Origin of the sequence: Nonomuraea fuscirosea (assembly GCF_003001935.1) — a bacterium.
GTDB classification, from domain to species: Bacteria; Actinomycetota; Actinomycetes; order Streptosporangiales; family Streptosporangiaceae; genus Nonomuraea; species Nonomuraea fuscirosea.
On sequence record NZ_PVNG01000023.1, the window covers coordinates 168,077 to 225,747 of the forward strand.

General features: G+C 71.3%; 44 protein-coding genes (2 of these 44 running past the window's edge). 21 read left to right on the plus strand and 23 right to left on the minus strand.

Going from position 1 to position 57,671, the window contains the following annotated elements; translation table 11 throughout:
• The 7 genes from B0I32_RS42685 to B0I32_RS42715 all read right to left on the minus strand — a co-directional run.
• Positions 1-364 carry the 5' portion of a GntR family transcriptional regulator gene (locus tag B0I32_RS42685; protein ID WP_106249426.1) on the minus strand. 359 nt of this gene lie to the left of the window's left edge, so 364 of the gene's 723 nt are visible here — the first part of the coding sequence; the start codon lies at positions 362-364; the stop codon falls past the left edge of the window.
• 50 nt (positions 365-414) lie between these two features.
• Entirely contained in the window at positions 415-1,341 is a 927-nt protein-coding gene (locus B0I32_RS42690) for a D-2-hydroxyacid dehydrogenase (protein ID WP_106249428.1), read from the minus strand.
• A complete protein-coding gene (locus B0I32_RS42695; RefSeq protein ID WP_106249430.1) occupies positions 1,338-2,225 on the minus strand; it encodes a carbohydrate ABC transporter permease in 888 nt (295 codons plus the stop codon). The genes B0I32_RS42690 and B0I32_RS42695 overlap by 4 nt, the downstream gene beginning before the upstream one ends.
• Positions 2,225-3,109 carry a carbohydrate ABC transporter permease gene (locus B0I32_RS42700; RefSeq protein ID WP_106249431.1) on the minus strand — a complete coding sequence of 295 codons (885 nt, stop codon included), beginning with the start codon at positions 3,107-3,109 and terminating at the stop codon, positions 2,225-2,227. Before B0I32_RS42700 ends, B0I32_RS42695 begins: the two co-directional genes overlap by 1 nt.
• 8 nt (positions 3,110-3,117) lie before the next feature.
• Complete coding sequence (locus tag B0I32_RS42705; RefSeq protein WP_106249433.1) at positions 3,118-4,407, minus strand: ABC transporter substrate-binding protein; 1,290 nt, start codon at positions 4,405-4,407, stop codon at positions 3,118-3,120.
• An 86-nt stretch (positions 4,408-4,493) separates the two neighbouring features.
• Positions 4,494-6,377 carry an alpha-amylase family protein gene (locus B0I32_RS42710; RefSeq protein ID WP_106249434.1) on the minus strand — a complete coding sequence of 628 codons (1,884 nt, stop codon included), beginning with the start codon at positions 6,375-6,377 and terminating at the stop codon, positions 4,494-4,496.
• Positions 6,374-8,452, minus strand: a complete 2,079-nt coding sequence (locus B0I32_RS42715) for an alpha-amylase family protein (RefSeq protein ID WP_106249509.1) — start codon at positions 8,450-8,452, stop codon at positions 6,374-6,376. Before B0I32_RS42715 ends, B0I32_RS42710 begins: the two co-directional genes overlap by 4 nt.
• A gap of 153 nt (positions 8,453-8,605) precedes the next feature.
• Here B0I32_RS42715 and B0I32_RS42720 point away from each other — a divergent pair, with 153 nt between their 5' ends.
• The 6 genes from B0I32_RS42720 to B0I32_RS42745 all read left to right on the plus strand — a co-directional run bounded on the left by B0I32_RS42720 (position 8,606) and on the right by B0I32_RS42745 (position 17,324).
• The gene (locus B0I32_RS42720; protein ID WP_106249436.1) at positions 8,606-9,352 is read left to right on the plus strand and encodes a hypothetical protein; all 747 of its coding nucleotides are present in this window, start codon (positions 8,606-8,608) and stop codon (positions 9,350-9,352) included.
• Entirely contained in the window at positions 9,345-10,487 is a 1,143-nt protein-coding gene (locus B0I32_RS42725; protein WP_106249437.1) for a helix-turn-helix domain-containing protein, read from the plus strand. The genes B0I32_RS42720 and B0I32_RS42725 overlap by 8 nt, the downstream gene beginning before the upstream one ends.
• Before the next feature lie 90 nt (positions 10,488-10,577).
• The gene (locus B0I32_RS42730) at positions 10,578-11,564 is read left to right on the plus strand and encodes a zinc-binding dehydrogenase (protein WP_106249438.1); all 987 of its coding nucleotides are present in this window, start codon (positions 10,578-10,580) and stop codon (positions 11,562-11,564) included.
• 43 nt (positions 11,565-11,607) lie between these two features.
• Positions 11,608-13,515, plus strand: a complete 1,908-nt coding sequence (locus B0I32_RS42735) for an ABC transporter transmembrane domain-containing protein (RefSeq protein ID WP_106249439.1) — start codon at positions 11,608-11,610, stop codon at positions 13,513-13,515.
• Positions 13,512-15,308, plus strand: coding sequence for an ABC transporter ATP-binding protein (locus B0I32_RS42740; RefSeq protein ID WP_245956379.1), 1,797 nt, complete (start codon positions 13,512-13,514; stop codon positions 15,306-15,308). Before B0I32_RS42735 ends, B0I32_RS42740 begins: the two co-directional genes overlap by 4 nt.
• 96 nt (positions 15,309-15,404) lie before the next feature.
• On the plus strand, positions 15,405-17,324 hold the full coding sequence (locus B0I32_RS42745) for an N-acetylmuramoyl-L-alanine amidase (RefSeq protein WP_106249440.1): 1,920 nt from the start codon (positions 15,405-15,407) through the stop codon (positions 17,322-17,324).
• Here the strand turns inward: B0I32_RS42745 and B0I32_RS42750 are convergent.
• Both B0I32_RS42750 and glgP read right to left on the minus strand, forming a co-directional pair.
• A complete protein-coding gene (locus B0I32_RS42750) occupies positions 17,287-18,183 on the minus strand; it encodes a MurR/RpiR family transcriptional regulator (protein ID WP_106249441.1) in 897 nt (298 codons plus the stop codon). The genes B0I32_RS42745 and B0I32_RS42750 overlap by 38 nt on opposite strands.
• A gap of 19 nt (positions 18,184-18,202) precedes the next feature.
• Positions 18,203-20,785: an alpha-glucan family phosphorylase gene (gene glgP, locus B0I32_RS42755; RefSeq protein WP_106249442.1), complete on the minus strand. Its 2,583-nt coding sequence runs from the start codon at positions 20,783-20,785 to the stop codon at positions 18,203-18,205.
• A gap of 244 nt (positions 20,786-21,029) precedes the next feature.
• Here glgP and B0I32_RS42760 point away from each other — a divergent pair, with 244 nt between their 5' ends.
• The 3 genes from B0I32_RS42760 (at position 21,030) to B0I32_RS42770 (ending at position 26,227) form a co-directional block, all read left to right on the plus strand.
• A complete protein-coding gene (locus B0I32_RS42760) occupies positions 21,030-23,120 on the plus strand; it encodes an alpha-1,4-glucan--maltose-1-phosphate maltosyltransferase (protein ID WP_106249443.1) in 2,091 nt (696 codons plus the stop codon).
• A 71-nt stretch (positions 23,121-23,191) separates the two neighbouring features.
• Positions 23,192-24,892: a maltose alpha-D-glucosyltransferase gene (gene treS / locus B0I32_RS42765; protein ID WP_106249444.1), complete on the plus strand. Its 1,701-nt coding sequence runs from the start codon at positions 23,192-23,194 to the stop codon at positions 24,890-24,892.
• A 3-nt stretch (positions 24,893-24,895) separates the two neighbouring features.
• Positions 24,896-26,227 carry a maltokinase N-terminal cap-like domain-containing protein gene (locus B0I32_RS42770; RefSeq protein ID WP_106249445.1) on the plus strand — a complete coding sequence of 444 codons (1,332 nt, stop codon included), beginning with the start codon at positions 24,896-24,898 and terminating at the stop codon, positions 26,225-26,227.
• A gap of 75 nt (positions 26,228-26,302) precedes the next feature.
• Here B0I32_RS42770 and B0I32_RS42775 read toward each other — a convergent pair whose 3' ends face one another.
• Positions 26,303-27,154 carry an NAD(P)-dependent oxidoreductase gene (locus B0I32_RS42775; protein WP_181308394.1) on the minus strand — a complete coding sequence of 284 codons (852 nt, stop codon included), beginning with the start codon at positions 27,152-27,154 and terminating at the stop codon, positions 26,303-26,305.
• A gap of 91 nt (positions 27,155-27,245) precedes the next feature.
• On the opposite strand from B0I32_RS42775, the gene B0I32_RS42780 reads away from it, so the two are divergent.
• The 8 genes from B0I32_RS42780 (at position 27,246) to B0I32_RS42815 (ending at position 40,260) form a co-directional block, all read left to right on the plus strand.
• The gene (locus B0I32_RS42780) at positions 27,246-30,272 is read left to right on the plus strand and encodes an AfsR/SARP family transcriptional regulator (RefSeq protein ID WP_106249446.1); all 3,027 of its coding nucleotides are present in this window, start codon (positions 27,246-27,248) and stop codon (positions 30,270-30,272) included.
• Positions 30,245-30,589, plus strand: a complete 345-nt coding sequence (locus B0I32_RS58250) for a tetratricopeptide repeat protein (RefSeq protein WP_106249447.1) — start codon at positions 30,245-30,247, stop codon at positions 30,587-30,589. Before B0I32_RS42780 ends, B0I32_RS58250 begins: the two co-directional genes overlap by 28 nt.
• Positions 30,590-30,936: 347 nt before the next feature.
• Complete coding sequence (glgB, locus tag B0I32_RS42790) at positions 30,937-33,093, plus strand: 1,4-alpha-glucan branching protein GlgB (RefSeq protein ID WP_106249448.1); 2,157 nt, start codon at positions 30,937-30,939, stop codon at positions 33,091-33,093.
• A gap of 127 nt (positions 33,094-33,220) precedes the next feature.
• The gene (locus tag B0I32_RS42795) at positions 33,221-35,182 is read left to right on the plus strand and encodes a S8 family peptidase (protein WP_146178515.1); all 1,962 of its coding nucleotides are present in this window, start codon (positions 33,221-33,223) and stop codon (positions 35,180-35,182) included.
• Between the two features lie 194 nt (positions 35,183-35,376).
• On the plus strand, positions 35,377-36,762 hold the full coding sequence (locus B0I32_RS42800; protein WP_146178516.1) for a S8 family peptidase: 1,386 nt from the start codon (positions 35,377-35,379) through the stop codon (positions 36,760-36,762).
• 135 nt (positions 36,763-36,897) lie between these two features.
• On the plus strand, positions 36,898-38,253 hold the full coding sequence (locus B0I32_RS42805) for a S8 family peptidase (protein ID WP_181308395.1): 1,356 nt from the start codon (positions 36,898-36,900) through the stop codon (positions 38,251-38,253).
• Between the two features lie 124 nt (positions 38,254-38,377).
• The gene (locus B0I32_RS42810) at positions 38,378-39,574 is read left to right on the plus strand and encodes a sensor histidine kinase (RefSeq protein WP_106249452.1); all 1,197 of its coding nucleotides are present in this window, start codon (positions 38,378-38,380) and stop codon (positions 39,572-39,574) included.
• Positions 39,571-40,260: a response regulator gene (locus B0I32_RS42815; RefSeq protein ID WP_245956380.1), complete on the plus strand. Its 690-nt coding sequence runs from the start codon at positions 39,571-39,573 to the stop codon at positions 40,258-40,260. The genes B0I32_RS42810 and B0I32_RS42815 overlap by 4 nt, the downstream gene beginning before the upstream one ends.
• Here B0I32_RS42815 and B0I32_RS42820 read toward each other — a convergent pair.
• Positions 40,250-40,912 carry a DUF2306 domain-containing protein gene (locus tag B0I32_RS42820; protein ID WP_106249454.1) on the minus strand — a complete coding sequence of 221 codons (663 nt, stop codon included), beginning with the start codon at positions 40,910-40,912 and terminating at the stop codon, positions 40,250-40,252. The two genes, B0I32_RS42815 and B0I32_RS42820, sit on opposite strands and share 11 nt — an antisense overlap.
• A gap of 152 nt (positions 40,913-41,064) precedes the next feature.
• On the opposite strand from B0I32_RS42820, the gene B0I32_RS42825 reads away from it, so the two are divergent.
• Positions 41,065-42,048 (plus strand): NAD(P)-dependent alcohol dehydrogenase, encoded by a 984-nt coding sequence (locus B0I32_RS42825; RefSeq protein ID WP_106249455.1) that lies wholly within the window; start codon positions 41,065-41,067, stop codon positions 42,046-42,048.
• A gap of 91 nt (positions 42,049-42,139) precedes the next feature.
• Positions 42,140-43,840 carry a signal peptide peptidase SppA gene (gene sppA, locus B0I32_RS42830; protein WP_106249456.1) on the plus strand — a complete coding sequence of 567 codons (1,701 nt, stop codon included), beginning with the start codon at positions 42,140-42,142 and terminating at the stop codon, positions 43,838-43,840.
• Positions 43,841-43,862: 22 nt separating this feature from the next.
• Here the strand turns inward: sppA and B0I32_RS42835 are convergent, their stop codons facing one another.
• The 5 genes from B0I32_RS42835 to B0I32_RS42855 all read right to left on the minus strand — a co-directional run bounded on the left by B0I32_RS42835 (position 43,863) and on the right by B0I32_RS42855 (position 47,798).
• Positions 43,863-44,339 carry a flavin reductase family protein gene (locus tag B0I32_RS42835; protein ID WP_106249457.1) on the minus strand — a complete coding sequence of 159 codons (477 nt, stop codon included), beginning with the start codon at positions 44,337-44,339 and terminating at the stop codon, positions 43,863-43,865.
• A 61-nt stretch (positions 44,340-44,400) separates the two neighbouring features.
• Positions 44,401-45,330 carry an ABC transporter substrate-binding protein gene (locus B0I32_RS42840; RefSeq protein WP_106249458.1) on the minus strand — a complete coding sequence of 310 codons (930 nt, stop codon included), beginning with the start codon at positions 45,328-45,330 and terminating at the stop codon, positions 44,401-44,403.
• A gap of 38 nt (positions 45,331-45,368) precedes the next feature.
• Entirely contained in the window at positions 45,369-46,061 is a 693-nt protein-coding gene (locus B0I32_RS42845) for an ABC transporter permease (RefSeq protein ID WP_106249459.1), read from the minus strand.
• On the minus strand, positions 46,058-46,738 hold the full coding sequence (locus B0I32_RS42850) for an ABC transporter permease (protein WP_106249460.1): 681 nt from the start codon (positions 46,736-46,738) through the stop codon (positions 46,058-46,060). The genes B0I32_RS42845 and B0I32_RS42850 overlap by 4 nt, the downstream gene beginning before the upstream one ends.
• Positions 46,731-47,798 (minus strand): ABC transporter ATP-binding protein, encoded by a 1,068-nt coding sequence (locus B0I32_RS42855; RefSeq protein WP_106249461.1) that lies wholly within the window; start codon positions 47,796-47,798, stop codon positions 46,731-46,733. The genes B0I32_RS42850 and B0I32_RS42855 overlap by 8 nt, the downstream gene beginning before the upstream one ends.
• 301 nt (positions 47,799-48,099) lie before the next feature.
• Between B0I32_RS42855 and B0I32_RS42860 the strand changes: the two genes are divergently transcribed.
• Positions 48,100-49,845 (plus strand): RNA polymerase sigma factor, encoded by a 1,746-nt coding sequence (locus B0I32_RS42860; RefSeq protein ID WP_106249462.1) that lies wholly within the window; start codon positions 48,100-48,102, stop codon positions 49,843-49,845.
• 34 nt (positions 49,846-49,879) lie between these two features.
• Here B0I32_RS42860 and B0I32_RS42865 read toward each other — a convergent pair whose 3' ends face one another.
• The 7 genes from B0I32_RS42865 to B0I32_RS42895 all read right to left on the minus strand — a co-directional run bounded on the left by B0I32_RS42865 (position 49,880) and on the right by B0I32_RS42895 (position 57,220).
• Positions 49,880-50,758 carry a sigma-70 family RNA polymerase sigma factor gene (locus tag B0I32_RS42865; protein WP_106249463.1) on the minus strand — a complete coding sequence of 293 codons (879 nt, stop codon included), beginning with the start codon at positions 50,756-50,758 and terminating at the stop codon, positions 49,880-49,882.
• 95 nt (positions 50,759-50,853) lie between these two features.
• Complete coding sequence (locus tag B0I32_RS42870) at positions 50,854-52,017, minus strand: lipid-transfer protein (protein ID WP_106249464.1); 1,164 nt, start codon at positions 52,015-52,017, stop codon at positions 50,854-50,856.
• Complete coding sequence (locus B0I32_RS42875) at positions 52,017-52,400, minus strand: MaoC family dehydratase (protein WP_106249465.1); 384 nt, start codon at positions 52,398-52,400, stop codon at positions 52,017-52,019. The genes B0I32_RS42870 and B0I32_RS42875 overlap by 1 nt, the downstream gene beginning before the upstream one ends.
• On the minus strand, positions 52,397-53,290 hold the full coding sequence (locus B0I32_RS42880) for a bifunctional MaoC family dehydratase N-terminal/OB-fold nucleic acid binding domain-containing protein (protein ID WP_106249466.1): 894 nt from the start codon (positions 53,288-53,290) through the stop codon (positions 52,397-52,399). Before B0I32_RS42880 ends, B0I32_RS42875 begins: the two co-directional genes overlap by 4 nt.
• A complete protein-coding gene (locus B0I32_RS42885) occupies positions 53,287-54,441 on the minus strand; it encodes an acyl-CoA dehydrogenase family protein (RefSeq protein ID WP_106249467.1) in 1,155 nt (384 codons plus the stop codon). Before B0I32_RS42885 ends, B0I32_RS42880 begins: the two co-directional genes overlap by 4 nt.
• The gene (locus tag B0I32_RS42890) at positions 54,441-55,520 is read right to left on the minus strand and encodes an acyl-CoA dehydrogenase family protein (RefSeq protein WP_106249468.1); all 1,080 of its coding nucleotides are present in this window, start codon (positions 55,518-55,520) and stop codon (positions 54,441-54,443) included. The genes B0I32_RS42885 and B0I32_RS42890 overlap by 1 nt, the downstream gene beginning before the upstream one ends.
• A complete protein-coding gene (locus B0I32_RS42895; RefSeq protein ID WP_106249469.1) occupies positions 55,520-57,220 on the minus strand; it encodes an AMP-binding protein in 1,701 nt (566 codons plus the stop codon). The genes B0I32_RS42890 and B0I32_RS42895 overlap by 1 nt, the downstream gene beginning before the upstream one ends.
• A 241-nt stretch (positions 57,221-57,461) precedes the next feature.
• Here B0I32_RS42895 and B0I32_RS42900 point away from each other — a divergent pair, with 241 nt between their 5' ends.
• Positions 57,462-57,671 carry the start of a TetR family transcriptional regulator gene (locus B0I32_RS42900; protein ID WP_106249514.1) on the plus strand. It continues 387 nt past the right edge of the window, so only the first 210 of its 597 coding nucleotides appear in the window; its start codon is at positions 57,462-57,464; its stop codon lies off the right edge, out of view.

Here is a 57,671-nt window from a genome sequence, read left to right on the forward strand (position 1 = left end):
CCGCCCTCATCGCCGCCTGGGCACGCACCGCCTCGGGCGGCACCGTGCCGGCGCGGGCCAGCGCCACGACCGCCGCCCGTTCGACGGTCTCGCGGCTGAAGTAGAGGTCGCGGATCTCCGCCTCGTCCAGCTTGGGGACGACGGCGGTCTTGTGCGTGGTACGGCGCAGCAGCCCGAGCGCGGTCAGCCGTTCGAGGCAGGCCTTGGCGGTGGGGCGTGCGACGCTGTACTCGTTGGCGATCCGGATCTCGGTGAGCTTCTCCCCCGGGGCGATGTCGCCGTTGACGATGCGCTTGCGTACCGACTCGTAGAGCGCTTCCGTCAGTGATGATGGTCCGAGAGGAAAGCTGGGCTTACCGTCCATGGAACTCCTCCCAGATAAGGCAAAATCGTCAGACAAGTATACTCGGACTCTCAGTAGCCGGCGGCCTTGTCGACGACGTTGCGCAGCGGCTCGCCCCTGACGAAACGGCCCAGGTTGTCCAGCAGGATGTCCAGGCCGCGGCCCGCCGTCTCGCGGGTGGTGGCGCCGTTGTGCGGGGTGACGATGACGTTCGGCAGCGACCAGAACGGGCTGGCCGGCGGCAGCGGCTCCACGCCGTGGGCGTCCAGGCCCGCGCCGGCGATCTCACCCCGGCGCAGCGCGTCCAGCAGGGCGTCGTCGTCGGCGATGCCGCCGCGCGAGACGCAGACGAAGCAGGCCGTCGGCTTCATCGCGGCGAACTCCGCCCGGCCGAACCGTCCCGCGGTCACGGGGGTGAGCGGCGCGGTGACCACCACGTAGTCGGACTCGGCCAGGAAGCGCGGGAACTCGTCCTGGCCGAGCAGCTCGTCCACGCCGGGAGCGGGGGCGTCCCTCCTGCGCACGCCCAGCACCCGCATGTGGAACGCCTTCGCCTTGGCGGCCAGGTCGAGGCCCGCGTGGCCGAGCCCGTACAGGCCGATGGTCTTGCCGGCCAGCTCGCCGTGCGGGTAGCGCTCCCAGCGGCGCTCGGACTGGGCGCGCAGCCAGCGCGGCACGTCCCTGTCGAGCATGAGGAGCAGCAGCATCGCGTGCTCGGCCAGCGGGACGGCGCCGTTGCCGGTGGCGGAGGTGAGCGTGATGTCGCTCGCCAGCAGCCCCTCGGACAGGACGCCGTCCACGCCCGCCGCCGGGCTGTGCACCCAGCGCAGCCGGCCCGCCTTGGCCAGCAGCGGCTCGGGCACCTTCCCGACGACGGCGTCGGCCAGCTCGATGCCTTCGCCCGGGTCGGCGGCGAACTCGACCTGCGCGGCACCGGCCGCCCTGCGGATGCGGCGGCGGGCGAGCTCGTCGTGGTCGCCGGTGATGATGATCCTCATTTGAGCCCCGTGGTGGCGATGCCGCGGATGAGCTGCTTCTGGGCGATGGCGAAGAAGATGAGCACCGGTAGCAGGGACACCAGCGACATCGCGAACAACATGCCCACACCGCCCTGCGTCTCGGAGTCGACCATGGAGTTCAGCGCCACCGGCACCGTGAACATCTTCGGCGAGGTGAGATAGATCAGCGGGACGAAGAAGTCGTTCCAGGTCCAGATGAAGGTGAAGATCGTGGTGGTGACCAGGGCGGGCCGCATCAGCGGGAGGACCACGTACCAGAAGGTGCGGAACGGGCCCGAGCCGTCGATCCAGGCCGCCCGGTCCAGGTCACGCGGGATCGTCCTGATGAACTGGACCATCAGGTAGATGAAGAACGCGTCGGTGGCCAGGAACTTCGGGATGAGCAGCGGATAGTAGGTGTTCACCAGGTCGAGCTGCGAGAAGAAGATGTACTGCGGGATCACCAGCACGTGCATCGGCAGCATCACCGACAGCAGCGTGATGGCGAGATAGACCCCGCGCATCCTGAACTCCAGCCGGGCCAGCGCGTACGCGGTGAGCGAGCAGGAGAACAGGTTGCCGATGATCGAGCCGACGGTGACCAGCAGCGAGTTGAGGAAGAAGACGGTGAACGGCCGGTTGAGCGCGTTCCAGCCCGCGACGAAGTTGTCGAAGGTGACCTCGCTGGGGATGAGCCCCGGCTCGGTCAGGATGAGGTGGTCGGGCTTGAGCGAGCTGACGATCATCCAGATCAGCGGATAGAGCATCAGCAGCACGAAGACGCCCAGGCCGAGGTGCTTGAGCAGGTCCCGGCGCCCACGCCGGCGCAGGACCGCCGTGGTGCGGGCGCGCGCGGAGTCGAGCGAGGTCGTCGCGGTCGTCATCAGTCGTCTCCGTAGAAGACCCAGTACCTCGACAGGACGAAGTGCACGGCCGTCACCAGGCCGATGGCCGCCATCAGCACCCAGGCCAGCGCGGAGGCGTAGCCCATGTCGAAGTTCGTGAATCCCTGCTGGTAGATGTAGAGCGTGTAGAACAGCGTCGAGTTGGCGGGGCCTCCGGTGCCGCCGCTGACGACGTGGGCCTGGGTGAAGGTCTGGAACGCGCCGATCGTCTGCAGGATCAGGTTGAAGAAGATGATCGGGGTGAGCAGGGGGATCGTGACCGCGGTGAACTGGCGCACGATTCCGGCGCCGTCCACCTTGACGGCCTCATACAGCTCCTCGGGGATCTGGCGCAGGCCGGCCAGGAAGATCACCATGGGTGAGCCGAAGGTCCAGACGTTCAGCACGATCAGCGTGGACAGCGACAGGCTGGGGTTCTGCAGCCAGCTCCCGAGTTCGAGACCGAAGATCGACAGCGCCCGGTCGACCAGGCCGTTGTCGCCGAAGATCTGCCGCCACAGGATGGCCACGGCGACGCTGGTGCCGAGCAGCGAGGGCAGGTAGAAGGCGCTGCGGTAGAAGGCCAGGCCGCGCAGGCCGCGGTCGAGGATCAGGGCGAGCAGCAGCGCGAAGCCGAGTTGCAGCGGGATGGAGACGACGACGTAGACCGCGGTCACGCGGACGGCGGCCCAGAAGTAGTCGTCCTGGAACATGCGCTCGAAGTTCTCCAGGCCGTTGAACTTCGGCGAGCTGAGGATGTTGTAGTCGGTGAAGGCCAGGTAGAGGGAGGCGATCAGGGGTACGGCCGTGACCAGGACGAGGCCCAGCCACCAGGGGATCAGGAAGACGTGTGCGGCGCCGCCCTGACGATGGAGCTTCGACATGGGGGTTCCTACTTGGCGCGGGCGATGCCGGCCGAGATCTCGTCGAGCAGTCGTTTGGCGCCGTCGGCGGTGCTCAGGCGGCCGAGTGAGATCTCCTCGGCGACCCTGGCCATGGCGGTGCGCCAGGTGCTGGTGCCGGGGGGCGCCTCGAAGCGGGGGCGGCGCTCGGCCTTGCGGCTGACCTGTACGGCGTCGAGCGACTCCTTGTCGTCACCCTGCGCGGCGGCCAGCGTCTGCTCGAAGACCTTGGGGTTGACCGGCGCGCCCATGGTGAGGCCGACGGTCTTGATCATCGCGGGGTCGTTGGTGTTGTAGCTGATGAGCTTGCCCGCGGCCTCCAGCTTGTCGTCGTCGATGCCCTGGTAGATGGCCATCCGGGGGTAGTAGAGGAACGGGTGCCCGGCCTGCGCGTCCTTGGCCGCCGGAACGCTGCGCAGCTTGAAGGAGTAGTCGGGGAACATCTTGGCGTCGTCGATGATGTGGTTGGAGTTGCCGACCTTGGCCAGCACCTTCTTGCCGACCAGGGCCCAGTCGGGGCCCATGCCCTCCTGCTCGCTCAGCGTCAGCACCGCGCCGGCCTTCTGCATCTTGTCCCACCAGTCGAACCAGGCCCGGACGCTGTCGGCGGTGAAGCCGGGGTTGCCGTCCTCGCTCCAGAGCAGCTCGCCGCGCTGGCGCAGCCAGGCCTCGAACACCATGTCGGCGTCGGCCTCGTACGGCATGCCCTTGCGCTGCTTCGGGTTGTCCTTGGAGTAGTCGATGAGGAACTCCGACCAGGCGTCCCAGTCGGCGTCGGCCGGCGGGAGCTTGACGCCGTCCTCCTCGGCGAACGTCTCGTTGTAACGGAAGACGGGGACGAAGATGCCGAACGGCATGGTGTTGAGCTGCCCGCCCAGCTTGAACGACTCCAGCTCCTCCTTGGAGTAGTCGGCCAGGTCGACGCTGGGCACCTCGTCGAGGCGCCGGTAGATGTTGCTCTTGTGGTAGGTCATGACCTGCGCCGAGGCGACCCAGAAGATGTCGGCCACGTCGCGGGCGGCCATCTGGGTGGTCATGCGCTCCTGGAAGGCGGTGTAGTCGGCGAACTCCGGTTCGACCTGGATGCCCGGGTTCTTGGCCGCGAACTCCTTGAGTGCCTTCGTGTAGTTCTGCTGCCGGACGTTGTTGCCCCACCACGCGTACCGCAGCGTGGTGCCGTCACCGCCGCCCGAGTCGCCGGCGCCGCACGCCGTCAGGCCGGCCCCCAGTGCCCCGGCCGCCGCCAGCTTCAGAAACCCCCGCCGATCCAGTCCGCTCATCACGTTGTTCTCCCGTCGTTCTCACAGGGGACCGGCTACCCCGGTGATGGTCCAGTGTTCATTTGTCTAACGAGACCGTCAATAGGTCATGAATACTTGTTTGACAATTTCACGACTTCGAAGAGGCCGATCTCCGGCAACCGCACCCGGCCGCCGTCCACCTCCAGGGGGCGGTCCGCGCGCAGCGCGTGCGCCTCCCACTCGCCCGGCCAGGGCAGGTCGAGCCACGATTCCGCGATCGGCAGCGGCCGGCGGAAGCGCTGGTCGGCGTCGCCCGAGCGGTTCAGCAGATGGATCACCCGGAGGTCCCCGGCGCGGGCGGGCACGATCTCCGCCTGCTCGGGCAGCCCCGTCCCGACGGCGAGGCCGGCGGGCAGGCGGTCGGCGAACAGGTCGCGATGGGCGCTCAGCCCGGTCTCCCGGTAACCGCGGCCGACCGTCCACGGCATCAGCACGCCCCTCCCCCTGCCGTAGGGGGCGCTCAGCCAGCCGGGATGGCCGGTCTCCAGATGGCCGTGGCACTTCTCCGGCGGGCCGTACCTGGCCCTGGAGAGCGCGGGCAGGCCCGTCTCCGCTCCCGGCGCGGGCTCGACCACGTGGAAGGCTCCGATCACCGGCACCATGCCGCGGTCACCGCACAGATGCAGCGAGCGGACGGACTCCTCCGTCGTGTACGCGGCCAGCCGGCGGGCGACGGGCAGGCAGGCGAGCCCGACGTCGCTCGACCCGGTCGCCAGCACGGTGCCGCCCGACTCGGCGTAGGCGTCCAGCACCTCGGGACGGCTCAGCGCGCCGGCGTCGGGCAGCACGACCAGCTCGTACCTGGACAGGTCGCTCGCCGCCAGCTTCTCCTCGGGCAGCACGTCGAAGGGCACGTGCCGCTCCAGCAGCGCCAGGTAGAGCCCCTGGAACTCGGCCCGCTCCCCTTCGGGGCGGACCAGCAGCGTGCGCGCCTCGGAGACCAGGTCCCGGTAGACCTCGGCGTGGTCACGGTGGAACCGGGTCAGCTCGCCGGCGACCTCCAGGCACTCGTACGGGCTGTCGTCCGGCGTCCCCATGATGTACGTGGACGGGATCGCCCCCCGCGAGATCGCCTGCAGCAGATACTGGGCGAAATGGTGAGGCTCCTCCCCCGCCATCCGGTACGGCATGTCCACGAACCCCACCGAGTTGACCAGCACCGGCACCTCAGGCCGATACGACTTGGCCGCGCTGACGTGCTCGCTGGTCCGGTGGTGCCAGAGGGGCCGGCCGACCGCGTTGTTCGCCTCGTGGAAGACGATGTCGGCGTGCTCGCCCAGAATGAGCGCCGCCTCGGGCCTGCGCCCGGCGATCTCGGCCCGGATCCTGGCGTGCAGGTCGTCCAGCGTCGCACGCGTGAACGCGCGCCACCGGGCGTCCGCCCGTTCCGGGAGCTCACCGTCGTAGCGGCGGGCGCAGGCCAGGCAGTGGCAGACGCCCCAGTATCTGCGGCTGTAGTCCACTTCGTTGAACGACATCCAGTTGAGGAAGAAGCCGTCGATCTCGTAGCGGTCGAGCACCTCCCCGATCACCTCGAACAGCTTGACCTGGTAGTAGTCGCCGCTCGGGCACACGCTGGTGAGGCCGTTGTAGACCTGCCGCTCGCCGGCGGGTGAGACGAAGCACCACTCGGGATGCCGCTCGGCCCGCCGGTGGTCGATCTTGGAGAAGTCCATCCTGGCCAGCACGCGCACCCCCCTGCGCCGGGCCGCCGCCACCGCGTCGCCGATCAGGTCGCCGGACGGGCGCTCGGCCAGGTGCGGGTTGCGCGTCTGGAAGTCCAGGCCGGTCGGATAGTTCGACAGGATGCCGCCGACGCTGATCAGCCAGGCGTTCGCGCCGAACTCCTCCAGCCGGTCCAGCACCCGCTCGACGTCCAGCCCGGCGTCCACCTCGCGGAGGTTGGTCTGGAACATCCGGAACGGCTCGCGCCACCAGACCCGGCTCACCTCGGCTCCCAGGTCAGGTGCACGACCTCGATGAGCCCGGCACCGGTCAGCTCCACCTCGGCCCGGCCGTCGCGGACGGCGACGGGGACCTCGCTCCCGTCCACCAGCAGCCGGGCCGTGGCCCCCGCCGCGTCCGGCGGCAGCGCGACGGAGACCGTCTGCGGCGGCAGCGGGATGGTCTCCCTGATCGCGCCGCGCATGGCCATGGGGTTGGTCAGGTTGACCACGGTGACAGCGAGACTGTGCTCGTCGCGGCGCACGGCCAGGTCGACCAGCCCCGGGCCGCGTACGGTGGCCTCGGGCTCGCCTCCGAGCGCCCATCGCACCGCGTTGGCGATCAGCCGGCCGTGATCGGCCTGGAGCGTCTCCCAGAAGATCGCCCCGAGGTCGAACGGGAGGTAGACCACCCGGCCCGGCCCCTCCCTGGTGATCACGGCCGGGGCGTCGGGGTCCTTCCTGGCGTACAGCTCCTCCATCGGCAGGTCGGGAAAGTCCGGCACGAACCGGAACGGCACCTGCGTGCCCGGCCTGGCCTCGACGCCGAGCAGCCGGGTGCCGCCGATGATCCGCCCGGCCGGGCCGAAGCCGCCGCTGACCGGGTGCTCGCCGGTCAGCGCGATGTAGTTGTTCTTGATCGGGCCTCTGAGCGGGCTCACCAGGTCCGCGCCGAAGACGTCGGCCAGGCCGAAGTTGGCCCGCGGCTCGCCGTGCTCGTCGTACAGGGAGGACTGGTGCGCGGCGACCAGGCCGCCGCCGGCGGCCACGTAGTCGCGGACGGCCGCGCACTGCTCGTCACTGAGCTGCTCGGCGTTGGCCAGCACCAGCACCTTGTACGGCCGCAGCCGCTCGGCCGACAGCACCTGGTCGGCCAGCAGGTCGAACGGGATCCGCGCCTCGACCAGGGCCTGGTAGAAGCCGTCCTCGTCGGGGAAGGAGTGCGCCGCCCCGCTCCTGATCCGGCCCGCCCTGCTCGGGTCGACCAGCGCCACCTCGGCCGTGAGCGGCATCGGCGCCAGCACCGGCTCCAGCTTCGCGTGCAGCCCGAACGCGTCCACCACGGCCGGCACCCAGCGCGGGTCGGAGACGGTGGCGTTGAACTTGGTGAACCAGGGGAACGCGCCCTGCGCGAACCCGTCCACGATCCACGTCCGCACCTCCTCCGGCGGGGCCACCGAGTCCTTCCACCGGTGCTGGTGGTACTCGGGCCCGACCGAGGTGATGAGCCCGACCGGCCGGTCCGGGAACAGACCTCTGCTGCGCTTGGCCACCCGGCCGGCCGCCCACGGCGCCTCGATGCCCGAGCGTCCCTGCTTGTCCACCACGAACAGCGGATAGACCCGCTTGACCAGCTCGGGCTCCAGGTCGCGGGCGGCGAACGCGCCCAGGTTGGGGATGAAGCGGGCGTGCGGCCGCAGGTCCTTGACCGCCGCGTCCCAGATCGAGACCAGCTCGCTGAGCCGGCGCCGCCGCCAGGCCACGTACGCGGGCCAGGCCGGGTCGGTCGTGTCGTGCTCACGCTTCGGCAGCTCGAACCCCGTGTCGTCGCGGAACGAGCGCCGCGCGGCCTCGCTGTAGGAGATGCCGTAGTAGCCCTCCCACCGGTTGGCGAAGATCGCGTCCACGTCGTACTCGCGCACGATCTCCCTGGCCACCTCGGTGACGAACTCGCGGTGGTAGCCGGTGAAGGCGCAGGTCAGCCAGATGCCGGGATGTGACCAGTGCTCGATCGGTGCCCCCTCCTGGTCGCACGCCAGCCACTCGGGATGGGCCGTGGCCGCGTCGGCGTGCACGGCGTGGGGGTCCACCCTGGCCATGACGTGCATGCCGAGCCCCCTGGCCGCCTCCACGAGCGCGCCGAACGGGTCGGTGTCGCCCATGAAGGTGCTGCGGTGGTGGTACGGGATGCGGGTCGGGTAGTAGGCGATGTAGCCGCCCGCGCTGACGCAGACCGCGTTCGACCTGCTGTCCCGCATGACCGAGGTCCAGAAGTCGACGTCGAGGTGCGCAGGGTCGTCCTCGGCCAGCGTCAGTTGCGTCCAGCGGGTCGCCGTCAGGGGCCAGTCGGGTGTTCGCATGCCGTAGCGCACCTCTCGTCAAGCTCACTTGTTAGACGCGGAATATTGTCATACAAGAATGCAAGACGTACAAGGGGGAAGGTGTGTCCTGCGGGCAACATGAAGTCGTGGCGGGCCTATGATGTTGGAAAGTAAAGCGGCAGGAGGTCGGGCATGCGGATGTCCCAGTGGGCCGAAGAGACGTTCGGGCAGCGCGCTCCCCTGATCAGACAGGGTGTGGCCGAGGCCCTGTCGGTCGCGCTGGAAAACGCCAGGGACGCGCAGAAGGCGGCGCGGACCGACCATCTGCACCCGTTCGGGTTCACGCTCATGTCGCGCAAGTTCGAGGCGCTGGCCAAGGCGTTCGAGGACATGGGCGACGTGCGCATCGTCAAGCCCGGCGGCTCCCAGCACGAGCTGGTGCTGCTCGACGGCAAGCTGCTGTTCCCCTTCCGCTACGCCAAGGACCGCTCGCTCACCGTGATGAGCGCCCGCATCGGCGACGGCCGCCCGTCGGCGCTGGTGCAGGCGCTGTTCCACCGGTTCGGCCCCGCGCCGCGGATCCGGCAGCTCGCGCTGCACGACATCGCGCCGCACGCGGTCCCGGTCGTCGAGGCGCTGGACGAGCTGCCGGAAGACACCCGGCTGGTGCTGATCGCCTACGCGGCCAACGCCCACGCCGGGCTGCTCGACGCCTGGTGGGGCGAGGCCGAGCTGCTCGACCGCTTCGGCAGCCTGCGCTGGCACCGGTGTGAGCCGATCCCGCTGGCCCAGGAGGCCGGCGCGCCCGCCGCCGGCGACAGCGCGGCGGCCTTCGACCAGGGCGTCCTGCCCATGCCCGAGCTCAATCCGCGCACCACGGCCACTCGGCGGAGCGCCGAGGCCACCCCGATCCGGCCGGAGGCCGCCGGCGGTGCGTGACTCCCGGGCGGGCGGGCTCACCCCCCAGGCCGTCGCCGACGCCTTCGACGCCACCCGCCTCACCCAGGCCCGTCACCTGGCCGCGCTCACCAAGAAGGAGGTCGCCGAGCATCTCGGCGTCTCTCCCGCGGCGGTCGGTCAATACGAGGCGGGCGTCACCCGGCCGCGGCCGGACCTGATCGCGCCGCTGGCCGAGGTGCTGTCGGTGCCGATCGCGTTCTTCCTTCCCGGCCGCCCCCACGGCAAGCTCGACGGCTCCATGGCCCACTTCCGCAGCCTGCGCTCCACCCGCGCCTACCAGCGGGCCAAGGCCGTGGCCTTCGTCGAGCAGGTGTGGGAGCTGGCGTACGCGCTGGAGAAACGGGTCCAGCTGCCCGCCGTCGACCTGCCCGGGTTCGCCGGCGGCGAGATGCACTCCTCCCTGCCGCGCGACCCGGCGGGGGCCGCCCGCGCGCTGCGCTCCCACTGGGGGCTGGGCGCCGGGCCGATCAGCCACCTGGTGCGCCGGATGGAGGCGCACGGCATCGTGGTGGCCTTTCCCCGGCACGACCCCGACGCGGTGACCGTCGACGCCTTCTCCACCTCCAGCCTGCCCCGGCCGATCGTGGTGCTGACGCCCAACCGGTTCGACGACATCTACCGCCACCGCTTCACCGCCGCCCACGAGCTGGGCCACCTCGTGCTCCACGGCGACACCGCCGCGGGCGACTCCCACCAGGAGCGCGAGGCCGACGCCTTCGCCGCCGAGTTCCTCACCCCGCGCGACAGCATCCTGCCCCAGCTGCCGCTCCGCGCCGACCTGCGCCGGCTGGCCGAGCTGCGGCAGACGTGGGGGGTGTCGGTCGACTCGCTGCTCTACCGGTGCCGGGAGACCGGACTGCTGTCCGACTCCGCCGCCGGGCGCGCCTACCAGCGCCTGGCCGCGCTGCGCGAGCAGCCCGGGTTCACCAACGAGCCGGTCTCCGGTTATCCGGGCGAGCAGCCGGTGCTGCTGGCGCACGCCTTCGAGCTGGCCGGCAAGGAGAGCGGGCTGAGCGCCGCGACGCTGGCCAGGGAGCTGGCCTGGCCGATCGCGCGGGTACGCGAGCTGATCGGTCTGCCCGACCAGCGGCCCTCGCTGACGCTGGTGCCGTAGCCCCACCCGGCTGTGTCCGGTTGACCTCAACCTTGGTTGAGGAGGAAGGGTGGGCAGGGTCCGACGACACCGACCCTGTGGAGAGACCCCATGCACGCCGTCGTCCTGCACTCCTTCGGCCCGGCTGAGAACCTCGGCTACGAGGTCGTCCCCGATCCGGAGCCCGGCCCCGGCCAGGTGCGCATCGCCGTCAAGGCGGCCGGCGTGCACCTGGTCGAGACGATGTTGCGCAAGGGCGGGATCAGCGACCCGGAGACGCCGCTGCCGCCGCTGCCCGAGCTGCCGACGATCTTCGGCGGCGAGGTGGCGGGCATCGTGGACGCCGTGGGACCGGACGTGGATCCGGCCTGGATCGGGCGTGACGTCGTGACCGCGGGCGGGCGGCCCGGCGGGTACGCCGAACTGGCGGTCGCCGACCTGGCGGCCGTGCACCGCGTCCCCGACGGCGTCGGCCACGCGTCGGCCGTCGCCATGATCGTCACGGGGGTCACCGCGCTGCACTTCCTCGACGTGGCCGAGCTGACCTCCTCCGACGTGGTCCTCGTGACCTCGGCGGCCGGCGGCGTCGGCCGGCTCCTCGTCCAGTACGCCCGCCGCCTGGGCGCCCAGGTGATCGGCGCGGCGGGCGGGGCCGCCAAGGTGGCCGCCGTGCGCGAGCTGGGCGCGGACCTCGCCGTCGACTACGACGAGCCCGGCTGGCAGCACCGGGTCGCCGACGCGCTCGGCGGCAGGAAGGTCACCGCGCTGCTCGACGGGGTGGGCGGGGACCGGGCGCGGGCGGCGTTCGAGCTGCTCGCCGACGGGGGCCGGTGCCTGACCATCGGCACCTCCTCCGAGCGGCCCATCGAGCCGGATCCGCGGCTGGTCGCCGAGCGCGGGCTGAGCGTGACCAACGCTCTGATGCTCCTGCTCGGCCAGCAGGACCGGCGTCCTGCGTACGAGGTCAGGGCGCTGGCGGCGGTGGCCGAGGGCGCGCTCGTCCCTGCGGTGCAGACGTTCCCGCTGTCCGAGGCAGCCGCGGCGCACGCCGCGCTGGAGTCCAGGCGGACCACCGGCAAGGTCGTGCTCGTGCCCTGACCTGCTCGCGAAACCGGATGTGTCCATCGCTAGTGTGCGATACATGGCGGAAGAGCCCATCAATCCGGGAACCCCCGACATCCGCGGCCCCGGGCGGTATCTGTGGTGGCTGGTCACGAGCCAGCGGGCGCGGATCCTGGCCGGAGCGTCGCTGGGGACCGCCTGGATGGTGGGGCTGACGCTGCCGCCGTACCTGCTGTCGCGGGCCATCGACGACGGGCTGGCCACGGGGCGCTATCCGGTCCTGGCCGGGTGGGTGGCCGCCGTCTTCGGCACCGGGGTGCTGAACGCCTGGCTGGCGATCATGCGCCACCGGACGATGACGCGGGTGCGGCTGGACGCCTCGTACCGGACCGTACAGGCGGTGACCCTGCACGCGACCCGGCTCGGCGCGGCACTGCCCGGCCGGGCGAGCGCCGGGGAGGTCGTCACGATCGGGGCCGGCGACGCCGCCGTGATGGCCCAGACGCTCACCATCACCGGCCCCGGGGTCGGGGCGGTGCTGGCCTACATCGTGGTCGCCGGGCTGCTGCTGTCCGTCTCGCCGCTCCTCGCCGCCGTGGTGCTGCTGGGCGTGCCGCTGCTGGTCGGCGTGCTCGGGCCGCTGCTCGGACGGCTGCGCGGCGCCGAGACCGCCTACCGGGGGCGGCAGGGGGAACTCGCCGCCCGCTTCGCCGACATCGCCGGCGGGCTGCGGGTGCTGAACGGCATCGGCGGCAAGGACGTCTACGCCGAACGCTACCGGCGCGGCTCGCGGGAGCTGCGGGAGCAGGGGTACCGGGTGGGGGCGGTGACGAGCTGGATCCACGCGCTGGGGGTGGGGCTGCCGACGCTGTTCCTGGGCGCCGTGACGTGGCTGGCCGCCCGGATGGCCGTGCAGGGGGAGATCACGGTCGGGGAACTGGTGGCACTGTACGGGTACGCGGCCGTGCTGGTGGTGCCGGTCTCCTTCTTCGTCGAGGGCGGCTACGACCTCAGCCGCGGCCTGGTCGCGGCCCGCCGCGTCATCCACTTCCTCGGCCTCCGCCCCGACGACGGCACCTCCCCCGATCCCCGGCCCGAGGCCGGCGCGCCTGCGGGCGGGAAGCCCGCGTCGCCCGGTGGTGCCGGCCTTCCGCCGCCCGCCGCACCGGCCGCCCTGCACGATCCGGTCTCCGGGGTGGAGATCGCTCCCGGGCTGGTCACGGCGCTGGTCAGCGCGCGGGCAGCGGACTCGGCGGCGGTGCTCGACCGTCTGGGCGGGCTCGACTCGGCGAGCGGACCCGACCTGCCGGGCGGGCTCGGCGGGGAGACCGCTCCAGGCGGGACCGCGAGCTCGGGCGTGACCTGGGGTGGGGTCCGGCTCGAAGAGATCGATCGGGGGGCGCTGCGGGAGCGGATCCTGGTGGCGGACAACGAGGCCCACCTGTTCGCCGGCACATTACGCGAGGTCATCGCGGGCAGCCGGGACCCCGGCGACGCGGCCGTCGCACGAGCCGTGCACGCGGCCATGGCCGAGGACATCGTCCAGGCGCTGCCGCACGGGCTCGACTCCCCCATCGCCGACCAGGGCCGCAACCTGTCCGGGGGCCAGCGGCAGCGGGTCCGGCTGGCCCGCGCGCTCCTGGCCGACGCGGAGATCCTGCTCGCGGCCGAGCCCACCTCGGCCCTGGACGCCCACACCGAGGCCACGGTCGCCACGCGCCTGCGTACCGTACGAGCCGGGCGCACCACGGCCGTCACCAGCACCTCACCCCTCGTCCTGGACCAGGCCGACCGCGTGTACTACCTGGTCGAAGGAACGGCCGTGGCCGCAGGCACCCACCGCGACCTCCTGCGCGACGAGCCCGGCTACCGGGCGCTGGTGTCGCGCGGCACGGAAGACGACGACCCGGACGACACGACCACCGACGGCCGTAGGGATGGCCCGCCCACCTCTGAGACAGCAACACCACAGGAGGCCGGCCGGTGAGCGGCGTGACGGAGGGCAGCGGCGGGTTGCCCGTCGCCGAGGCCGCGCAGACCCGCCGGGCCGCCGTGCGGCTCGTCCGGAGGGACGGACGGGCGTTCGCGGCCATGCTCGCGCTCAACGGGCTGGCCGCCGTCGCGGGGCTGGCCGCGCCGTGGTTGCTCGGCCGCATCGTGGACGAGGTCAAGGCGGGCGCCACGGTCGGCGTGGTGGACCGGCTGGCCCTCGCGATCCTCGTCTGCGCCGTGGTGCAGCTGCTGCTGGCGCGGTACGCGAGCTACGTCGGTCATCGCTTCGGCGAACGTACGCTGGCCAGGATCCGCGAGCAGTTCACCGAGCGCGCGCTGGCCATGCCCGCCTCGGTGGTCGAGCGGGCGGGCACCGGCGACCTGACCACCCGGGGCACCACCGACGTGGCGTCGGTCGGGACCACGCTGCGCGACGCCGGTCCCGACGTCGCCATCGCCTCGGTCCAGGCGCTGTTCATCCTGGCCGCCGTCTTCGTGCTGGACCCGCTGCTCGGCGCGTGCGGGGTGATCGGGCTGTCGGGCATCTGGTTCGCCTCCCGCTGGTACCTGCGCCGGGCGCTCAAGGCGTACCTGGAGGAGGGCGCCGCCAGTTCGGCGCTGGCCGAGGAGCTGGCGGCCACCACGACCGGCGCCCGCACCGTGCAGGCGCTCAGGCTCGAACACCGCCGTCTCCTGGCCTGCCGCCGGACGGTCGAGGAGTCCAGGCGCGCCAGGACCAGGACGTTGGCCCTGCGCAGCGTGCTCTTCCCGGTGGTGGACGTCTCGTACGCGATCCCGGTGGCGGCCGTGCTGCTGGTCGGGGGCGCGCTCATGATGCGGGACCCGTCCGCGATGACGCTGGGCACGGTGGTCGCCTCCGCCCTCTACCTGCGCCAGCTCTCCGAGCCGCTGAACACCGTGCTGGAACGGCTGGAGAGCCTGCAGAGCAGCGGCGCCGCCTTCGCCCGCGTGGAGGGCATGGCGGCGGCACCCGCGAACGCCCCCGCCGGCGGGGCGACCGTACCCGAGGATGATCGGCTGGAGGTCTCCGGAGCGTCCTATGCCTACGACGGCGGCCCCGACGTGCTGCACGAGGTGGACCTGAGCGTCCGACCCGGCGAGCGGCTGGCCATCGTCGGCCCGTCGGGCGCGGGCAAGACGACGCTGGGGCGGCTCCTGGCCGGCATGGACGCCCCTCGTACGGGCTCCGTCACGGTCGGCGGCGTCCCCGTCGCCGCCCTGTCCCAGAGCCTGCTCCGCGAGCGGGTCGTCCTGGTCACCCAGGAGCACCACGTGTTCCTGGGCACCGTACGGGACAACCTCCAGATCGCCGCCCCCGCCGCCACGGACGCGGACCTGCGCGCGGCGCTGGCCGCCGTGGGCGCCGACTGGTTCGACGAGCTGCCCGACGGGCTGGACACCGACCTGCGTCACGGGCCGCACCGCCCGGACGGCGCCCGCGCCCAGCAGCTGGCCCTGGCCCGGGTGGTGCTGGCCGACCCGCACACGCTGATCCTCGACGAGGCGACCGCCCTGCTGGATCCGCGCACGGCCCGGCACACGGAGCGCGCCCTGGCCGCGGTGCTGGAGGGCCGTACGGTGATCGCCATCGCGCACCGCCTCCAGACCGCTCACGACGCGGACCGGGTGGCGGTCATGCGGGACGGGCGGCTGACGGAGCTGGGCACGCACGAGGAGCTGGTCGCGGCGGGCGGCGCGTACGCGTCCCTGTGGCACTCCTGGCACGGCGACCACGCCGGGCCGGAACCCGGCGGCCACGCCCGTTAAGGGATGAAAAATATCTTCGCAAAGATCTCGCCTGCGAAGGAAAATGTTGAGACGCTGAACTGCACAACGCGCCCCCCAGCTCCCGAGGAGTGGTTCATGCGCAGAATACTCACGGCGGCCTCACTCGTCGCCCTGCTGCCCTTAGTCAACGTGAGCTCGGCGCACGCCCAGCAGCCCCCGGACCGGCAGCAGGCCTTCGCGGCCGCCGCCCAGGAGTTCCAGGTGCCCGAGAGCGTGCTGCTGGGCGTCTCCTACCTGGAGTCCCGGTGGGACGCCCACGCCGGCCGGCCCTCCAGCGACGCCGGGTTCGGCCCCATGCACCTGACCGACGCCGCCGCCTTCACCTCGTCCAACCATCACAGCGAGGGCGAGGAGGACGCCCGCGGCGACGACGGCCGCCCCCTCCCGCCTCCGGCGGCCCGCCCCGCGCCGGCCGACATCCCGGCCTCGCTGCGGACCATGGAACGCGCCGCCGCGCTGACCGGCGAGAGCCACGAGCGGCTGCGTACGGACGACGCCGCGAACATCCGCGGCGGCGCCGCGCTGCTGGCCGACTACCAGAAGGCGCTCGGCGCGCCGCTGAGCGCCGACCCCGGCCAGTGGTACGGCGCGGTGGCCCGGTATTCGGGCGCCGAGGAGTCGGGCGCGGCCAAGTTCTTCGCCGACGAGGTCTTCGCCACGATCAAGGAAGGGGCCACGCGGACGACCGACGACGGTCAGCGGGTCGCCCTTCCCGCCGTCCCGGGCCTGAAGAAGATCGAGAAGTGGCTGGAGAAGCTCGGCCTGCGCCCGCCGGTGCGCCCCGACGGGATCGAGTGTCCCGCCTCGATCTCCTGTGAGTGGATCCCGTCCGCGTACCAGGAGCTGCCGAACGACGACTACGGGCACTACGACCTGGCGAACCGGCCGTACAGCCAGAAGGTCGAATACATCATCATCCACGACATGGAGGGATATTTCCTGCCCTCCATCCGCCTCAACCAGGACCCGAACTACGGCGCCAGCTGGCACTACTCCGTCCGCTCCTCCGACGGCCACATCGCCCAGCACATCAAGACCAAGGACGTCGGCTGGCAGGCCGGCAACTGGTACGTCAACGCCAAGTCCATCGGCATCGAGCACGAGGGCTTCCTGGCCGAGGGCAGCACCTGGTTCACCGAGGCGATGTACCGCTCGTCCGCCCGCCTGGTCCGCTACCTGGCGCTCAGGCACGGCGTGCCGCTGGACCGCGCCCACATCCTGGGCCACGACAACGTCCCCGGCACCCTGCCGACGACCGTGCGCGGCATGCACGAGGACCCGGGCCCGTTCTGGGACTGGGCGCACTACTTCCAGCTCATGGGCGCGCCGCTGCACGCGTTCGGCGGGCCCAGGGCCGGCTCGGTCATGATCAAGCCGGACTTCGCCACGAACAAGCCGCACTTCTACGGCTGTGACCGCCAGAACCCGGAGGCGGACTGCCCGCCGACCAGCGCCGGCACCGTCTGGCTGCGCACCGAGCCGCGCGCGGACGCGCCGCTGATCAAGGACATCGGCAAGCACCCGACCGGCGACTCCCTCTACAGCGTCTACGACCACAGCGCCCGCGCCGGCACCGGCCAGCGCTTCGCCGTGGCCGAGCGCCAGGGCGACTGGACGGCCATCTGGTACCTCGGGCAGAAGGCGTGGTTCCACAACCCGAGGAGCGCTCCGACCGCCGTCCCGTCGATGGGGCTGGTGGTCACGCCGAAGCCGGGCAAGGCGACGGTGCCGGTGTTCGGCCGGGCCTACCCGGAGGAGTCGGCCTATCCGGAGGGCATCCCGTACCAGGCGGTGACGCCGCTGCAGTACACGTTCGCGGCGGGCGAGAAGTACACGCTGGCCGGCCAGGCGGCCACCGAGTACTACCGCGCGGTCACCTTCGACCTGGCGGACCACAAGGTGGTGCGGGGCAAGACGAAGTACCTGCAGATCCAGTTCGGCCACCGCGTGATGTACGTCAAGGCTGACGACGTGCGGGTGACGTTCTCCGGGTGAACTCCTTGACGGCGCGCCTGGTGCTCGCGAGCGCCTCCTGAGAGGAGTCGAACGTGCGCTGGGCGACGCCGACGAACACGCAGTCGACGACGAGGAGCTGGCTGATCCTGCTGGCCAGGGCGCCGGGACGGAACTCCGTCTCGCGCCCGGCCGAGATCAGCACGTGTTCGGCCAGCTCCGCGATGGACGAGCGGGGGTTGTTGGTGATCGCGACCGTGGTCGCCCCGGCCTCCTTGGCCCGGCTCAGCGGCTCGATCACGTCGGGGGTCTCGCCCGAGGTGCTGATGCCGATCGCCACGTCGCCGTCCTTGAGCAGCACGGCGCTGGTCAGCGCCAGGTGCGCGTCCTGGAAGGCGTGGCTGGACAGGCCGATGCGCAGCAGCTTCTGGGCGACGTCCTCGGCCACCAGCCCGGAGGCGCCGACCCCGTAGGCGTCGATCCGCCGGGCGCCGACGATGGCGTCCACGACCAGGCCGAGCCGTTCGGAGGTGAGCTGGGCGACGGTGTCGTTGATCGCCTCGGACTCGGCCCTGGCCACCTTCTGGATGACCTCCGACAGCGGGTCGTCGGGCGCGAGGTCGCCCGGCACCAGCCGGTCCGGTTGCGCGGCGGCCGCGGCTAAGGCCAGCCTGAGCTGCGGATATCCGGCGAAGCCGAGCAACCGGGCGGTGCGCACGATCGTCGCCTCGCTGGTGCCGGAGGCGGCGGAGAGCTCCGTGATGGTGCTCCTCGCCACCGTCGCGGGGTCTTCGAGTATGAGGCGGGCCACGGTCTGGGCGGCAGGCGTCAGCGACGGCAGCACACCGCGAACCGTGGCCACCAGAGTGTCGGCCCGCAGGCCGTTCCCGCTGTCGTCCACCCCCCGATTATGCCGCTTGTCAGCGCAATGTTCCGTTGGTCATCCCCGCCGGTTCCTCGGGCACGGTGATCAGGCCCAGCTCGGCCGGTGTGGCCAGCAGCGGGTGGTGCGGGACGACCCGCACCGTGTAACCGAACGCGCCCGTACGGTCGAGCGGCACCGCGCCGGTGTAGTGGGCCCGCCCGTCGTCGTCCACCGACGCGACCGACAGCGTGGAGTAGACCGGGTGCACCAGCTCGTCGTGCGGCCCGACCTTCCCGTAGGCGGCCTGGACCAGCACGTCGCCGGGCTCCAGGTCGCCGAGCGCGATGGTGGCGTGCAGCTCGATGGAGGCCCCGACCTCCGGCGTGTCGCCCACGCCGGCCGCCTCGACGTGCTCGACCCGCACCCCCGGCCAGGCCCGGTTGACCCGGACCCGCCAGGCGGCGAACGCCTTGGCCGGCGCGTAGGACTCGGCGCTGAGCGCGCGGGCGGAGGCGGCGGCCGGGTTGTAGAGCGTCACCACGTAGTCGCGCAGCATCCGCCCGGCCAGCACCTTGGGCCCGAGCGAGGCCAGCGTGTGCTTGACCATCTCCATCCACCGGCGCGGCAGCCCGTCGGGGCCCCGGTCGTAGAAGCGGTCGGACACCTCGTGCTCGATCAGGTCGTAGAGGGCGGCGGCCTCCAGCTCGTCGCGCCGGTCGGGGTTGCCCACCCCGTCGGCGGTGGGGATGGCCCAGCCGTTGGTGCCGTCGTACCACTCGTCCCACCAGCCGTCGCGGATCGACAGGTTGAGCCCGCCGTTCAGCGCGGACTTCATCCCCGACGTGCCCGAGGCCTCCAGCGGGCGCAGCGGGTTGTTCAGCCAGACGTCGCAGCCCTGCACCATGAGCTGGCCGAGCGTCATGTCGTAGTCGGGCAGGAAGACGATGCGGTGGCGGACGTCGTTGCGGTCGGCGAACTTGATGATCTGCTGGATCAGCTTCTTGCCACCCTCGTCGGCCGGGTGAGCCTTGCCGGCGATCACGATCTGCACGGGTTTGTCGGGATCGAGCAGCAGCTCGGTCAGCCGCTTGGGATCGCGCAGCATGAGCGTGAGCCGCTTGTACGACGGAACCCGCCGGGCGAACCCGATCGTCAGCACCTCGGGGTCGAGCGTGTCGTCGATCCAGCCGAGCTCGGCGTCGGAGGCTCCGCGCTCGCGCCACGACCTGCGCAGGCGCACCCTGGCGCCCTCGACCAGCCGCCGGCGCAGCGTGCCGCGGATCTGCCAGATGTCGGCGTCGGAGATCTTCTGGATGTGCTCCCAGCCGCGGGCCCGCTCCAGCAGGGAGGGCAGCTCGCGCCCGGCCAGCTCCATGAACTCCCTGCCGACCCAGGTCGGCGCGTGCACGCCGTTGGTGATCGAGCCGATCGGCACCTCGTCCAGGTCGAATCCCGGCCAAAGATCTTTGAACATGTCCCGGCTGACCTCGCCGTGCAGCACGGACACGCCGTTGACCCGCTGGGCCAGCCGCATGCCCATGACCGCCATGTTGAACCGGCTGGGGTCGGGCTCCTTGCCCAGCGCCAGGATCCGCTCCACCGGCACGGTCGGCCAGGCGCCCGCCCCGCCGAAGTGCCGCTCGATCATGTCGATCGGGAAGCGGTCGATGCCCGCGGGGACCGGGGTGTGCGTGGTGAACACCGTGCCCGCGCGCACCGCCTCAAGAGCCTCGTCGAACGACATCCGCGCCTCGGTGAGCTCGCGGATGCGCTCCAGGCCGAGGAAGCCGGCGTGGCCCTCGTTGGTGTGGAACACCTCGGGCTCGGCGTGTCCGGTGATCTTGCAGTACGCCCTGATCGCGCGCACGCCGCCGACGCCGAGCAGCAGCTCCTGCATGAGCCGGTGGTCGGTGCCGCCGCCGTAGAGGCGGTCGGTGATGTCCCTGGCCGCCGTGTCGTTCTCGGCCACGTCGGAGTCGAGCAGCAGCAGCGGCACCCGGCCGACCTGGGCCACCCACACCTGGGCGTGCAGCTCGCGCTCGTCGGGCAGGCTCAGCCGGATCTTGACCGGCGTGCCCTCGGTGTCCTTGAGCAGGGTCAGCGGCAGGCCGCCCGCGTCGAGCGACGGGTAGTGCTCCAGCTGCCAGCCCTCGGGCGACAGGGACTGGGTGAAGTAGCCGTGCCGGTAGAGCAGGCCCACCGCGAGGATCGGCACGCCGAGGTCGCTGGCGGCCTTGAGGTGGTCTCCGGCCAGGATGCCGAGACCCCCGGAGTACTGCGGCAGCGCGGCGGCGATGCCGTATTCGGGGGAGAAGTACGCGATGGCCCGCGCGCTGTCGGGCAGCGTCTGGTACCAGCGCGGAGAGGTCATGTATTCGCGCAGATCGTCTGCGGCGTCGGCGAGGCGGCGCAGGAAGCGCCGATCGGCCGCCAGCTCGCTCAGCCGGGCCGGGCTGACGGCGCCGAGCAGGGCCACGGGATCGTGGCCGACCTGTTCCCACAGGTCGGCGTCGACCTCCGCGAAGAGGTCCATCGTCTCGGGGTGCCATGACCACCGGAGATTCTGGACAAGCTCGCCGAGGGCGGCCAGCTCCGCGGGCAGGACGGTGCGGACGGTAAACCGGCGGATAGCTCTCACGTTTCTGCACCCTACGGGCTAGGAGGGACCTCTGAGTCCTTCACCCCCATCAAGCCCCTTCAAACCCCTTCCGGGAACAAGCATGAAGAGGGACTATTGGGGCAACTTTCCAGGTTGTTGGACCTTCCCGCAGACACACAAGGGAGGTCTATCCACTGCTGTCCACAATTTACATGCAAGGATCGTTCCTGCCAGGGAAAGCCTCCGGCGGTACCGGGAGTGCCGCCGCAAACCCTTGAATGCGATGATCGGACGAATTCCCATCACGGCCATCTCCCCCGTCGTCGACTGCGGGCAATGGCCCGCCAAGGCGGTCGCCGGCGAGACCTTCCAGGTCTCGGCGACCGTGTTCAGAGAGGGCCACGACGCCGTGGCGTCGGGCGTGGTGCTGACCTCGCCCGACGGGCAGCGCGGGCGCCTGAGACCGATGCGCGAGCTCGCGCCCGGCACCGACCGCTGGGGTGTCGACGTGTGCCTGCCGGCCGAGGGCGACTGGCTGTTCCGCGTGGAGGCATGGAGTGATCCGATCGGCACGTGGCTGCACGACGCCGAGATCAAGATCCCGCGCGGCATGGACGTCGATCTCATGTGCGAGGAGGGCGCCCGGCTGTTCGAGCGCGCGGCCAAGGCCGTGCGGCCCGCCGACTGCGCGGGCGGGCAGGCCGCTCCGGCGGGAAAGACCGCCCGTGACGGCCGGAGCAGGCAGAACGGCAACGGCGGCAGCACCTGCGGCCACCGCGCGGCGCTGCTGTCGATCTCCGCGACGCTGCGGGACGAGGAGCTCGATCCGCGGGCGCGGCTGTCGATCGTCCAGTTGCCCGAGACCGCGGCGTTGCTGGAGGCGCATCCGTTCCGTGAGCTGGTGACCAGGTCCAAGTCCCACAAGATCAGGGTGGACCGGCGCCGGGCGCTCTACGGCTCCTGGTACGAGTTCTTCCCCAGGTCCGAAGGGGCCGTGGTGAACGAGCTCGGCATCTCCAAGTCCGGAAATTTCCAGACAGCTGCCAAGCGGCTCCCGGCCATCGCCAAGATGGGCTTCGACGTCGTCTACCTGCCGCCCATCCATCCGATCGGCACGACGTACCGCAAGGGGCGCAACAACACGCTCAGCCCCGAGCCCGACGAGCCTGGATCGCCGTGGGCGATCGGCTCCGAGGACGGCGGCCACGACGCCGTGCATCCCGACCTGGGCACGCTCGACGACTTCGACGTGTTCGTCGGCCGCACGCGTGAGCTGGGCATGGAGATCGCGCTCGACTTCGCCCTGCAGTGCTCTCCCGACCACCCGTGGGTCAAGGAGCATCCCGAGTGGTTCACGGTCAGGGCCGACGGGTCGATCGCGTACGCGGAGAACCCGCCGAAGAAGTATCAGGACATCTACCCGATCAACTTCGACAAGGACCCCGAGGGGATCTACAACGAGGTCAAGCGGGTGCTGCGGCACTGGATGGACCACGGGGTGCGCATCTTCCGGGTGGACAACCCGCACACCAAGCCCGTGGCCTTCTGGGAGCGGCTGCTGGCGGACGTGCACCGCACCGACCCCGATGTGATCTTCCTGTCGGAGGCGTTCACCCGGCCGGCGATGATGCGCATGCTGGCCAAGACCGGCTATCACCAGTCATATACATATTTTACGTGGAAGAACACCAAATACGACGTCGAGACCTATCTCACGGAGCTGGCCCAGGAGACCTCGAGTTACCTGCGGCCCAACCTCTTCGTCAACACTCCGGACATTCTCCACGAATACCTGCAACACGGCGGCGTTCCGGCGTTCAAGATCAGGGCGGTGCTGGCCGCGCTCGCCTCGCCCGCCTGGGGCGTCTATTCCGGGTACGAGCTCGGGGAGAACGTACCGGTGCGCCCGGGAAGCGAGGAATACCTGGATAGCGAAAAGTATCAATACAAACCCCGTGATTGGGTGACGGCCGAGCGCGAAGGATGGAGCCTCGCCCCGTTCATCACCCATCTGAATTTGTTCCGAAGAGCGCATCCGGCGCTGCAGGAATTGCGTAACCTACGGTTCCACAGGGTCGACCAACCGGACATCGTCTGCTTCTCGAAACGACTTCCCGGCGCCTATGACCCGGCCACACGAAGGCACGGGCTGGGCGACGTCGTACTGGCGGTCATCAATCTGGATCCACACCACACCCACGAGGCGACGGTGGAACTGGACCTGCCCGTCCTGGGTCTCGACTGGAACGCCGAGTTCGTCGTGGACGACGAACTCTCCGGAGAGTCCTATCGCTGGAGGCAGCGCAACTATGTACGCCTCGACCCCCATATCCAGCCTGCCCACATTCTCACCGTACGAGCCGCGCCACGGTAGAACTGAATTCAGCGGGGAGTCTTCAACGTGTGTGATAGCGCCTCCGTCATGAGCCACCTGCGGGGCGGCTCATGAGCTCCACACCCATTCCCAACACCTTTGACGAGGAAAAGCCGCGCGATCCTTACTGGTACAAGCGGGCGGTTTTCTACGAGGTCCTGATCAGGGGTTTCGCCGACTCCAACGGCGACGGGACCGGCGACATCAGAGGTCTCATCAGCAAGCTCGACTATCTGCAGTGGCTGGGCGTGGACTGCCTCTGGCTGCTGCCGCTCTACGAGTCGCCGCTGCGCGACGGCGGATACGACATCGCCGACTTCATGAAGATCCTGCCCGAGTTCGGCGACCTCGGGGACTTCGTGAAACTGGTCGACGAGGCCCACAAACGCGGCATGCGCGTCATCGCCGACCTCGTCATGAACCACACCAGCGACGCCCATCCCTGGTTCCAGGCGTCCCGGCACGACCCCGAGGGCCCGTACGGCGACTTCTACGTCTGGTCGTCCACGGATGAGAAGTACCAGGACGCCCGGATCATCTTCATCGACACCGAGACGTCCAACTGGACCTACGACCCGGTCCGCGGCCAGTACTACTGGCACCGCTTCTTCCACCACCAGCCGGACCTCAACTACGAGAACCCGGACGTGCAGGAGGCGATGCTGGAGGTGCTGCGGTTCTGGCTGGACCTGGGCATCGACGGGTTCCGGCTGGACGCGGTGCCCTACCTCTTCGAGGAGGAGGGCACCAACTGCGAGAACCTGCCGCGGACGCACGAATACCTCAAGTCGATCCGGTCGGAGGTCGACCGGCTGTTCCCCGACCGCGTGCTGCTGGCCGAGGCGAACCAGTGGCCGTCGGACGTGGTGGAGTACTTCGGCGATCCGGTCGGCGGCGGGGACGAATGCCACATGGCCTTCCATTTCCCGCTTATGCCGCGCATCTTCATGGCCGTGCGCCGGGAATCGCGCTACCCCATTTCCGAAATTCTGGCACAAACGCCGAAAATTCCGGAAAACTGCCAGTGGGGGATCTTCCTCCGTAACCACGACGAGCTGACGCTCGAAATGGTCACGGACGAAGAGCGCGACTACATGTACACCGAATACGCCAAAGACCCCCGTATGCGGGCCAACGTCGGCATCCGCCGCCGCCTCGCGCCCCTGCTGGAGAACGACCGCAACCAGATCGAGCTCTTTACCGCCCTGCTCCTGTCGCTGCCCGGATCCCCCGTGCTCTACTACGGCGACGAGATCGGCATGGGCGACAACATCTGGCTCGGCGACCGCGACGGCGTGCGTACCCCCATGCAGTGGGACCCCGACCGCAACGCCGGCTTCTCCGACTGCGACCCCGGCCGGCTCTACCTGCCGGTCATCATGGACCCGATCTACGGCTATCAGGGCATCAACGTGGAGGCCCAGCAGAAGAACGCGGGCTCGCTGCTGCACTGGACCCGGCGCATGATCGAGATCCGCAAGCGTCACCCCGTCTTCGGGCTGGGTGGTTACGCGGAGCTCAACTCCTCCAACCCGAGCGTGCTCGCCTTCGTCAGGGAACTGGGCGACGACCGGATGCTCTGCGTGAACAACCTGTCACGATTCCCGCAACCGGTCGAACTCGACCTGCGGAGGTTTGTGGGCGTCTCCCCCGTGGAAACCATGGGAGGCGTACCATTTCCGGCAATTGGCGAACTTCCGTATCTTTTGACGCTTCCCGGGCATGGGTTCTATTGGTTCACACTCCCGCCGGCCATCACCCAGGAGGAGTAGGACGTGCTTGACGAGCTCCTTGCCGCATGGATCGGCCGCCAGCGTTGGTTCGGCGGCAAGGGGCGCCCGATCGACGAGCTGTCGATCGACTCCGACGTCGAGCTGTCGCCCGGGCTGCGGCACCTCATCATCGCCGTGTGGCAGGAGGGCTCGCGCGACCGCTACCAGGTGCTGGTCGGCGAGCGCGACGAACTGCCCGACCGCCTGAACCACGCCCTCATCGGCACCGTCGGCGAGACCTACCACTACGACGCCGTGCACGACCCCGAACGCATGGGCCTGCTCCTCGACGGCATGGCGCACGACGAGACCCGCGGCGGCCTGCGCATGCGCCACGTGCCCGGCGTCACCGTCGACACCTCCCCGCGCAGCGTGGTGCTCGGGGCCGAGCAGTCAAACACCTCGCTCGTGTACGGGGACGCCTACATCTGCAAGCTCTTCCGCCGGCTCATCCCCGGGGTCAATCCGGAGCTGGAGATCATCACCGCCCTGGCCGCCAGGAACGCCCCGCACATCGCGCGCCCGTACGGCTGGATCGAGACCGACCTCGACGGCACGGGCACCACGCTGGCGATCATGCAGGAGTTCCTCTCCCCCGCCAACGACGGCTGGGACCTCGCCCTGACCAGCGTCCGCGACCTGTACGCCAGCCTGCCCCAGGTGCCGGCCGGCGAGGCGGGCGGCAACTTCGCCGCGGAGTCGCGCCGCCTGGGCACGGCCACCGCGCGCGTGCACCACGAGCTGGCCGAGGCCTTCCCGACCGACGTGATCGAGGTGCACGAGGTCAAGCGGATGGCCGAGTCGTTCAGACGGCGGCTGGGGCTGTCCGTGGCCGAGGTGCCGCAGCTGCGCGAGCACGTGGGCTTCATCGAGCACGTCTACCACCAGGTGGAGCTGCTCACCACCGCGGTGCCCGTGCAGCGGGTCCACGGCGACTACCACCTCGGCCAGGTCATGCGCACGCCCACCGACTGGGTGGTGCTGGACTTCGAGGGCGAGCCGGGCCAGCCGCTGAGCGAGCGCCGGGCGCTGTACTCTCCGCTGCGCGACGTGGCGGGCATGCTGCGCTCGTTCGACTACGCGGCCAGGCACCTGCTGACCGGGCACTCCCGGGCCGCGGAGCTGGAGCCCCGGGCCCAGGAGTGGGCCGACCGCAACCGGGCCGCCTTCATCGACGGGTACATCGAGGGCGGCGGCGTCATCAACCAGGCGGACGCGGCGCTGCTGCGGGCGTTCGAGCTGTCGAAGGCGGTGTACGAGGTCGTGTACGAGGCCCGCAACCGCCCCTCATGGCTACCGATCCCGCTGGCCGCCTTCCGCCCCCGCGCAAGCTGACGTCAGGCGCCGACGCCCGGACTTGAATCGCCTTCTATCAGGCCCCGACGCCTGGAGGGGGGCTCAGGCGCGAGATCACAGCTCTTCGACCAGTCCCGACAGACCCTCGTGCCCCAGCCCACGGGCGGTGCGCTGGTCGATGACGGCCTTCAGCGGCAGGAGCAGGTCCGGCTTGACGTTCTGCTCGCGGAAGGCGCGCACCAGGTTCTCCAGGCCCGCCCGGTTGATCTCCAGGTTGGACACCTCCGTGCCGTGCTCGCCGGACTCGATGTTGCCGGCCCAGCCGGCCTGCTGGGCGGCCATCGCGTGCAGCCACGGGGTCAGCAACGTGGTGACGAAGTCGCGCAGCGGAAGCCCGGCCGCCTTGACCAGGGCCGCGGCCTCCAGGAAACCGGCGATCTGGCCGTACATGCCGGTCAGCATGGCGATGTCGAGCAGCGGCGCCGACTCAGGGTCCGTACCCGTGAACCGGGGCTCGGCCATGACGGACAGCACCTGCTCATAACGGTCGTAAACCGGACGGGAGCCGCTGTAGAGGATGAGGGCGCCCGGCTGGCCGATCATCGGCGGGACGGCCATGATGCCGCCGCCCAGGTAGTCGCCGCCGCGCTCGGCCACCCACTCCGCCGTCCGCCTGGCCTCGACGGGGCGGCCGGTGGTGAGGTTCACCACGGCCCGGCCCGCCAGCGGCGTGCCGTCCAGGGTCTCCGTGACCGACGCGTGGTCGAGCAGGCAGACGATCACCAGCGGGCTCGCCCCCACGGCCTCGTCCGGGCTGTCCGCGAGGACGGCGCCCTCGGCGACCAGGGGCTCGGCCTTGGCGGGGGTACGGTTCCAGACGGTGACGTGGTGGCCGGCGGCCATGAGGCTCCTGGCGAGGGCGGCGCCCATGAGTCCGAGGCCAAGAACGGAGATATTTTCCAACATTTCAGTGTTCCTTAGGGATGAGGTCGATACGTCTCACCCTGGTGGTGGGCGGTTATGGTCGGGTTCTGGCTCGGTTATGGAGGGGCGGCGGATGCGGTTCGGGGTGCTGGGCCCGCTCGTGGTGCGGACGCCGGACGGACGGCCGGTCCACGTCCCGGAGGTCAAGGTCCGGGCGCTGCTGAGCGTGCTCCTCATCCACGCCGGCCGCCCCGTCTCCGCCGACCGGCTGATCGACGACCTCTGGAACGCCCGCCCGCCCGCCGGGGCCGCCGCCGCGCTGCGGGTCAAGGTCTCGCAACTGCGCCGGGCCCTCGGCGAACGGGAGCTGGTGGCGTACCGGGCGCCCGGTTACGTGCTGCGCGCCGACCCCGACTCCGTGGACGCCGGCCACTTCGAGTCACTGCTCGGGCGCGCCCAGCGCACGGATGACCTGGAGGTACGCGCCTCACTGCTGCGTCAGGCCCTGGGGCTGTGGCGCGGCGGGGCGTACGCGGAGTTCGCCGACGAGCCCTTCGCCCGCGCGGCCGTGGCGCGGCTGGACGAGCAGCGACTGGTGGCCGAGGAGGAACTGGCCGAGACCCGGCTGGCGCTCGGGGAGCACGGCCTGCTCGCGGCCGACCTGACCGGCCTCGTCGCCGCCCACCCCCTGCGCGAACGACTCCGCGCCGCCCACGTACGAGCCCTCTACCTGGCCGGACGGCAAGGCGAAGCACTCGCCAGCCATCGGGACCTACGGCGACGCCTCGCGGAGGACCTGGGCCTCGACCCCGGACCGGAACTGGCCGCCCTGCACCAGGCCATCCTCTCGCGCGACCCCTCCCTCACACCGCCTCCCACCCGCCCCAGCACGAACCTCCCCGCCCCACTGACCCACCTGGTGGGCCGAGACGAGGCGGTGACGAAGGTGAGAGCGCTGTTGCGCACCAACCGCCTCGTCACCCTCACCGGCCCAGGAGGCGTAGGCAAAACCCGCCTCGCCCTGGCCGCCGCCGATCCCGACACCGGACCCACCGCCGATCCCCACACCGCCACCGATGCCAGCCCCACTACTGGTCCCAGTGTTGGTCCCAGCACCTGGCCCCGCTCTGCCATAGCCACCAAGCGCTTGGACGGCGGCGACTCCAACGGCGAGGGCGTCGGCGACGGGGGCTTCGACGGTGGGGTGTGGCTGGTGGAACTGGCCTCGCTCGGAGCCGGGGCGGGGGTCGTCGAGGTGGCCGAGGCGATCGCCGACGTGCTGGGCGTGCGTGACGACGCCCCCGGCGGCATCCTGGAACGCCTGCCCGGGACCCTGCGCGCCGGGCGGACGCTGCTGGTGCTGGACAACTGCGAGCATGTCGCCGAGCAGGCGGCGACACTGGCCGACCGGCTTCTACGGGCCGCCCCCGGACTGCGCATCCTCGCCACCAGCCAGGAGTCACTGCGCATCGAAGGCGAGGCCCTGTGGAGCGTCCCGCCACTCGACCGCGCCGCCGCCATCGAACTGTTCACCACCCGAGCCGGCCTCAAGACCACCACCACAACTCCCACGAGCACCGGGATCGGCGCTGGAACCAACGTCAACGACGGCGCTGGGCCCCGCACCGGGATCGGCACTGAGACCAACGTCAGGGACAGTGCGGGGGTCGATGCTGATGTGGCGGAGATCTGTGCGCGGTTGGACGGTATTCCGCTGGCGCTGGAGTTGGCCGCCACCAGGATGCGGGTGTTGACGCCACGGCAGCTCGCCGAGCGGCTCGACGACCGGTTCCGGCTGCTCGCATCCGGGCTGCGCGGTGCGCCGGCCAGGCAGCAGACGTTGCGGGCGATGATCGACTGGAGCTGGGAGCTGCTGTCGGACGACGAACGGGTGGTGCTGCGGCGGCTGTCCGTGCACGCCGACGGCTGCACGCTGGAGGCGGCCGAGGAGGTCTGCGCCGAGCCGGGCCTGGACGTGCTCGGCCTGCTGGCCCGCCTGGTCGATCGCTCGCTGGTGACCCGCACCCCCGCCCACGAGACGGGTCGCGGGCCGGCGGCCGAGCCTCGGTACCGGCTGCTGGAGTCGGTGGCCGCCTACTGCCAGGAGCGGCTGGAGGAGGCCGGCGAGCTGACCGCCGTCCGGCACAGGCACCTGCGTCACTACACCGCCCTGGCCGTCCGGATGGAGCCACGCCTGCGCGGCCCCGAGCAGTGCGACGCGCTCGTACGGCTGGACGCCGAGACCGCGAACCTGAGAACGGCGCTGGAGAGGGCGGTGCGCGAGGGGGTTCCCGGCGAGGCGCTCCGGCTGGTGAACGCCATGGCCTGGTACTGGGTGCTACGCGGCAGACTGGGCGAGGGCCGCAGAGCCCTGGAAACAGCCCTGTCCGTGGCACGTCCCGGCGATGGAGGCGCGGCGAAGACCGAGGTGTGGTCCGGCGATCCGGGAGCAGCGGAGGCTGAGGTGTGGTTGGCCGGGTTTCAGTTGTTGGCGGGGCGGCTGGCCGTCCTGGATCGGGAGTGGTTTGCCGGGATTGAGGATGTGCGCAGGCGGGCCGGGGCGCGGTGGTTCGCGGGGTTCGCGCTGCTGGGTTATGAGGACGCGGCGGACAGTGAGGCGCTGCTGGCGGCGGCGCTGGTGGAGTTCCGCGAGCTGGGCGACACCTGGGGCACGGCGGCCGCGCTGACCGTGCTGGCCCGGCACTCGGCGCTGCGTGGCGACCTGGCCGGGCTGCGGAAGCACGCCGAGCAAGGGCTTGCCCTGTTCCGGCGGGCCGGTGACCGGTGGGGGGAGCTGCGGGCGGCGGAGAACCTGGCGATGCTGGCCGAGATCACCGGCGACTACGATCGGGCCACGGCGCTGCGCCGGGAGATCCTGGGGATGGCGGAGGAGCTGGAGCTGTGGAGCTCGGTGTCGGACGCGCTGTCCCGGCTGGGCCGCATCGCGATGCTGGAGGGCGAGCACGCGCGGGCCGACGACTACCACGAACGGGCGCGGCTGCTGGCCGTCGCGCAGTCGAACCGTCCGGCGGAGGAGTTCGCCGAGCTGGGCCTGGCGCTGGGGGCGCCAGACAGGGGCGGCTCGACGAAGCGGAGCGGCGGCTGCGCGCCTGGCTGGGCTGGGTCGAGGACGTGTCGGGCGATCCGGGCGCGGCGCTGATCCTGGCCGAGCTGGGGTTCGTGGCTGAGCAGCGCGGCGACGCGGCGGGCGCGCTGGACCTGCAGCGCCAGGGCCTGGCGGTGGCCCGCAGGGTGGGCGATCCGCGAGCGATCGCCCTGGCGATGGAGGGACTGGCGGGCGCGCAGACGCTGGCCGGGCGGCACCAGGAGGCCGCGCGATTGCTGGGCGAGGCGGCCGCACTGAGGGAGTCGGTGGGCGCCCCACTGCCGCCGGGCGAGCGGGGCGACGTGGAACGCATCACGGCGAGGGTGAAGCAGGCCCTCGAACCGGACCGAACGCCTCCGCCGACGCGATGAACCACGCAAGCACAGAGCCCAGCGCGAAGGTCAGCGCGGGGGCCGACGCAGAGGCCGGCGCTGAGCCCGGTGCAAAGGCGGACGCAGAGGCCAGCGCGGAGCCCGCGTGCTCAGCCCGGCGCAGAGCCGACGCAGAGGCCAGCGCGCAGGTCCGCACGAGGACCCGGCGGTGGGGCGGACGATCTGCTGCGCGAAGGGGGCGGCAAAGGGTGGGGAAAGGATTGATAGACCCCTTCGGCATCGTCCTGTAATAAACCCGCGATTTCGCACTTCCGGTGATTGTCGCGGTGAAAGCGGGCAGTGCCTGGGATGGACGGTCATCTTAGGGCAGGGTTGGGAGCATGCCGATGAGGACAGAGCTCGACCGCCTGGCGGGCGGGGCGCACCATGATCCGCACTCCGTGCTCGGAGCGCACCCCGTGTCCGGCGGGGTGGTCTTCCGCACGCTGCGGCCGATGGCGGAGCGCGTGCGGGTGGTGCTGGACGACGGCTCTGCCCACGACATGAAGCACCAGGCCCACGGGGTGTTCGAGGTGACGGTCCCGGGGCTGGACAAGGTGCCCGACTACCGGTTCAGCGTCCAGTACGCCGGCGCGGAGCCGTACGAGGTGCTCGATCCTTATCGGCACTGGCCCACGCTGGGCGAGGTGGACCTGCACCTCATCGGCGAGGGGCGGCACGAGCGGCTGTGGGAGGCGCTCGGGGCGCGGGTGATGGAGCACCAGGACGTCGACGGCACCGCGTTCGCCGTCTGGGCGCCGAACGCGCGCGGCATCAGGATCGTCGGCGACTTCAACCACTGGGACGGCACCGCCTACCCGATGCGCTCGCTGGGCCGGTCGGGGGTGTGGGAGCTGTTCGTGCCGGGGCTGGGCGCGGGGCAGCGGTACAAGTACCAGGTGCTGGGCGCCGACGGCGTGTGGCGGGACAAGGCCGACCCGATGGCCAGGCGGACCGAGGTGCCGCCGCTGACGGCGTCGGTGATCGACAAGTCCGACTACAGCTGGCAGGACGACGCCTGGATGGTCGAGCGGCGTCAGGCGCAGGCGCAAACGGCACCGATGAGCGTCTACGAGGTGCACCTCGGCTCGTGGCGGCCGGGGCTGTCGTACGTGGAGCTGGCCGACCAGTTGTCCGAGTACGTCGCCGACATGGGTTTCACCCACGTGGAGCTGCTGCCGGTGGCCGAGCACCCGTTCGGCGGGTCGTGGGGCTACCAGGTGACCTCCTATTACGCCCCGACGGCCAGGTTCGGCACGCCCGACGAGTTCCGTCACTTCGTGGACCGCCTGCATCGGCGCGGCATCGGCGTGCTGCTCGACTGGGTGCCGGCCCACTTCCCGATGGACGAGTGGGCGCTGGCCCGGTTCGACGGCACCCCGCTCTACGAGCACGCCGACCCGGCCAGGGGCGAGCACCCCGACTGGGGCACCTACGTGTTCGACTTCGGCCGCAGGGAGGTGCGCAACTTCCTGGTCGCCAACGCCCTGTTCTGGCTGAAGGAGTTCCACGTCGACGGCCTGCGGGTGGACGCGGTGGCCTCGATGCTCTACCTGGACTACTCGCGGCGCGAGGGCGAGTGGACGCCCAACGTGTACGGCGGCAGGGAGAACCTCGACGCGGTCGAGTTCCTCAAGGAGATGAACTCGGTCTGCTACCGGGAGGCTCCCGGCATCTCGACCGTGGCCGAGGAGTCGACGGCCTGGCCGGGGGTCTCGCGGCCGGTGCACCTGGGCGGGCTCGGGTTCGGCTTCAAGTGGAACATGGGCTGGATGCACGACACGCTCGAATACCTGCGCCACGAGCCGGTCTTCCGCCAGTACCACCACCATCAGCTGACGTTCTCGCTGCTGTACGCCTACTCCGAGAACTACGTGCTGCCGCTGTCGCACGACGAGGTCGTCCACGGCAAGGGCTCGCTGCTGGGCAAGATGCCGGGCGACGAGTGGCAGCGCTTCGCGCAGCTGCGGGCACTCCTGGCGTTCATGTGGGCGCATCCGGGCAAGCAGCTGCTGTTCATGGGCGGCGAGTTCGGTCAGGGCTCGGAGTGGTCGGAGGAGCGCGGGCTGGACTGGTGGGTGCTGGAGTTCGACGGGCACCAGGGGGTGCAGCGGCTGGTCCGTGATCTCAACCGGCTCTACCGCGAGACTCCCGCCCTGTGGGAGCAGGACTGCAAGCCCGAGGGGTTCCGGTGGATCGACGCCGACGACGCCTCGGGCAACACGTTCTCGTTCGTCCGTTACGCGAACGACGGCTCGGCGGTGGCGTGCGTGGTGAACTTCAGCGGCGGCCCGCACGAGAACTACAAGCTCGGGCTCCCGTACGCCGGGCAGTGGTCAGAGGCGGTCAACACCGACGCCTACGACTACTGGGGCAGCGGCGTGGGCAACATGGGGACGGTCGAGGCCACGGAGGAGCCGTGGCACGGGCTGCCCTGCTCGGCCACGTTGCGGGTGCCGCCGCTGGGCGCGGTGTGGCTCACGCACGAGGGCGGTGCCCGCTGAGCGTTTGAGCTGCGGCCGCTGAAAGTTCGGTGAGAAACCGGCCTGGGGGCCTGTGCGTGTCGGGCAAATCGCCCTAAACTCCGAGATCATCCCCCTCGGAGGACGCGTGCGATTCCGCCCCTTGATCGTGAGCTCGATCGTTCTGGTCCTGCTGCCGTTATCGGCTCCGGCCTACGCGGAGGACCCGACGCTCCTCCCCACGCCGGGCACGTCCCAGACGCCGGCGGCGCCGCCCCCGGCCGAGGACCCCGCTCCGCCCGAAACCCCGCCGGCCGAGACGCCGCCCGCTGAGGAGCCGTCCGGTCCCGAGAGCAAGGTCGAAGCCGGCCTGGGCGTGGACGGCGGCACCGAACGGGCCATCGTCGAGCTGACCGACCCCGCCGCGAACGCCACCGTCGCGACCCAGGCCGCGACCGAGAGCGTGGACGTGGTGCTGCAGCCGCTGAGCGGTTCGTTCATGGTCGTCGAGGGCACGGCGGAGGAGCTGGCCAAGCTGGCCGAGGACCCCCGGGTCACCTCCATCCACCGCGACCGTACATACCTGCCGGCCGACGTCTCCGCCAACCTGTCGCTGATCGGCGCCGACCAGGCGCACGCGAAGAGCTTCACCGGCGCCGACCAGGCGGTGGCCGTGCTCGACACCGGCATCGACCCGAACCACCCGTGGTTCGCCGGCCGCATCGTGGCGCAGGCGTGCTTCTCCGCGACGGAGGAGGCCGGCGTCGAGTCGCTCTGCCCGAACGGGGCGAACAAGCAGACCGACGGCGCGGCGGCCGACGCCACCACGGCGAAGTGCCTGGCCGGGACCGTGAACATGTGCGACCACGGCTCCCACGTGGCCGGCATCGCGGCCGGCACCGGCGGCGTGGCACCGGGCGCGAACATCGTGGCGGTGCAGGTGTTCAGCCGGATCAACGACGAGGAGCTCTGCGGCGAGCCGTCGTGCCTGATGGCGTACGAGTCGTCGCTGCGCGAGGCGCTGGACTACGTGGGGACGCTGAACCAGCCGATCGCCGCGGTCAACCTCAGCCTGGGCGGCATGCTGTACGAGTCGAACTGCGACGGGACCGAGGAGGGCGCGGTCTTCAAGGAGAAGATCGACGCGCTGCTGGCCAAGAACATCGCGACCGTGGTGGCCGCGGGCAACGAGTTCTTCGACGGCGTCTCCCACCCGGCCTGCGTCTCCTCGGCGGTGGCCGTCGGCGCCAACGACAACTCCGACGCCGTCGCCGACTTCTCCAACCGCGGCGCGCTGCTGGACCTGTTCGCTCCCGGCGTGGACATCGAGTCGTCGGTGCCGGACAACGCCACGACCGTCTACAGCGGCACCTCGATGGCGACCCCGCATGTGGCCGGCGCGCTGGCGCTGATGAAGGCGGCCACGCCGGACGTCCCGATGACCGAGCTGATCGACAAGCTGAAGAGCACCGGCCGGCCGTACGTGTACGACTCCAACGGCGCCCAGGTCACCACGCCGCGCCTGGACCTGGCGGCGGCCCTGGCCGGGGCGGCGCAGCAGCCGCCCATCACGCAGGCCCCGACGCAGCCGGGCCCCGGCGACACCAGCGGCCCCAGCCCCGAGCCCGAGGACTCGTCGACTCCCGATCCGGACCCCGGGACCGAGCCGGAGCCGGAGCCCACGTCGTCGACCAGCCCGGTCCCGCTGCCGACGGTCACGGTCACGGTGACCGTCACCCACACGGCGAAGCCGGTGGCCGCGGTGTGCACGCGCGGCACGACGGCCAAGAAGCTGACGGCCAAGAAATGGGCGATCGAGCTGCACCGCGGCAGCGGCTCCCTCTCCGACGCCACGCTCACCTGCTACCTGAAGCTGATCGGCAAGTCCAGCAAGGTCTTCCCCGAGCTGACGAAGGCGTCGTCACTGGGCAAGGCGTACCGCGTGCTAAAGAACACCAGGACCGGCAAGGCCAAGCTCGACGGCGCGCTGCTGACGGCCTGGCTGAACTGGGCGCACGGCACCAACGGCACCACCTCGCTGACGGCCGGCGAGAAGGTGCGGCTCAGCGCCAAGCCGTCCGCGGCGGCGCTGAAGAAGGCCACCAAGGCTGTCCTCAATTCCGTTAAATAGCGAGAAGTCCAGAAAGGGCCGGTCAAATCTGACCGGCCCTTTCTCGTCTCGCTCTTTAAGGCAAAAAAGCCTCCAACGTTTCTCTGGGCTACATACGTCACTGACATCACACTTGTCACACGGGGGGATGTAAACGGCTGTACGCAGCCGGGAGCCGGACCAAAGCTTCACGGCTCCAGCCCCGGGAGGAAAAAGTGAGACTACGGTCTCTGTTCACCGGCGTCGTTACGCTGTCCGTGACATCAGCCGTGCTCTGGACCGCTCCGGCCCTGCAGGCCGACTCCGCCGACACCGGCGACCCGATCATCAGCCCGGCGCTCGTGTCGGAGATCCAGAAGAAGAGCAAGGTCCGCTCCATCATCCAGCTCAAACCAGGTCAGAGCGTGCAGGCCGTGGCCAGCGACCTGGAGATGGCCTCCGACGGCGGCCGGGTGCTGGAGGCGGCGCAGTCGCCGCACTTCTTCGTGGCCGAGGTGGACGGCAGGACGCTGGACAAGCTGAAGAAGGACAACCGTGTCCAGGCCGTCTACAAGGACGAGCTGAGCGCGCCCAACCTCGACGTCAGCACCACCGTGATCCGCTCCGACCGGGCCAACCAGGCCGGCTGGAACGGCACCGGCACCACGGTCGCCGTGCTCGACACCGGGATCGACCGGGATCACCCGTTCTTCGCCGGCCGGATCGCGGACGAGGCCTGCTTCTCCTCCTCCGACGCGAGCGACGGGACCGTCTCGCTCTGCCCGAACAACCAGCCCAGCCAGACCGGGCCGGGCGCGGCCGACGTCGAGACGCCGCAGTGCACCGTGGACGGCGCCAACGTCTGCTCGCACGGTACGCACGTCGCGGGCATCGCGGCCGGCAAGATGACCACGGGAGCGCCGGCCAACGGCGTCGCCCCCGAGGCCCGCCTGCTGCCCGTCCAGGTCTTCAGCCGCGTGGACGACCCGCTGACCTGCGGCGTCGGCCCCACCCCGTGCTTCCTCAGCTACACCTCGGACCAGAAGCTGGCGCTCGAATACGTGGCCAGGGTGGCGCGGACGTACAACGTCGCGGCGGTGAACATGAGCCTCGGGGGCGGGCGGGCGTACTCGGAGGCGTGCGACGCCGACCCGAGCGCGGGGGCGGTCAAGCCGGAGTTCGACGCGCTGGTGGCCCTGGGCGTGGCCCCGGTGGTGGCGGCGGGCAACAGCGGCTGGGAGAACGGCGTCTCCGCGCCCGCCTGCGTCTCCACCGCGATCACGGTCGGCGCCACGGACGACTCCGACGCGCTCGCCTCGTTCACCAACCGGGGGCCGCTGCTCGACCTGTTCGCCCCCGGCGTGGCCATCCGCTCCTCGGTGCCGGACGACGCCTACGGTGACAAGAACGGCACCTCGATGGCCGCGCCGCACGTGGCGGGGGCGTTCGCGCTGATGCGGCAGGCGTTCCCGAACAACACGGTCGAGCAGAGCCTGCAGCGGCTGCGCGACACCGGCGCGCAGATCCGGTTCGACGCCTCGGGGACCCAGGTGACCACGGCGCGCATCGACATGGAGCGGGCCACCGCCGGCGCGACCCCCGCCACCGACCCGCGGGCCTGATCACGCGCCTTCATGGGGCCGGACGGGGGCGACCGTCCGGCCTTTCGTGCGAAACCTCACCTTTCCCTCTGACCCCACGAGTCGAATTACTACACTTCTCTGGACAACACCCCCCGAACCCCTCCGGAGGAACGGTTGAGACTCTCGTCTCTGCTGGCCGGCGCCGTCGCGCTGGCCGCCACCTCGGCGACGCTCATCGCGACGCCCGCCCTGGCCGACCCCGAGTCCAAGATCGACCCCGCGATCACCGCGAGCGGCGAGCACCGCGCCATCGTGCACGTGAACCGGGCCGCCCAGGTGCAGGCGGTGCAGTCCAGTGCCGAGGCGGTCAAGCGGGACAGGAAGAACGTGGAGGCCCAGCCCCCCTCCGAGATCGCGGCCAAGCTCGACTTCTTCGTCTACCGCGGCACCCGCGCCGAGCTGGAGCAGATCGCCGGGCAGTCGGACGTCGTCTCGATCCGCAAGGACAAGCTCAACGAGCCCACGCTGGTGCAGAGCATTCCGCTGATCGGCGCGGACCGGGCGCAGCGCTCCGGCTTCACCGGCAAGGGCACCGCCGTGGCCGTCCTGGACTCCGGCATCGACAACGACCACCCCGCCTTCGGCGACCGCATCGTGGCCCAGGCGTGCTTCTCGGCCGCCGACCCCGTCGACGGCTCCACCCCGCTGTGCCCGAACGGCAGCCAGTTCCAGATCGGCGCCGGCGCGGCCGACGCGGAGAGCGCCGCGTGCATGACGGGCGCCCCGCAGCCGCAGTACGGCCTGTGCTACCACGGCACCCACGTGGCCGGCATCGCGGCCGGTCAGCGGACGGCCGAGTTCGCTGCCAACGGCGTCGCCCCGAAGGCCGAGATCGTGCCGGTCCAGGTGTTCAGCCGCTTCGACGACTCGCCGTACTGCGCGGGCCGTCCCGTCTGCATCCTGGCCTACGACTCCTCGATCCTGACCGGCATGGCCTACGCCGAACTGCTGGCCGACCAGTACCGCATCGCCGCGGTCAACCTGAGCCTGGGCGGCGGCGAGTACGACGTGGCCTGCGACGAGGGCGACGGGGCCGACTTCAAGGCCGAGGTGGACAAGCTCATGGCCAAGGGCGTCGCGACGGTCGTGGCCTCGGGCAACGACGGCTTCGACGACTCGGTGTCGTGGCCCGCGTGCGTCTCGAACACGGTCGCGGTGGGCGCCACGGACAAGCAGGACGCGGTGGCGTCCTTCTCCAACAGGGGCGCGCTCCTGGACGTGTTCGCTCCGGGCGTCGCGATCACCGCGGCCATCGCCGGGAACACGTACGCGTCACTGAACGGCACCTCGATGGCCACCCCGCACGTCACGGGCGCGCTGGCGGTGCTGCGCCAGAAGCGTTCGCACGCCTCGGTGGACCAGCTCGTGTCCGCGCTGCGGCGCACGGGCGAGCCGATCGCCTACACGAGCGCCGGCACGGAGGTCACCACGCCGCGGATCGACGTCTGGGCGGCCCTGCGCGGCAGGTAGCCGTCACCGGCCCGGCGCGGGCGCTCCTCCCGCGCCGGGCCCTCAAGTACGCGAGCTCTCCTCTTACGCCAGCCGGACGCTGAGCGGCCGATCATTTCGGCGTCCGCTCTCGTACGATGAGGGCGTGCACGGCCTCCTCCGCTCCGTGTGGGACGAGCCCCGTCCGCCCGGCGCCCCGCGCAGGGTGTGGCGCGACTGGGCGCTCGTCGGGCTGCTCACGCTGGCCATCGTGCTCGAAGGCATCCTGCGCACCGACCTGCTGTGGCGGCCGCTCTCGATCGTCTATCCGCTGGTCATGCTGCCCACCCTGTTATGGCGGCGCACCAGCCCGCTGGCCTGCTTCGCGGTCCCCGTCGTCACCACGGGCCTGATCCAGCACCTCACCGGCGCCGACCCGGCCGAGATGCACTCGATGGCGTACATGGTGATCATGCTCTACGCGCTGTCCCGATGGGGGTCCGGCCGGGAGATGGCGCTCGGGCTCGGGCTGATCACCGCCGCGGTGACCACGTCCACGCTCACCGGGCAGATCGCCACGATCCCGGGGCAACTGGCCGCCTCCGACGTCATCGGCGCGTTCACCGTCGTGTTCGCCGCTTTCGCCCTGGGCGGCGTCTTCCGCTACCGGGCCAGAGCGAGGGCGCGCGAGCTCGACCAGGTCAAACTGCTCGAACGCGAGCAGCTGGCCCGCGACCTGCACGACACCGTCGCCCACCACGTCTCGGCGATGGCGATCCGCGCCCAGGCCGGCATCGCGACCGCCGCCACCCACCCCGACGCCGCCGTCGACGCGCTGCGCGTGATCGAGGCCGAGGCGTCGCGCACGCTCGCCGAGATGCGGGCCATGGTGCGCGTCCTGCGCCGCGACCGGGCCCCGGGCGGCGGGGAGATGCCCGAGCTGGCCCCCAACCCGCACATCGCCGATCTCGAACAGCTGGCCGGGCGGCCCAAGGTCGGCCCCGCCGTGGAGGTGCTGATCGACGGCGACCTCGACGGCGTGCCCCCGTCGGTCGGCGCCGCCGTCTACCGCATCGCCCAGGAGTCGGTCACCAACGCCCGCAGGCACGCCCGGCACGCCACCAGGGTCGAGGTCCGGGTGAGCGCCGACGACGCCTCCGTACGGCTGCGGGTGAGCGACGACGGCGACAGCACCGCCACCAGACCCGCTCCCGCGCACGGGTACGGGCTGCTCGGCATGATCGAACGCGCCGACCTGCTCGGCGGCACGTGCGAGGCCGGCCCGAACCCTGGGCGCGGGTGGACCGTGACCGCCGTCCTGCCCAGGACCCCCAAGCACGACGTCTCCCCGAGGACCGCATGAGCATGAGCGCGACCGGCGACCCCGCGGACGCCCCCATCCGGGTGATCGTCGCCGACGACCAGGAGATCGCCCGCACCGGGCTGAGGATGATCCTGGACGCCCAGCCGGACATCGAGGTGGTCGCCGAGGCGGGTGACGGCCGCCGGGCCATCGAGCTGGCCAGGCGGTTACGGCCGGACGTGTGCCTGTTCGACATCCGCATGCCCCGCTGCGACGGCATCGAGGCCACCCGCACCCTGGCCGGGCCCGACGTGGCCGACCCCATGGCCGTCGTCGTCATCACCACGTTCGACCTGGACGAGTACGTCTACGCGGCGCTCAAGGCGGGCGCCCGCGGGTTCCTGCTCAAGGACGCGGGCCCCGATCTGCTCGGCCAGGCGATCCGCGCCGCCGCCAGGGGTGACGCGCTGATCGCCCCGAGCATCACCGCCCGGCTGCTGTCGGCCTTCGCCGGTTCCGCTCCCTCAGGGCGGCGGGTGCAGCCGATCGAGCCGCTCACCGACCGGGAGGAGCAGATCCTGGTGACCGTGGCGCGCGGGCGGACCAACAGCGAGATCGCCGACGAGCTGCACATCTCGCTGAGCACGGTCAAGAGCCACGTCGCGAGCCTGATGACCAAGCTGGGAGTGCGCAACCGGGTCGAGATCGCCATGTGGGCGTACGAGACCGACCGCGTCAAGGGCTGACCCGAGCCCGCCTGGACCCGGTCCGGCGGCGGATGATCCACTCGGCCACCGCCAGGTTGAGCACCCAGCTCCCCCCGAGGAGCAGCGCCCTGGTGACCTCGCCGGGCGGGCCGGCGAAGGCCAGCCACAGGCCCTGGGTCAGCGCCTGCGTGCCGGCGCCGAGGCCGATCGCGTACGCGCGGGCCATCCAGGCGCGGTGACGGCGCACGTCCCGCCGGCGGACGGCACGAAGGCCGAGCACGAGAGCGGCCGCCATGGCCGAGCCGAACACCAGCCGGAACCCGGCGAGCAGCCCTTCGTCCTCCGGCGGCACCTCGGAGAACAGCGTCATCCACAACCCCGACAGCGCCGCCGCCAGCCCGGCCACCACCAGCAGCCGTCCCGCCGCGCGGTGCCAGCCGGGCCTGCGCGCCCTGAACCGGGGGGCGAACTGGAAGGCGCCGAGCACGGTGTAGAGGGTGACGGCCACGATGTGCACGGTCACGGGGGCGGGAAAGGTGAGGAAGCGGGCGTTGGCCGGGGTGATCGCGGCGCCGCTCACGATCTCGTTCATGCGGACGGCGCCGGCCAGCACGGGGACGACGCTGAGCGTGATCAGCCCCGTGGGGACGAGCCATCCGGCTCTCCGGCGCCTGCCGTCGAGGTTCAGCATGCCTCGATGGTGACCGCCGGACCCACCCCGTCTCATCGGCCCCGAGACCCCTTCCGCATGGGCCGATCAGCCGGTCGGGAGCTCGTACTTTCGGCTGTTCCGCCCGCCCGAGCCCGGCGCACACACTGAGGGCCCCGACGGAAGGAAACATCATGAAAGCGTTCGTTCTCCGCTCGTACGGCTCCCCCGACGTCCTCCGGCTCACCGACGTCGACACCCCCGTCCCCGGCCCGAGCGAGGTGCTGATCCGGATCCGCGCCACCTCGGTGCAGCCCTGGGACTGGCACGGTATGCGCGGCGAGCCGTATGTCGCCCGCGTCATGCCCGGCGGCCTCGGGCTGCGGCCGAAGCTGAGCATTCTGGGCGCGGACGTGGCCGGGGTGGTGGAGGCGGTCGGCGCGCAGGTCACCGAGTACGTTCCCGGCGACGAGGTCTTCGCCATGCCCGAGGGCGGCGGGTTCGCCGAGTACGTCAGCATCCCCGAGCACCAGGTGGCCCCCAAGCCGCGGAACCTGTCGTTCGAGCAGGCGGCGGCGGTGCCGCTGGCCGCCTGCACGGCCCTGCTCGCCGTCCGCGACGACGCCAAGGTCGAGCCGGGCCACCGGGTCCTGGTCAACGGGGCCTCCGGTGGCGTGGGGACGTTCGCGGTGCAGCTGGCCAAGGCGTACGGCGCGCACGTCACCGGCGTGTGCAGCACCCGCCACGTGGACCTGGTCCGGTCGATCGGCGCGGACGAGGTGATCGACTACACCAAGGAGGACTTCACCCGGATGGGGCCGCCGTACGACGCGATCCTCTACGTGGCGGGCAACCGGTCGTTCGCGGAGTGCCGGCGGGTGCTCAGGCGCAAGGGCGTGTGCGTCATGCTCGGCGCGGCGGCGGGCCGGTGGGTGCAGCCGGCCGGGCGCATGTTCACGATGGTCGCCGCGTCGATGTTCGCCTCCCAGAAGGCGGTGGTGACCCAGGTGGTCGGCAGCGCCGAGAACCGGCGCAACCTGCGCGAGCTGACCGAGCTGATCGAGAGCGGGCAGGTCACGCCGGTCATCGATCGTGCCTACGCGTTCGCGGACACCGTGGCGGCGCTCAGGTACCAGGAGGAGGGGCATGCCTCGGGCAAGGTCGTCATCACGATGTGACGAGGGGCGGGCGGGGGACCTCCCGCCCGCCGATCGACCTCGGTCCGGCGGGCTGAGCCCATTTCGAATCGCGTCGCTTAGGGTGGCTCCTATGGACGCAGGCAAGGCGATCTTCGAAACCGTCGACAAGCTTCGCCAGCGGCGCACGGCCCCGCTGGTGCTGGAGCTCGACCTCACAGAGGGCCTCACGGAAGGCCCGCCGGCGGATCCGCTCGCCGCGCTGCTGTCCATGCGCAAGCCCCGGCTGGCCGACGTCCTGTCGGGCCTGCGCCGGGCCAGGCAGGACCCGCGCGTCAAGGCGCTCGTCGTCAAGATCGGCGGCAACCCGATGGGGCTGGCCATGGTGCAGGAGCTGCGCCAGGCCGTGATCCACTTCCGCGCCTCCGGCAAGCTGACCGTCGCCTTCGGCGAGACGTTCGGCGAGTTCGGCGGCGGCACCGTCCCCTACTACCTGGCCAGCGCCTTCGAGCGCCTCTACCTGCAGCCCAGCGGCGACGTCGGGCTGACCGGGGTGGCCGTGGAGCAGCGCTTCGTCAAGGGGGCACTGGGCAAGCTGGGCATCGGCTACGAGGTCGGCCAGCGGCACGAGTACAAGACCGCCGCCAACACCTTCACCCAGGACCGCATGACCGAGCCGCACCGCGAGTCCATGGGCCGCATCGTGGAGTCGATCACCGAGAGCCTCGTCGCGGGCATCGCCGACAGCCGCCGGCTCGACCCGGGCAAGGTGCGCGAGCTGATCGACCGCGGCCCGTTCACGGCCACCGAGGCGCACGAGGCCGGGCTGGTCGACGGGCTGGCCTACCGGGACGAGGTCTACGACGAGGTCAAGCGGGCCGCGGGCGAGGAGGCGCACCTGCTCTACGTCTCCCGCTACGCCCGTGGCGCGGCCGTGCGCAAGCTGCCCAACCCGACGGCCGACGGGGTCGCGCTCGTGCACGCCACCGGCATGATCAGGACCGGCCGCAGCGGGCGCAGCCCGCTCGGCGGGGGCGGGGCGATGGGCTCCGACACGATCAGCGCCGCGCTGCGCGCCGCCAGGCGCGACGAGCACGTCAAGGCCGTGGTGTTCCGGGTCGACAGCCCCGGCGGCTCCTACGTGGCCAGCGACACGGTCTGGCGCGAGGTCACGCTGCTGCGCGAGGTCAAGCCGGTCATCGTGTCGATGGGCGACCTGGCGGCATCCGGCGGCTACTTCATCTCGATGGCCGCCGACGTGATCATCGCCCAGCCGGGCACGCTGACCGGCTCGATCGGCGTGTACGGCGGCAAGCCCGTCCTGTCGGAGCTGCTGGAGAAGCTGGGCGTCACCTCGGAGCTGGTGGCGGAGGGCGCCAACGCCGGCATGTTCTCCACCACGCGCGGCTTCTCCACCGAGCAGTGGGAGCGGATCAACGCCTGGCTCGACCGCATCTACGACGACTTCACCGGCAAGGTGGCCACCAGCCGCAACCTGAGCCGCGAGCGCACCCACGAGCTGGCCAGGGGCCGGGTGTGGACCGGCGCCGACGCGCGGGCCAACGGCCTGGTCGACGAGCTGGGCGGGCTGGAGGACGCGCTGGTCCTGGCGCGCAAGCGGGCCGGGCTGGCCGACGACGCCCCGGTGCGCTCCTACCCCAGGCTCAACGTGGTCGAGCGGCTGCGCGGGCCCGAGTCCAGCGAGGACAAGTCGGCCGCACTGGCGCGGATCCGGCTGGACGCCTGGGGGCCGCTGGCCCGGCTCTCGGCCGAGCTGGGCCTGCCCGCCGCGGGTGGACCGCTGCTGCTGCCGTCCTGGTACGTCATCCGCTGAGCCCGCGCCAGACCCCGAGCGGTCAGGTGGTCGAGCGGTACCGCCCGCGTACGCGTACCAGCGGCTGCAGCGACGGATCGACGTAGGCGACGTCCAGGACCGCGGCGACGAAGAGCGTGTGATCGCCGGCCGGGACCACCCTGGTGGTCTCGGCCTCGATCGCGGCCACCCCGCCCTCGATCACCAGCGCCTCCGTGTGCTCCCCCCGATGATGCGGCGTGCCGGCCACGAGCAGGCGGGCGCTGGGGCGTCCGGCGGTCGCGAAGCGGCTGGCCACGGCCGCCTGCCCCGACGACAGCAGGGAGGCGGCCCAGCGGTCCTGCCGGAGCAGGACCTCGGTGAGGTAGCCGGCCGAGGCCAGGCTGACCAGCACCAGCGGCGGCTCCAGCGAGACCGACATCAGCGCCGTCACCGTGGTGCCGATGTCGTCGCGCCCGTCGCGCGCGGTCACGACCGCCACCCCGGCGGCGAGCTGCGCCATCGCCTCGGTGAAGGTCATCGGATGGAGTCCCGCGCCGGGGCGTGGGAGCCCGTGCGGGCCCCCACGCGTGCGAGCGGAGTCAGCCGAGGCCGTTGGAGGTCAGCCATTCCTTGGCCACGGTCGCGGGCTCGTCCTTGTTGACGGAGATCTTCTGCATCATCTCCAGCAGGGACTCGGTCGTCAGCTTGGCCGAGATGCCGTTCAGGGTCGTCCTGATCGTGTCGTCGACGGAGGCCTTGTGCAGCAGCGGGGTCACGTTCTGGGCGGCGAAGATGTTCTTGGTGTCCTGGAGCGGGACCAGGTCGTTCGCCGTCATCTTGGGGTCGGTGGTGAAGATGTTGCCGACCTGGATGGAGCCGTCCTTGAGCGCGTCGGCCGTGGTCGGCCCGGTGGGCTTCCACTCCTTGAACTCCAGGCCGTACACGTCCTTGAACCTGGCCTCCCACCGCTTCTTGAACTCGGGCGGAGCGCCGACGATCATGTCCTTCGAGACCTTGGCCAGGTCCTCGATGGTGTTCAGCGACTGCTTGGTCTGGGTGTCCTTGGTGACCGAGAGGCTGTCCTTGTCCTCGGCGGGCGAGGAGTCGAGCACCTCCAGCTCGGCCGGCAGTTTCGACTTCAGCGCCGTGTTCACCTCGTCGGTGGTCACGGAGGTGTCCTTCTGGTCCACGAAGGCGAGCAGGTTGCCGTTGTACTCCGGCACGACGGTCAGGCCGCCGCCCTTGACCTGGTCGTAGACGACCTCGCGGCTGCCGATGCGCGGCTTCTCCTCCACCTGCACGCCCTTGGCCTCCAGCGCCTGGGCGTAGATGGAGGCCAGCAGCACGCTCTCGTCGAAGTCGAAGGAGCCGATGACGGCCTTACCTCCAGCGCCCGAAGCCGAGCCGGTGGGGGCCGCGCTCGTCGTGTCGAGCGGATTGCCCCCGGTGCCACCGCTGCCGCCACCGCAGGCGGACAGCGCGAGCATCGCCGAGAGGAGGACCCCCGCGATGCCGTACTTGCGTCTCATGTTGCATTTCCCTTCTAAGCGGGAGGTAATACGGGAGATTATCGGACCTTCGACCGCTGGCTCACCCCCGGTGAGACCGCCACCCTCTGCGCGAGCGCGAACAATACCTGCACCACCAGTGCGAACAGCACAATCAGTACTGAACCCCCGACGACGCTCGCGTAATCCTTGGTCGCGAAACCGTCGATGACATACCGGCCGAGACCGCCCAGCCCCGTGTAGGAGGCGACGGTGGTGGTGGCCACGACCTGGATGGCCGACAGGCGGCAGCCGAGCAGGATCAGCGGCAGCGCCACCGGGACCAGCACCCGGCCGAGAACCTGGCCGCCGCGCAGCCCCATCCCGTACGCGGCGTCGCGCAGCTCGGGATCGACGCCCTTGACGCCCTCGTAGGTGTTGACCAGGATCGGCGGCACCGACAGCAGCACCAGCGGAATGATCACCGGCCAGATCGAGGCCGTGCCCAGCAGCAGCACGAACATCACCAGCAGCCCCAGCGTGGGCAGCGCCCTGGCCAGGTTCGCGGAGATGACCACGAGCACCTCGCCCCGGCCGGTGTGCCCGATCACCAGGCCCAGCGGGACGGCGATCAGCACGGCCAGCAGCAGGGCCAGGGCCGAGAACTCCAGGTGCTCCAGCAGCCGCGCGGGGATGCCGCCGGAGCCGGCCCAGTTGTCGCCGTTGCCGAAGAACTCCACCAGCCAGGCGAAGAAGGAGGTCAGCCAGTTCATGACGCCGTTCCCTTCCTGGCCCGTACCCAGGGTGTGAGCAGCCGCTGGGCCAGGACCAGCAGCCCGTCCGCGACCAGCGCCAGCGCCACGATGAGCACGATGCCGACGATCACCGGCGGCATGAACGGGTTCTGGTAGGCCCGGGTGAACAGCCCGCCGAGCCCGCCCTGCCCGATCAGCGCCCCCACGCTGACCAGGCTGATGCTGGAGACCGCGACCACCCGCATCCCGGCCAGTACCACCGGCACGGCGATCGGCAGCTCCACCTGCAGCAGCCGGCGCAGCGGCGTGAAGCCCATCGCGACGGCCGACTGGCGGACGTGGTCGGGCACCGAGTTCAGCCCGTCCACCACGGCGGGGATCAGCACCGCCATGCCGTAGAAGGTCAGCGGGATGATCACCGTGGTCTGCGAGAGCCCGGTGACCGAGATCAGCAGCATGAAGACGGGCAGCGACGGGAGCGCGTACACGACGTTCATGAAGCCCGAGGTGGGCTGGTAGAGCCAGCGCCAGCGCACGCAGGCCAGGCCCAGCGGCAGCGCCAGGACGAGCGCGAGCACGATCGGCACGAGGGACATCGTGAGGTGGTCGGTCAGCAGGTTGCTGATGCTGTCGACCCGTCCCGTGTCCCAGTTGCGCCCGATCCACTCCCAGATGGAAGGAGGGCCGTCACCCATCTGCGGCCTCCGCCAGCGCCGCGTCCAGGGCCTCCCTGGTGGCCACGCCGACGACCTTGCCGTCACCGTCCACGGCGACGGCGCAACCGGACGGCGACAGCAGCGCGGCGTCGAGGGCCGCGCGCATGCTGTCGCGGCCGTGCACGTAGGTCCCGTACGGCTCCAGCCCGGCCGGGCGCGCGCCGGAGCGCCAGCCCACCGGCCGGCCGTCGCCGGTCACGACCAGCAGCCACGGCTCGGCCGCGCCGTCCCCCGAGTCCCCCGCGTCCTCCGTCACGGTCAGGTCCGTACGGAGCCGCAGCCCCTCGGTGGAGACGAACTGCAGCCGCCTGATCCCCCGGTCGTGCCCGAGGAACTCGCGGACGAAGTCGTCGGCCGGCTCGGACAGCAGCGTCTTGGGGTCGGCCAGCTGCGCCAGCTTGCCGCCCACCCGCAGCACCGCCACCCGGTCGCCGAGCTTGATGGCCTCGTCGATGTCGTGGGTGACGAAGACGATGGTCTTGTTCAGCTCGCTCTGCAGCCTGAGCAGTTCGTCCTGCAGGCTCGTGCGCACGATGGGGTCGACCGCGCTGAACGGCTCGTCCATGAGCAGCACGGGCGGGTCGGCGGCCAGCGCCCTGGCCACGCCCACGCGCTGCTGCTGGCCGCCCGAGAGCTGGAACGGGTAGCGGCCGGCGAAGGCCGGGTCGAGCCCGACCCGCTCCAGCAGCTCCATGGCCCGCGCGCGGGCCTTCTTGCGGTCCCAGCCGAGCAGGTAGGGGACGGTGGCGACGTTGTCGACGATCTTCCGGTGGGGGAAGAGACCGGCCTGCTGGATGACGTAGCCGATGCCGCGCCGCAGCGTCGGCGGGTCGATGTTCTGGACCGGCTCGCCGTCGAGGAGGATCCGTCCCTCGGAGGCGTCGATCATGCGGTTGATCATCCGCAGGGACGTGGTCTTGCCGCAGCCGGACGGGCCGACGAACACGGTGATCTCGCCGGTGGGCGCCTCAAGGCTGAGGTGGTCCACGGCGACCGTTCCGTCCGGATAACGTTTGGTGACAGAGTCGAATGTGATCACGCGCGAACTCTCGCTTCGGGCTTCGGTGGCAGGGCCGCAGCCCCCCTGCCACGACCGCCGCATGATCTCTTGACCCCACACCCTACGGCGACATCCAACCCTCTGTCCTCCTGGGTATTCCTTAAACGCTTCACATGGGGCTGCCAATGACCTGGGATATTCACACTAAATCCGGATCTGGTAGTGCGCCGGACCACGAGGGTTGGCATGATTACCCTGACCATTCCTGACGCATCAGTCCACAAGACGCTGACGCGACCCCTCACCCCCAGAGTCCGCACACTGCAAGAGGACCGACCCCGTGTCTCAGCCGCTCACCGATCAGCGCCAGCGCGCCGAGTTGATCGCAGAGCTCTACGACCTCTATGCCGCCGGGCTGTTCGCGTACTGCGCGGACCAGCTCGGCGACCTCGGCTCTGCGTCCGACGTCCTGGTCACCGTGCTCACCAGCGTCCCGGCCACCGTGCCTCCCCGCGCCGCCATCTACGCCTTCGCCCGCCGCGAGATCCACCGGCGCGACATCACCTACTCCCCGCCCGCCGTCGATCCGCTCATCGACCCGGCCACCGCGCTCGTCGAGCGCTCCCTGCGCGAGCTGCGCCCCCACCACCGCGAGGTGCTCGTCCTGTGCGCCGTGTGCGGGCTGAGCAAGTCCGAGCTGGCCTGGGTGCTGAACGTGGCCCCCGACACCGCGGAAGAGCTGGCCGTGGGCGCGGGACACCGGTTCAGGCGGGCGCTCGGAGCGGCGCTCGCCTCCGCCGGGGCCCGCCTGCCCAAGCCGGTGGCCGACGTCTTCGGCGCGCTCAAGGTCGCGCCGCTGAACGACGTGCTCGGCCGGCTCCCCTGGCCGCAGCCGCCCGGCGCGGTGCGCATCCACTTCGCCGGCTCCCGTACGGCGGCGCCGGGCCCCATGTTCGTCAAGCCCCGCTGGCCCAGCCCGCCCGTCTGGCCGCAGCCGCTGGCCGAGGCGGACCCGGCGACCAGCACGGTGATCTTCCCGCAGGAACTGCTGACGCCTCCCGGCTCGGCGCAGGTCTCCCCGCTGGAGGAGACCACGACCCCGATGCCCAAGCTCGGCCGGCGCACACCGCCCAGCGACATGACGTTGCGCGACCCGCTGGGCTCCACCCGGCCCTTCAGGGACGTGCTGGACTCGCCCGGCATGTTCGGCGACGCGCTGTCCGGTAACCGGCCGCCGGCGCCCGGCCGGGGGGCCGCTGAGCCGGAGCGGCCGTTCTTCATGGCGCCGCCGGAGGCGTCCGCTGCCGATCCGTTCGTGACCGGGGACGTGATCCTGCCGAAGGACGCGCCCGATCCGTACATGACCGGCGACGTCCTCGTGCACCGGGGGCCCGAGCGGGTCGCGCCCCAGCCGGAGGAGTTCCGGCAGCCGCCGACGCCGCTGTTCCAGCGGACCTCACCGCCCGACGAGGCGGCGCCGCTGTTCCAGCCACGCGCGAAGCCCGCCACCGGCGCCGCCGCCGAGCCGTCCCTCCGGCCTTTCGCCGGACCCGCCACCGGATCCGACGCCCGGCCTTCCGCCGGGCGCGCCGGTTGGCCCGCCGACGTGCTCGACGACGGGCCCGCTCAGGGGTTCCTCCGTGGCCCCGCCGCCAAGCCCGCCACCAGATCCGCCGCCGCGCCCGCCGACGGGCCCGCGGCCCGATCCGCCGGCGCGCCCGCTCTCAGGCCGGTCGCCAAGCCCGTCGCGAAGCCGGCCACCCGGCCTGCCGCCAAGCCCGCTGGCAAGCCCGGCGCCAAGCCCGTGGAGGAGCCCGTCTACCGGCTGCCCGGCCGGCGCGACGAGCCGCGGCGGGAAGAGCCGCGGCGCGAGACCCCCAAGCGGCCCGAGTCGGTGCTGGCGCCGCGCCCGGTGCGGGCCCGTCCCGTCCCCAAGCGGCGGCCCGACAACGGCCGCCCGCCGAAGATGGTCCGCCGCAAGAAGGATCACCACTACGACTGGATCTGGGAGGCCGTCGGCTTCCTGCTCTGCGTCGCCATCGCGATGATCGTCTTCTTCTCCATGCCGATCTTCACCGGCCCCTGACCCCCTCGCGGGGGCCGGGGGGCCCGGCTAAGGGTCACGTCAGGGCGGCCACGTCGAGATGGGCCACCCGGGCCGGGTCGGCCAGGATGTCGACGGAGCGGATCCGGCCGTCCACGACCGTCAGCGCTCCGACGGTGAACGCCCTCCCGTTCCTGGCCAGCAGCACGCCCGCGGCGCCGTTCACCAGCACGGGAAACGCGTAGTCGTACATCTTGCGGAACATGACCGCCTGCTCGGCCACGGTGATCGCGCCGCGCAGCTCGTTCCACGGCATGACCGGCCCGGAGTCGGCGCGCAGCTCCACGTCGGGATGCAGCACCGCCACGAGCGCCTCGAAGTCGCCGTCCCGCGCCGCCGCCAGGAACGCCTCCACCGCCGCCCGCTGCCGCGACAGGTCCGGGTCCGGCCGCTCGCCGGCGGCTCCGCGCACGCGGCGGCGGGCCCGGCTGGCCAGCTGCCGGGTGGCGGCGGAGGTGCGGCCGATGACGGCGGCGATCTCGTCGAAGGGCACCGCGAACATGTCGTGCAGCACGAACGCCAGCCGCTCGGTCGGCTCCAGCCGCTGCAGCACGACGAGCAGCGCGAACCCCACCGAGTCGGCCAGCAGCGCCTCCTGCTCGGGGTCCATGCCGTCGGCCCGGCTCACCACCGGATCGGGCAGGCGCTCCTCCAGCGGCTCCTCGCGGCGGGTCTCGCGGGAGCGCAGCATGTTGAGGCAGACGCGGGCCACGACCGTGGTGAGCCAGCCGCCCAGGTTCACGACGTCGCCGGTGTCGGCCCGGTTGAGCCTGAGCCACGCCTCCTGGACGGCGTCGTCGGCCTCGCTCACCGAGCCGAGCATCCGGTACGCGACGGCCCGCAACCGGCCGCGATGCGCCTCGAAGACGGCGGTCAGGGATTCGTTGTCGTGCATCTGTCACATTCCTCGGGGTGGGTCTCATCACTGTGACCCGTGAAACCGGACTGATGTGACATCGGCGCACCCGGGATCTCCCGCGCTCCCGGTGCTCAGTCGGACGACAGGATCAGGCCGCTCGTCGGGACGCCGGTCCCGGCCGTCACGAGGACGTTCGTGACGTTCTGCAGCTGGTTGGCGGCGGTTCCTCTGATCTGGCGCACGGCCTCGGCGATGCCGTTCATGCCGTGGATGTACGCCTCCCCGAGCTGCCCTCCGTGCGGGTTGACCGGCAGGCGGCCGTCCAGCTCGATGCCGCCGTCCCGGACGAAGCCCGGCGCCTCGCCGCGCCCGCAGAAGCCGAGCTCCTCCAGCTGGGTCAGCACGAACGGGGTGAAGTGGTCGTACAGGATGGCGGTGCGGATGTCGGCGGGCGACAGCCCCGACGTCTCCCACAGCCGGCGGCCGACCACCGACATCTCCGGCAATCCGCTCATGTCATCGCGGTAGTAGCTGGTCATCATCATCTGCCCCGCGCCCGCCCCCTGCGCCGCGGCCGTGATCACGGCCGGAGACCTGCGCAGGTCGCGGGCGCGTTCGGTCGAGGTCACGACCAGCGCCACCGCCCCGTCGCTCTCCTGGCAGCAGTCGAGCAGGTGCAGCGGCTCCGCGATCCAGCGCGACTCCTGGTGCTCGGCCAGCGTGATGGGCCGCCCGTGGAACCAGGCGGCGGGATTGGTGGCGGCGTGCCTGCGCATGGCCACGGCGACCCGGCCGAAGTCCTCGGAGGTGGCGTCGTGGACGTGCATGTAGCGGCGGGCGAACATGGCCACCCAGGCGGCCGGGGTCATCAGCCCGTACGGCACGTGCCAGCTCATCTCCAGCCCCTGCGAGGTCGGCTGGCCGGTCAGCCCGGCGTTCGGCTGGCCGAAGCGGCGGCCCGAGCGCTCGTTGAAGGCCCGGTAGCAGACCACCGTCTCCGCCATGCCGGTGGCCACGGCCATGGCCGCGTGCGCGACGGTGCCGCAGGCCGCGCCGCCGCCGTACTCGACCCGGGAGAAGAAGGTCAGGTCGCCGATCCCCGTCTCCCTGGCCACGGCGATCTCCTGGTTGGCATCCTGGGTGTAGGTGACCAGGCCGTCCACGTCGCCGGGCGACAGGCCCGCGTCGTCCAGCGCGGCGAGCACGGCCTCCGCGGCGAGCCGCAGCTCCGTCCGTCCTGACTCCTTGCTGAACTCGGTGGCGCCGATGCCCGCGATGGCGGTGCTTGCCCGCACTACGACTCCTCGGGGGTGAAGGTGACGGTCGCGGTGGCGTGGTCGCCGAGGCTCACCCGGCCGCGCACCTCGACCGTGAGCCGGTCGTCCGCGCCCGCCACGACCGTCCCGGTGAAGGTGAGCCGGTCGCCCGCGTACGCGGGGACGCCGAGCTTGACGTCGATACTCCTGATGACGGCCCGCGGGCCCGCCCAGTCGGTGACGTAACGCTCGACCAGCCCCATGGTGGTCAGGATGTTGAGGAAGATGTCCTTCGAGCCCTGGGCGCGGGCGAGCGCCGTGTCGTGGTGCACGGGCGTGAAGTCCCTGGTGGCCAGGGCGGTGGAGATGACCACGGTGGGCGTGAGCTCGATCGACAGCTCGGGCAGCGCGGTGCCGATCATGATTCCTCCGGCGCCCACACGGGCAAAACGAGCCGGTCGTCCATCGCACGGTACGTCACTTTCAGCCGCATCCCGATCTCCACTTCCCCGATGGGGCAGTCCACGACGTTGCCCACGATCCGTACGCCCTCCGGCAGCTCCACCACTCCCACCACGAACGGCGTCGCGCGTCCCGGCACGGGCGGATGGTGGTGCACGACGTAGCTGTAGAGGGTTCCCGCGCCGCTCGCGACCGTGTGCGAGCGGTTGGCCGAGCGGCAGCGCGAGCACATCGGGCCGGGCGGGTGGCGCAGCTCGCCGCAGTCGGCGCAGCACTGGATGCGCAGTTCCTCCTGCTTCGCGCCTTCCCAGAAGAACGCCGTGTCCTGGTTGACGGCGGGCTGGAGCGGATAAGGGGGCCGCCTTTCCGGCTCGGGTTCTCTGGGGCGGAACTTGAGCACGCGGAACATCATCTCGGCCACCGGCTCGTCGCCGTCGCCGTACCAGGTGACGTTCCAGGTGGCGAAGAAGCCGACGCCGAGCGCGGTGCGCTTCGGGCCGGCCAGGCCGGTGAGGCGGGTGGCCGGGGTCAGCAGCTCCCCGACGCGGGCGTAGCGGTGGTAGGTCTGCTCGCAGTTCGTCGCCACCACGCCCGTGTAGCCGCTGCCGTTGAGCGCGGCCAGCAGGTCGTCCACCGGCGAGCGGTTCTGCCCGGCGCCCTGCATGGTCCACACCTGGGCCATCGCGGGCGGGGCGAGACCCTGGTCGAGGTAGGCCGGGTTCGTGTCGCCCATGGCGGTCAGCCAGTGCCTGATCATGGGGACGTTCACCGGGTCGGGGGCGGGCGCGCCGCGCATCTCGCCCAGCGCCACCTGCTTGCCCGCCAGCTCGTGCAGCTCCTCGTCCGTCATCGGGGCGGCCTCGGGAGGTTCAGGCCGAGCATGGCGATCAGCTCCCGCTGCACCTCGTTCACGCCGCCGCCGAACGTCAGCACCACCGCGCCCTTCACGCCGTGGTCCACCCGGTCGAGCAGCTCGGCGGTCTCCGGGTCGGACGGGTCGGCGTACCTGGCCAGGATGTCCCCGACGATCCGGCCGGCCTCCTGCATGCGCTCCGAGCCGTAGATCTTGGTGGCCGACGCGTCGGGCGCGCCCAGCCAGCCGAGGTCCATGTTGGCCGCCACCTGCCAGTTGAGCAGCTCGTTCGTACGGAAGGCCGCCCACACCCCGGCCAGCGCCCTGCGTACGTCCGGCTCGGCGTCCAGCCCCGTGCGGCGGGCCCAGGCGCGGAAGCGGTCGTAGGTCTGGGCCAGGTTGCCGGCCGGGCCGAGCGTCACGCGTTCGTGGTTGAGCTGGTTGACGATCAGGTCCCAGCCCTTGTTCACCTCCCCGACCACCATGTCCACCGGGACCCGGACGTCGGAGTAGTAGGTCGCGTTGGTGTGGTGGCGGCCGTCCATGGTCACGATCGGGGTCCACGAGTAGCCGGGATCGTCCGTGGAGACGATCATCATGGTGATGCCCTTGTGCTTCTTGGCGTCCGGATCGGTGCGGGCGGCGAGCCAGATGTACTGGGCGTAGTGGGCGCCGCTGGTGAAGATCTTCTGGCCGTTGACGACGTAGTGGTCGCCGTCCAGCACCGCCGTCGTCCGCAGCGAGGCCAGGTCGGTGCCGGCCTCCGGCTCGCTGTAGCCGATCGCGAAGTGGCACTCGCCGGCCAGGATGCGCGGCAGGAAGAACTCCTTCTGCTCGGGCGTCCCGTACTGCATGATCGTGGGACCGACCGTCTGCACCGTGATGATGGGGTACGGCACCGCGGCGCGGGCTATCTCGTTGGCGAAGATCTGCTGCTCCAGGGGGCCGTGGCCGCCTCCGCCGTACTCCTTGGGCCAGCCCAGCCCCAGCTTGCCGTCCCGGCCGAGGCGGCGGCAGTGCTCCATGTACGCCTCGCCGAACGGATCCTCGGCGATCTTCGCGCGGTCGTCGGCGGTGAGACAGTTCCTGAAGTACTCGCGCAGCTCGTCGCGGAGCGCTCGCTGCTCGGGGGTCAGGTCGATGAGCATCAGACGAGCGCTCCGATCAGGTCGAGCTGGGCGTCGGCGCCGCCGAGCAGGTGGGACAGGTGCTTGGCCTGGGCGAAGTAGCGGTGCAGCGGGTAGGTCACGTCCAGCCCGAGCCCGCCGTGCAGGTGCTGACAGGTGTGCAGGGCCGTGACGGCCTCGCTCACGTGGTACGCGGCCAGCGCCAGGTCCTCCTCGGCCGGCAGCCCCTCCCCCAGCCGCCACAGCCCCGACCACATGGCCACGTCCAGGGCCCGGCCGGCGATGTAGACGTCGGCGATCTGCATCGTGACGGCCTGGAACTCGGCCAGCGCCCGCCCGAACTGCTTGCGGGTCCTGATGTAGGACGTGGTCAGCTCCAGTGCCCCGGCCAGGACGCCGCCGGCCTGAGCCGCCACCGCGCCGGTGAGGATCAGCCGGGCGTCCCGCACCGCCTCGGGCCCCGCCACGCGCTCGGCGGGGGTGCCGTCCAGCACGATCGTGCCCGCGGGCTCGCCCGTGGAGGTGAACTCGGGCCGTGTGGGCGGGGAGTCCAGCAGGAAGAGCCCCTGATCGGCGGAGACCAGCACCGCCTCCCCCGGATACGGCACCGACACCTTCCGCCCGCTCAACCGCCACCCGTCACCGTCGGGACTCGCGGTGGTCTGAGACGGTCCTGACGGGGACGCGCCTGGCGCGGACGGACCTTGCGGGGACGAGCCTTGCGGAGGCGGGCCTTGCGGAGGCGGGCCTTGCGGGAGCGGGTCTTGCGGGAGCGGGTCGGACAGGGCGCGGCCGGGTTCGCGCAGGGCGAGCGTGATCCGGCCGGCGCAGCGCCGTTGCTGGTCGGCGCTGCCGTGGCGGGCCAGGGTCAGCGTGCCCGCCAGCGTCGCCAGCGCGGGAACGGCGGCCGCCCGCGCCCCCACCTCACGCAGCACCACGCCCATCTCCACCGGCCCGAGCCCCGCGCCGCCCGCCTCCTCCGGCACGCACACGCCCATCAGCCCGGCCTGCCAGAGCCGTTCCTCGTCCCCTTCCCTGGCGAGGACCTCGGCGGCCAATTTCTTCAGATCCTGCTGGGTTTCGTCCAGGTTGAAATCCACTACGTCTCCAAGAGGTGTTGCCTGCCGTGCCGTACGAACTCCTCCTCGATCGCCTTCACGTCCGCGTCGGCGAGCGGCCTGAAGCCTCCGGAGCCGCGCCACCAGATCGGGTCCTCCGTGCGCCACGCCTCGCGGGCGAGACGGCGCTTGACGACCTTGTGCGAGGCCGTCTGCGGCAACTCCCCGCAGACGCGGACGTATCGGGGCATCGACTTGGCCCCCAGGTCGCGGCGGGCGGCCAGGAAGGCGGCGAAGGCGCCGGGGTCGAAGCTCTCCTCCAGCACGAGCGCCGCCATGACCTGGTCACCGGCCGCCGCGTCGGGCACCGGGTACACCGCCGCCTCCACCACCCCGGCGAACTCCCGCAGCGCGGCCTCGATGGGGGCCACGGCCAGGTTCTCGCCGTCCACGCGCAGCCGCTCGGTGCCCCGGCCGGCGAAGTACACGTAGCCGTCCGCGTCCGAGTAGGCCAGGTCGCCGGACCAGAACGCGCCGTCCCTGATCCGCTCCGCGTCCGCCGCCGGGTCGTTGTAGTAGCCGTCGAACAGCCCGAGCCCCGCCGTGTTGACCAGCTCGCCGACGGCCTCCTCCGGGTTGAGCAGCCGGCCGTCCTCGATCCGGCCCGGCGGGCAGGGCCGGCCGGTGAAGGGGTCGAGGATCCGTACGCCGCCGGGCAGGCGGCCGAGGCAGCCCGGCGGTCCCGACGGGTCGGGGGTGAGCGAGATGGCGGTCTCGGTGGATCCGAAGGCGTCGATGACCAGGCAGCCGAACCGCTCCCCGAACCTCCTGATCGCCACCGCGCTGCCCTCGTTCCCGAAGGCGATCTTGAGCGGGTTGTCGGCGTCATCGGGGCGTTCCTGGGTCGCCAGCACGTAGGAGAGCGCCTTGCCGACGTAGTGGAGGTACGTGCCGCCGTACCGCCGCAGGTCGGGCAGCAGTCCCGAGGCCGAGAAGCGCCGCCGCAGCACCAGCGACGCCCCCGAGGCGACCGCCGGGGCGTAGGCGGCCATGAGGGCTCCGGAGTGGAACAGCGGCATCGAGCAGTAGACGACGTCCTGGGGCGTGAGCATCGCCGCCAGGCTGACTCCGGGGACGGCGAGCTTGCGCTGGGTGATGCGGACGGCGCGGGGCTGCCCCGAGGTCCCGGAGGTGAAGATCAGCATCACCAGAGCCCCCGCCTCCGGCGCCTCGCCAGACCGACCCGCGGCTTCGGCGTCCGGGACGGCGCCCTCTGACGGCCCGGCGTCCGGTGCGGTCGTTCCCGTGGCCTGGGCGTCCGGTTCGACGTTCGGATCCGCGTCCGGCTCGGGGGCGGTCAGCAGGGTGAGGGGCAGTTCGGGGACGCCCAGCTCTCGCGACAGCCGCTGTGCCACGTCCCGGTAGGGGTCGTCCGCGAGCAGCAGGGTCACGTCCGTCGCGCGGGCGTCACGGGCCAGCTCGGCGGCCGACCGGGTGGGATTGAGCGCGACCACCACGTGCCCGGCCAGCGCCGCGCCGCCGATGAGGACCACCATGCCGGGAACGTTCTCGCTGAGCACCCCCACGTGCGTGCCGGCCCCGCGCCCGGACAGCCAGGCTCCGGCCGCCCGGCAGGCGGCGACGTGCTCGCGCCACGACCACACCCGCTCTTCGAACACGAGCCCGGGCCCGTCGTCCCCGGCCCGCGCGAGCAGCAGGGAGGCGAGCGTGTCCGCGGTCATCGCTCCTCCAGCAAGCGCTTGGTAAGCCACCCCGCAAACTAGAACAGATTCTAAAAGCTGTCCAGCACGAGCACGTGTCGATAGGTGGGGATATATCCGTGTAACGCCGTAGACATGGGGCGATAGGGCTCGTTTGTGACCCGCGAGTAACAAGCCGCGTTATCGAGAAATCAGATAACGTGTTCTCATGCGTACCACGCACGTGCCCGTGCCGCCTCCCGCCAGCGACACCGAGGGGACCATGGAGAGCCACCCAGCACCGGGCGGGCACAGCGTCCGTACGCGCAGCCAGCACCAACGCCGCAAGCGCATCGTGCAGGCCGCCGCGGCGCTGGCATCGAGGGGCGGCGTCGAGGCGATGCAGATGCGTACGGTCGCCGAGCGCGCGGGCGTGGCGCTTGGCACGCTCTATCGATACTTTCCCTCCAAGATGGACCTCGTCGTCGCCGTC

Bases quoted from the DNA above. Each gene is read 5' to 3' on its own strand.
- B0I32_RS42735 (WP_106249439.1), top strand. From the start codon at position 11,608: ATGGCGGAAGAGCCCATCAATCCGGGAACCCCCGACATCCGCGGCCCC.
- B0I32_RS42760 (WP_106249443.1), top strand. From the start codon at position 21,030: ATGATCGGACGAATTCCCATCACGGCCATCTCCCCCGTCGTCGACTGC.
- treS (WP_106249444.1), top strand. From the start codon at position 23,192: ATGAGCTCCACACCCATTCCCAACACCTTTGACGAGGAAAAGCCGCGC.
- B0I32_RS42885 (WP_106249467.1), bottom strand. From the start codon at position 54,441: ATGCTCATCGACCTGACCCCCGAGCAGCGAGCGCTCCGCGACGAGCTG.
- B0I32_RS42715 (WP_106249509.1), bottom strand. From the start codon at position 8,452: ATGCGAACACCCGACTGGCCCCTGACGGCGACCCGCTGGACGCAACTG.
- sppA (WP_106249456.1), top strand. From the start codon at position 42,140: ATGGACGCAGGCAAGGCGATCTTCGAAACCGTCGACAAGCTTCGCCAG.
- B0I32_RS42730 (WP_106249438.1), top strand. From the start codon at position 10,578: ATGCACGCCGTCGTCCTGCACTCCTTCGGCCCGGCTGAGAACCTCGGC.
- B0I32_RS42695 (WP_106249430.1), bottom strand. From the start codon at position 2,225: ATGACGACCGCGACGACCTCGCTCGACTCCGCGCGCGCCCGCACCACG.
- B0I32_RS42845 (WP_106249459.1), bottom strand. From the start codon at position 46,061: ATGAACTGGCTGACCTCCTTCTTCGCCTGGCTGGTGGAGTTCTTCGGC.
- B0I32_RS42690 (WP_106249428.1), bottom strand. From the start codon at position 1,341: ATGAGGATCATCATCACCGGCGACCACGACGAGCTCGCCCGCCGCCGC.
- B0I32_RS42865 (WP_106249463.1), bottom strand. From the start codon at position 50,758: ATGCACGACAACGAATCCCTGACCGCCGTCTTCGAGGCGCATCGCGGC.
- B0I32_RS42875 (WP_106249465.1), bottom strand. From the start codon at position 52,400: ATGATCGGCACCGCGCTGCCCGAGCTGTCGATCGAGCTCACGCCCACC.
- B0I32_RS42775 (WP_181308394.1), bottom strand. From the start codon at position 27,154: ATGTTGGAAAATATCTCCGTTCTTGGCCTCGGACTCATGGGCGCCGCC.
- B0I32_RS42835 (WP_106249457.1), bottom strand. From the start codon at position 44,339: ATGACCTTCACCGAGGCGATGGCGCAGCTCGCCGCCGGGGTGGCGGTC.
- B0I32_RS42720 (WP_106249436.1), top strand. From the start codon at position 8,606: ATGCGGATGTCCCAGTGGGCCGAAGAGACGTTCGGGCAGCGCGCTCCC.
- B0I32_RS42895 (WP_106249469.1), bottom strand. From the start codon at position 57,220: ATGACCGCGGACACGCTCGCCTCCCTGCTGCTCGCGCGGGCCGGGGAC.
- B0I32_RS42700 (WP_106249431.1), bottom strand. From the start codon at position 3,109: ATGTCGAAGCTCCATCGTCAGGGCGGCGCCGCACACGTCTTCCTGATC.
- B0I32_RS42815 (WP_245956380.1), top strand. From the start codon at position 39,571: ATGAGCATGAGCGCGACCGGCGACCCCGCGGACGCCCCCATCCGGGTG.
- B0I32_RS42780 (WP_106249446.1), top strand. From the start codon at position 27,246: ATGCGGTTCGGGGTGCTGGGCCCGCTCGTGGTGCGGACGCCGGACGGA.
- B0I32_RS42850 (WP_106249460.1), bottom strand. From the start codon at position 46,738: ATGGGTGACGGCCCTCCTTCCATCTGGGAGTGGATCGGGCGCAACTGG.
- B0I32_RS42705 (WP_106249433.1), bottom strand. From the start codon at position 4,407: ATGAGCGGACTGGATCGGCGGGGGTTTCTGAAGCTGGCGGCGGCCGGG.
- B0I32_RS42820 (WP_106249454.1), bottom strand. From the start codon at position 40,912: ATGCTGAACCTCGACGGCAGGCGCCGGAGAGCCGGATGGCTCGTCCCC.
- B0I32_RS42880 (WP_106249466.1), bottom strand. From the start codon at position 53,290: ATGACGGACGAGGAGCTGCACGAGCTGGCGGGCAAGCAGGTGGCGCTG.
- glgB (WP_106249448.1), top strand. From the start codon at position 30,937: ATGAGGACAGAGCTCGACCGCCTGGCGGGCGGGGCGCACCATGATCCG.
- B0I32_RS42825 (WP_106249455.1), top strand. From the start codon at position 41,065: ATGAAAGCGTTCGTTCTCCGCTCGTACGGCTCCCCCGACGTCCTCCGG.
- B0I32_RS42840 (WP_106249458.1), bottom strand. From the start codon at position 45,330: ATGAGACGCAAGTACGGCATCGCGGGGGTCCTCCTCTCGGCGATGCTC.
- B0I32_RS42745 (WP_106249440.1), top strand. From the start codon at position 15,405: ATGCGCAGAATACTCACGGCGGCCTCACTCGTCGCCCTGCTGCCCTTA.